A 55,362-nucleotide genomic window follows, 5' to 3' on the forward strand; every position below is an offset into this window, starting at 1 on the left:
CGAGCGGGCCGAGGATGCTGTGGATGTAGACCATGTGGGGTGCTCGGACGCTGATGGTTTTGCGCCCTGGGTGGGCTGTAAGGGGATGCCTGTGGGCGGCCCTGGGGGGTGCGGGGCCGTGGGCGCGGGATTGCCCGCTAAAAATGCCTGCATCAGCGCGCATTCGCGGGCTAGCCCGCTCCCACGGCCCCTCTGCTCCCTGCCGGCGTCTGCGCGCTTTCCGAGCGATTTACTTGATGATGTCCTTGCCGAACCACTCGGTGGAGATGCGTGCCGCGCTGCCGTCGGCCTTCATGTCGTCCATGGCCTTTTGCAGCTTGCCCAGCAGCTCGGTGTCGTCCTTGCGGGTGCCGACGCCGTATTCCTCGGTGCCGAAGTGCTCATCGAGCACCACGTAGTCGCCCGGCTTCTTGGCGGTGTAGTAGCGGCCCACGACTTCGTCCAGCACCACCGCGTCCAGCCGCCCGGTGGTCAGGTCCATCAGCGCGGTGACGTTGTCGCCGAACTTCTTGAGTTCCTTGAACGAGGCGGCGATCGGGTCCTTCTGCACCGCGTCGATCGCGCTGCTGCCGTCCTGGATGCCGATGACCTTGTCGGCGAGGTCGGCCTTGGTCTTCACCGCGGAGTTCGCCGGGACCACGATGATCTGGTGGTTCTCCATGTAGGCGGTGGTGAAGCCGATGTTCTTCTTGCGCTCTTCGGTGATGGTGAGGCCGTTCCACAGCGCGTCGACGCGCTTGCCGTTGAGCTCGGCTTCCTTGGCGCTCCAGTCGATCGGCTTGAACTCGACCTCGATGCCGAGGCGCTTGGCGGCTTCCTTCGCGAGGTCGATGTCGAAGCCGACGAGCTCGTTCTTGTCGTTACGGAAGCCCATGGGCGGGAAGTTGTCGTCGAGGCCGATGACGATCTTCGCCGGGGCGGCCGATTGCGCCGCCGGTGCGCTGTCGTTGTTGCCGCAGCCGGTGAGCAGGGCGCCAGCGGTGAGGGAGAGCATCAGCAGCGAGGTGAGTTTTTTCATGGTCTTGCCCGAACGAGGGGTTTAAGGCGGGCCGGGTGGGCCCGCCCTGGGAGTGCGCGCCGGGGTGGCAGCGGCAAAACCATGATTTTCGCTGCGATGCAGAAACGGGGCAACCTCGGTGGACGACTTATCCGCAGGTTTCGGCGGGCGTGCGGGAGTGGTTCATTCAGTTGGCGCCGGCTTCGCGCATGCGCTCGCGCCAGTCCGGGCGTCCGCGCTCGTCGCTGCGGCGCTCGCCGGGCCCCGTGCGCTCGCCGGGCCCCGTGCGCTCGCCATCGTGGCGGTGGCGTTGGTCCCCGCTGCGGTCGGCGCTGCCTGCCTCGTCACGGCGGATCGTGCGGCGTTCCTCGCGAGCCTCCTTGCTGTCGAGCCGCCTGCGCTCGGACTCGGCCTGGATGCGCGCGCGCGGCGTGAACTGCGGGCGGGTGACGATGCCTGGCTGCACCTGATTCCGGTCGATCCGCTGTTCGCGCTCCCGCACAACCGCGCGTTCCCTATCGTCGCTACGCTCGCGCCTGGCGTCCCGATCGCGCACGCCGTCGCGGTCGCGGATTTCACGCCGACGCTCGCCATCGTGGTCGCGGCGCTCTTCACGGCCGTCGCGCCAACCGCGTGCCCGGCGATCGTCATCACGATCGCGTTCGAAGTGACGGTGTTGCACGATAGCCCGTGGACGCGTGCCCGGCGGTGCCCAGTAGCCCGACACCCAGTCGTGGCGATGGCCGACCCAGTTCCAGTAGCCGTCAATCCAGATGTAGCTGGAAACCGGCGGCCGGCCACGGTATTCGACGCGCGGAGGTGGGGTCACGATGACGGTGTCGCGCTCGTAGTAGCCGTAGTCGTCATTGCGGTAGCCGTACTCATCGACCGGCACCACGGCACAGCCACCGAGTCCGAGGCTGCCGGCGAACATGAGAAACCACAGTCGGGATGAGAAGTTCATGGCGGCGTCCTGCGCGTGATGCGCGTGCACGGGGCCAGGACATGTCGCCCCCGCAGCCCGTTCCGCGTTTCTGCTGTATCCACCCGAACCATAGGTGAATGGCTGCGCGGCAGGTGTATCGCGCGGTAATGAGTTGTAAAGCGGCGTTGCCGGCCGGTGATCAGCAGATGCGTGGCAGTTGTTCGGCCGACAGCCAGTCCACCATGCGGCGCCCGCCCAACTCGGTGCGCAACTGCACGAAGCAGCGTGGGTCATCGGTGATCCGACCGATGCGGGCCGCCGCGGCGCCGAGCGGGTGCGCGCGCAGGGCGACGAGGGCGGCGTCGGCGGCGTCGGCGGCGCACACCACCACCAGCTTGCCCTCGTTGGCGATGTTGAGCGGATCCAGCCCGAGCAGCTCGCAGGCTGCGCGCACCTGTGCGGCCACCGGAATCTGCACTTCGTCGAGTTCCACGCCCACGCGCGACTGGCTGGCGATCTCATTCACCGTGCTCGCCAGCCCGCCGCGGGTGGGGTCGCGCAACACATGGATGGCCTCGGCCGGCACCGCGGCGTAGAGCGCCTCGACCAGGCCGTTCATCGCGGCGCTGTCGGAGACGATCTGCGACTCGAAGGTGAGCGACTCGCGCTGCGCCAGGATGGCCATGCCGTGGTCGCCGAGCGTGCCCGACACCAGCACGGCATCGCCCGGCTGCGCGTGGGCGCCGCCCGGATTGCGCCCGGCGGGCAGGGCGCCGAGGCCGGTCGTGGTGATGAACACGCCGTCGCCCTTGCCCTTTTCGACGACCTTGGTGTCGCCGGTCACGATGTGCACGCCGGCCGCACGCGCCGCGGCGGCCATCGAATCGACGATGCGCGCCAGCTCCGCGAGCGGGAAGCCTTCCTCGAGGATGAAGCCGGCCGCGAGCCACAGCGGGCGGGCGCCCATCACCGCGAGATCGTTCACCGTGCCATGCACCGCCAGGCTGCCGATGTCACCACCGGGGAAGAACAGCGGGCTCACCACATGGCCGTCGGTGGCCATCACCAGGCGCTCGCCGATCGAGGGGGCAGGCAGCACGGCGCCATCGTCGCCGCGGGCGAGCGCCGGGTTGTCGAAGGCGCGCACGAACAGGTCGGCGATCAACTGGTTCATGCTGCGGCCACCGGCGCCGTGGCCGAGGTCGACATGGCCCTGGCGAAGGTCGAGCGGGCGGGTGTAGGCGGACTTGGTGGTGGGCATGGCGAGTTTTGCTTTCGGGGCTGAAGGGATGGGCGTCGGGGCGGGGACCACGGGTTCGTCAGGCGCTGCCGGCGACGGTCGGGTCGCGGAAGCGGCCGTAGTTGTAGTGCGCCGCGCAGGCGCCCTCCGAGGACACCATGCACGCGCCCATCGGGGTCTCGGGCGTGCATACGGTGCCGAACAGCTTGCAGTCGGTCGGCGCCTTGGCGCCGCACAGGATGGCGGCGCATTCACAGGACTTGTGGTCGGGCACCGGGTGGTCGTCGAGGCTGAACTTCAGCTCCGCGTCCCAGGCCGCGAAGGCCGGGCGGATGCGCAGCGCGGAGGCGGGGAGTTCGCCGAGGCCGCGCCAGGCGAAGGTCTCGCGTACCTCCAGCACGGCGTCCATCAGCGCCTGTGCCTTGCGGTTGCCATCGCGGGTGACGGCGCGGGTGTATTCGTTCTCGACCTCGGCACGGCCCTCATTGACCTGGTGCACCAGCATGCGCACCGCCTGCATCACGTCGAGCGGCTCGAAGCCGGTGATCACCACCGGCGTGCGATGGCGGGTGGCGGCGAAGACGTAGGGCGCGCTGCCGATGATGACCGACACGTGCGCCGGGCCGAGGATGCCGTCCAGCCGCGGGCGGGGCGTGTCGGGTGCAGGCGGGGCGGACAGCAGCGCGTCGATCGCGGGCGGGGTCAGCACGTGGTTGCAGATCACGCTGAAGGTGCGCAGGTTCTCGGCCGCGGCCTGGTGGATCACGAGCGCCGTGGGCGGCGTGGTGGTCTCGAAGCCGATGGCGAAGAACATGACCTCGCGCGCCGGCTCGCGCCGTGCCAGCGCCAGTGCGTCGGCCGCGGAATACACCATGCGCACGTCGGCGCCGCGCGCCTTCGCCTTCAGCAGCGACAGGCCGTCCGAAGCCGGCACGCGCAGGCAGTCGGCGTAGGTGCACAGGATCACCTCGGGGCGGGAGAGCGCGAGCCGGATCGCCATGTCGACGCGGCCCACCGGCAGCACGCACACCGGGCACCCGGGGCCGTGGATCAGGCGCACATTGGCCGGCAGCAGGTCGGCCACGCCGTAGCGCGAGATGGCGTGGGTGTGGCCGCCGCAGAACTCCATGAAGGCGTAGTCGCGGTTGGGCTCGACCTCGCGCGCGATGGCCCGGGCGAGGCCGGCGGCGAGGGCGCCGTCGCGAAACTCGGTGACGTATTTCATCCGGCGTTTCCAGTCTGCGCGAACAGCGCGAGCGTCTGCTCGGCTTCTTCCTGATCGAGCCGGCTGAGCGCGAAGCCCACATGCACGATCACGTAGTCGCCGACCTCGACGTCGTCTACGAGCGCGAGCGAGATGGTCTTGCGCACGCCGTCGAGCTCGACGACGGCGTCGTCGCCGGCGAGCCGTTCGACCACGCGGGCGGGGATGGCGAGGCACATGTTCAGGATTCCTTGTCGGTGAGGCGGTGCATGGCGACCCAGGCCTGCCCGAGCGCGAGGCCGGCGTCGCCGGGGGACAGGCGAAGAGCGCCCAGGGTTTCGAGGCCGCGCGCGGCCAGGCGGGTGTCGAGCGCGTGGGCGAGCAGGCGGTTGTGCAGGCAGCCGCCGCACAGCACCACGGTGTTGCAGCCAGTGTGCGCGGCGGCGCGGGTCACCCAGTCTTCGAGCGCGGCGGCGAGGGTGGCCTGGAAGCGCGCGGCGCCGCGTCCAGGGTCAGTCTCGTCGGCCAGGCGCAGCAGCAGCGGGTGGAGGTCGAGTTCGAGCGCGACGGATGTCGCTTCGGTCGCTGTTGCGGCGTCGATCCTGCCTGCCGACGTCTCCACTCCTGCGCCACCGGTCCAGCGTTGCGCATCGGGCCCGGCTTCGGCGAACCGCCAATCCGCTGGATCCGCCGTGGGAGGGGGTTGCCGCGCGGCCAGCTTTTCCAGCGCGATTGCCGCCTCGGCCTCGAACTGCATCACGTCGCAGATGCCGAGCAGACCGGCGGCGGCGTCGAAATGGCGGCCGAGGCTGGAGGTTTGCGGGCTGAGCGTCGGTCGTTCAAGCACCTGGCACAGCATCGCCGCCGCCGAATGGTGGCGGAAGCGAGTTGCGATCTCGCCGCCGCGCCCGCAGGCATGCAGCAGCGCCGCCGCCATGCGCCAGGGCTCGCGCGCGGCACGGTCGCCGCCGGGCAGGCGCAGCGGGCGCAGGCGGCCCAGACGCTGGAACTGCCCGCCCGTCACGATCAGCAGCTCGCCACCCCAGGCTTCGCCGTCAGTGCCGAGGCCGACGCCGTCGAGCGCCAGGCCGAGCACCGGGCGGGCATCGAAACGGCCGTGCTCGGCAAGGACCGCGCCGACGTGGGCGTGGTGATGCTGCACGCTGATCGCCGGTACGCCGAGTCGTGCTGCAGTGGCGAGCGCGACGCGGGTGGAGTGGAAGTCCGGATGCAGGTCGTGGGCGACGGCCCGCACTGGCCCGGGCGCCCGCGCGAGCAGGGCCTCCACCGCCGGCTCGACGCCGGCGCAGGCGTCCGCGTTGTCGAGGTCGCCGAGGTTGGGGCCGAAAGTCCAGCCATCTGCGTCCACCAGGCAGGCTGCGTGCTTGAACCAGGCGCCGAGGGCGAGGATGGGACGCCCGGCGTCGGCGGCGCCTCCAGTCCTGAGGCCGGCAGCGGCACTGGCGCTGGTACCGCTCCCACCGGGGGCGGTGGCCGCGGGCGCGGTTCCGGATGGGGGGCTCATGCCGGGGTGGCGGCCTGCTGCGCGGCAGCCCGACGGGCATCCGCGAGGCGGGCTTCGAGCCAGGCGAGCCACGCATCGAGACCTTCGCCGCTGGTGGCCGAGGTCTGGATCACCTGAAGGCTGGGGTTGACCCGCAAGGCGTATTCAAGCGCGCGCGGCACGTCGAAGTGCAAGTAGGGCAGCAGGTCTGTCTTGTTCAGCAGCATCAGGTCGGCGGCGGCGAACATGTCGGGGTACTTCAGCGGCTTGTCCTCGCCTTCGGTGACCGACAGGATCACCACCTTGTGCGCCTCGCCGAGGTCGAAGGCGGCCGGGCAGACGAGGTTGCCGACGTTCTCGATGAACAGCAGCCCGCCGTCGGCGAGCGCGAGCCGGGGCAGGGCGCGGCCGATCATGTCGGCGTCGAGGTGGCAGCCCTTGCCGGTGTTGATCTGCAGCGCGCTGACGCCGGTGGCGCGGATGCGCTCGGCGTCGAACTCGGTCTGCTGGTCGCCCTCGATCACCGCGGCCGGGATGCGACCGGCGAGCCTCTGCAGCGTGCTCACCAGCAGCGAGGTCTTTCCCGAGCCCGGGCTGGAGACGAGATTCAGCGCGAGGATGCCGTGCGCGGCGAGGGTGGCGCGGTTGGCGGCGGCGAGGCGGTCGTTCTTGCCGAGGATGTCGCGCTCGATGCGCAACATCTCGCCCTGGCTCATGCCGGGCACGTGGGCGCGCGCCGGCCCTTCGCCAAAGTGCAGGTGATGATGGTTGGCGTGGGTGTTTGTCGGCGCGGGGCTCGAGCCGGCAGTGCCCGCGCGCGCGGCGGCAAGCTCAGCGGCCGCCGAGTTGATTCGGTCGCCCTTCAACGCTGCCTGCGGCGCCTCGCCCGAGACCGTGACGGCCTCCCCGAGTGCGCGCCACTGGTGTGCCGCGTCGGGGGACTTCGGCGCGGCCGGCGCCCCGGCGGCGCGCTTCGCACGTACCCCACCATAGGCCAGCCCGACCCGTGCTTCACCCCCGCAACCGCATACCGTGCACATCGTTTCCGTTCCTCCGTTGTGGCGCCGTCAATCGACCTCTAGCGCGCTCACCCGCATCTGCGCCCCGGCGCGCACGTCCAGCCCGTAGGCGCCGCAGTGCGGGCAGGGGTCGTAGCGTTCGTGCAGCGCCACCGTCTGCGCGCAGCTCGCGCACCAGCCTGCGCCGGGCGTGGTGACGAATTCCAGCGCCGCGCCCTCGGCGACCGAGCCTTCGAGCACGACATCCAGGCAGAACTGCAGCGCCTCGGTCTCGACCGCCGCCAGTTCGCCGATCTCGAGCACGACCCGGCGCACATGGCGGAACCCCTGTGCGCCGGCCGCGTCTTGGATGATCTCGCGCACATTCTCGGCGAGCGACATTTCGTGCATTCGGGTCTGTCCGGGAGGGCGTGCTAGAGTCGCCGCCACTGTCGTCACGGCTGCCGGCGGCGGCTGGGTCACGGCCTGGGTCACGGCGTAGACGGGCCGGCTCGCCCGCCGTCATTCGATACAGAGGAGAGTTTACTCCATGGTGCTTCGTTCGCTTTTTGTTCTTCCGCTTGTCGTGGTGCTGGGCGGCTGCTCGCTGTTCGGCGACCTTTTCGGCGATCGCACGGGGTCGACGGTGACTTCGCCCGCCACGTCGTCGGCGCAGTCGCAGGCGGCCGCGTCTGCAACCCGGCCGGCCGAGGCCGACGAGGCAGGCCGCAGCGCGGCCGTGCTGGCGCTCGACCCCCAGCCGCCGGTGCAGTTCCGTTGCGGCGAGCAGACCGTCACCCTGCGCCATTTCGGCGAACTCTCGACCCTGCAGGTGTCGGGGCGCACCTACACCCTGCATCCGGTGCGCACTGCATCCGGCGCAAAGCTGGTGTCGGTCGATGACGAGCGCACATCGATCTGGGTCAAGGGCGACGCGGCGATGCTGGAGCTGGCCGGCGTGGCGCAGCCCGAATGCCGGCTGGTGGGCGAGCGGCCGCTGTTTCGCGCCGTGGGCAACGAGCCCGGCTGGCGGCTGGATGTGCACTCCGATGGGCTGTCGCTGCTGCTGGACAATGGTGACACGCGCGTGTTCGCGCCCAGTCCGCTCGTCGTCGATGGCGGCGGCATGCGCAGCTACGAGGCCGTCTCTGCCGGCGGGCCGCTGACGGCAGTGGTGTTCGAGCGCTACTGCGCCGACAGCATGAGCGCCATGCCGCATCCGAATACCGTGGAGGTGCGCTGGCAGGACCGGTTATTGAAGGGCTGCGGCGGCGATCCGGCCGAGCTGCTTCAGGGCGGCGCGTGGGAAGTGGTGGAGATCGAGGGCAAGGCGGTGACCGATCCGGCACGGACGACCATCGACTTCGCGCCCGAAGGCCGGCTCGCCGGCATCGCCGCGTGCAACCGCTATTTCGGCAGCTATGCGCTGTCGGGCGAAGGCCTGCGCCTGTCGCCGCTGGGGGCAACGAAGATGGCGTGCGAGCCGGGCGCGATGGACGAGGAGCGCCGCTTCATCGAAGCCGCGGGACGGATCGATGGTTTTGCGATCGCAGCCGACGCAGGCCTGCATCTCCTTGCCGGCGGGCAGGTGGTGATGCGTGGGCGGCGACCGTAGTGGCTGCCAATCCCACAGGCTGCGGTGCCCGCTTCAGCTTGCCGTGATCAGCGGCGGGCCTGGCGCCCGGCTTCCACCTCTTCTGGCCGGATGCGCGCGGCGAGCTTGTCGAGCACGCCATTGACGAACTTGTGGCCGTCGGTGCCGCCGTAACCCTTGGCGAGCTCGATCGCCTCGTTGATCACCACGCGGTAGGGCGTCTCGATGTTCTGGCGCAGCTCGTAGGCGCCGAGCAGCAGGATCGCGTGCTCGATCGGCGACAGCTCGGCCACCGGGCGCGACAGCAGCGGCTCGAAGTGGCCGCGCAGCTCGTCGGCGCCGCCGATCGCACCGCGCAGCAGGCTGACGAAGAGTTCGCGATCGATCTTGTCGAGGTTCTCGGTCTCGGATTCCAGGTGGCGCTGCACCGTGGTCATCGTATTGGCCGACAGCAGCCACTGATACACGCCCTGCAGGGCGAGCTCGCGCGCGCGGCGGCGGGCCATCTTGCTGGTCGGGTTGGGGGTGCCGGTGCCCTCGGGGGCCGGGCTGGTGTTGTCCATGTCGCTCATCGCACCGCCTTCAGCAGGTTGGCCATCTCGACCGCGGCGCGGGCACAGTCGGCGCCCTTCTCGCGCGTGCGTGCGATCGCCTGGTCATCGTTTTCGGTCGTCAGCACGCCGTTGGCGATCGGCAGGCCGGTGTCGAGGCCGACGCGGGTCACGCCGGCGCCCATCTCGTTCGACACCAGCTCGAAGTGGTAGGTCTCGCCGCGGATCACCGCGCCGAGCGCCACCAGTGCGTCGTAATTTGCGCTTCTGGCCATGGTCTGCAGCACCAGCGGGATCTCGAGCGCGCCGGGTACGGTGACGATGCGGATGTCGCTGCGTGCCACGCCCAGTTGCAGGAGTTCGTCGGTGCACGCCGACAGCAGGCCCTCGCAGATGTCGAGGTTGAAGCGCGCCATGACGATGCCCACGCGCACGCCGGCGCCATTGAAGTTGGGGTCGGTCTCTTCGATGCCGTCGTAGCGGGCGCCCTGGCGGGCGTTTTCGGGTTGATTGCGTTGCATGCGGTTCTCTTTGATGCGGTCAGTTCTTGTCGACGAAGCCGGTGATCTCGAGCCCGAAGCCGGTCATGCTCGGGATCTTGCGCGGGCTGGCGAGCAGGCGCATCTTGCCGACCTTGAGCGAGCGCAGGATCTGGGCGCCGACGCCGAACAGGCGCGCGTCCCACTTCACCGGGCGATCCTGTGTACCGTTGAGGCTGGCGAGCAGCTCGCGGCCCGACATCGGGCGGTAGAGCAGCACCATCACGCCGGCCTCGGCCGCAGCGAGGGTGGCGAGCGAATCGTTCACCGGGAAGCTGTGGCGGTTGCTCGTGGGGTCGAGGAAGTCGACCACCGAGATCGGCTCATGCACCCGCACCAGGGTCTCGCGCTCGGGTGTGATGTCGCCGCGCGACAGGGCGAAATGCACGTCGCCCGAGGTCTTGTCCTCGAAGGCCGACAGGGTGAAGCGGCCGTGGGCGGTGTCGACCGCTTTCTCGCTGACCTTCTCGATCAGGTGCTCGGTGGCGGCGCGGTATTCGATCAGGTCGCGGATGGCGCCGATCCTGAGGCCGTGTTCCTTGCCGAACTCGACGAGGTCGGGCAGGCGGGCCATGGTGCCGTCGTCCTTGAGGATCTCGCAGATCACCGCGGCCGGTTCCAGCCCGGCGAGCTGGGCGAGGTCGCAGCCGGCTTCGGTGTGGCCGGCGCGGATCAGCACGCCGCCCTTCTGCGCGGTGAGCGGGAAGATGTGGCCCGGGGTGACGATGTCGTCCGGCCTGGCGTGGCGGCCCACGGCCACCTGCACGGTGCGTGCGCGGTCATGCGCCGAGATGCCGGTGGTGACGCCGGTGGCGGCCTCGATCGACACGGTGAAGGCGGTGCCGTGCGGAGTGCGGTTGTCGCGCACCATCTGCTGCAGGCCGAGCTGGCGGCAGCGCTCGTCGGTGAGCGTCAGGCAGATCAGGCCGCGGCCGTGCTTGGCCATGAAGTTGATGGCGTCGGGGGTGACGAATTCGGCCGCCATCACGAGGTCGCCCTCGTTCTCGCGGTCTTCTTCGTCCACCAGGATGACCATCTTGCCGGCCTTGATGTCGGCGATGATCTCGGTAATCGGCGCGAGTGCGCTCATGCTGTGTCCTTTGTTTCGTGTGTTGCGGCGTGCGGAGCGTGTCCTGCGACGGAGCTCGATGTGCTCATCCGCGCCCCGGTTCGCGGCCCGATCCGCGCCGGCGTTCAGGCCTGTGCGGCCTCTTCCTTCTTCCATTCGAGCATGCGCTCGACGTAGCGCGCGATGAGGTCGATCTCCAGATTGACCTTGCTGCCGGCCTGCAGATGCTTGAGGTTGGTCATCGCCACCGTGTGCGGGATCAGGTTGATCCAGAAGTCGCGGCCCTCCACCCGGTTCACCGTCAGGCTCACGCCATTGACGGTGATCGAACCCTTCTTCGCGATGTAGCCGGCGATCGCCGCGGGGGCGCGGATCACCAGCTCGTGGCTCTCGCCGATGGGCGCGAACTTCACCACCTCGCCGACGCCGTCCACGTGCCCGGTGACCAGGTGGCCGCCGAGGCGGTCCGCCAGGCGCAGCGCCTTCTCCAGATTCACCTCGTTGCCCACCGCATCCAGGCCGATCGTGCAGTTCAGCGTCTCGCGCGAGACGTCGTACTTGAGCAGCGGGCCGTTCATCTCGACCACGGTCAGGCACACGCCGCTGTGCGCGATGCTGTCGCCGACGATGACGTCGGCCAGGTCCAGGCCGTTGGTATCGACGGTGAGGCGGATGCCGTCTACGAGCGGCTCGATATGTTCGATGCGGCCGACGGCCGCGACGATGCCGGAGAACATGAAGGGTTTGAACCGTAAGGGGAAAGGCGGGATTGTAGGGGAAAAACCCCGGACTCGCTTACAGCGCCCGATCCAGCACCGTGGCAAACGGTTCCGCCTTCATGAAGCCCACCACGCGCATGCCCTCGCGCTCCTTGCCCTCGCCGTCGAAGAAGATGATCCCCGGCGGCCCGAACAGGCCGAAGCGCTTGAGCAGCGCCTTGTGCTCGTCGTTGTTGGCGGTGACGTCGGCCTTGAGCAGCAGCATCTGCCCCATGCGCTCGGCCACGCGCGTGTCGCTGAAGGTGAAGCGCTCCATCTCCTTGCACGACACGCACCAGTCGGCATAGAAGTCGAGCATCACCGGGCGGTCGGTTTGTGCGAGGCGGGCGTCGAGTTCGGCGATGGAATTCACCTTCTCGAACTGCGGCACATTCACCGCCGCCCCGGCCTGGGCGCGCAGCACCGACAGCGGCTGCAGCGGGTCGCGCGAGCCGGCGAGCGCGCCGACCAGGATCGCCGCGCCGGCCAGCAGCAGCACCACGCCCACGCCTTTCCAGAAGCGCTGCCAGCCCTTGGCCTGCGGCGGCAGCGGGTCGATCGCGTGCAGGAAGATCGCCGAGAACAGCAGCAGCGCGGCCCAGCCCAGCATCACCGCCATGGGCGGGATCACCGGCGTGATCATCCACAGCGCGACCGCCAGCAGCATCACGCCGAAGGCCTTCTTCACCCCTTCCATCCACGGCCCGACCTTGGGCAGCAGGCTGCGCGAGGCCACGCCCACCGCCAGCAGCGGAGCGCCCATGCCCAACGCCATCACGAACAGCGCCCAGCCGCCGAGCACCGCGTCGCCGGTCTGGGCGATGTAGAGCAGGGCGCCGGCCAAGGGCGCCGCCACGCAGGGGCCGACGATCAGCGCCGAGAGCACGCCCATCACCGCCACCCCGCCCAGGCTGCCGCCCTTTTCGTGGCTGGCGGTGTTGGCCAGCTTGCTCTGCAGTGCGGTAGGCAGTTGCAGCTCGTAGAAGCCGAACATCGACAGCGACAGCAGCACGAAGACGAGCGCGAACACCGACAGGACCCACACGTTCTGCAGCGCGGCCGAGAGCATCGTGCCCGACACGCCGGCGGCGACGCCGGCGAGCGCATAAGTCACCGCCATGCCCAGAACGTAGGCCAGCGACAGCACGAAGGCGCGCATGTGCGACACCTTGTGGCCCTGGCCGACGATGATGCCCGACAGGATCGGGATCATCGGGAAGGTGCACGGCGTGAACGCGAGCAGCAGGCCGAAACCGAAGAAGCTGAGCAGGATCAGCGGCACGCTGGCGCCGGTCAGCAGGCGTGCGATGTCGCCGGTCTCGTCGCTGGAGACGGCGCTGGCCGCCTGTGATCCGACCGTGTCGGCGCCTTGGGCGGGGGCCGAAGCGGCGCCCGAAGCGGCACTGGATGCGCCCGATCCGCCGCCGAGCACGCTGTCGAGGAAGCTGCCGCCGGATTTCTTCGGCGGCGCAGTGAGGTCGATCGACGCCTGCTGCGTGGTCGGCGGATAGCAGATGCCGCCATCCCAGCAGCCCTGCACGGTGGCGAACAGCTCGAAGCGCGTGACGCCCTCGGGCGCCTGCACCGGCACCAGGATGCGCAGCTCGTTGCGGTGGGTTTCCACCTCGCCGAAAAAGGCGTCCTTGTGCTTCTTGCCAAGGGGCTTCTCGGGCGTGCCGAAGGTGACGCTCGCAGGTTCCGCCTCGAAGCGGAACTTGTCGCCGTAGAGGTAGTAGTCCTTGGCGACCTCGAACACCACCTCGACGGTCTGAGCATCGAGCGCCTGCGCGCGCATCGCGAAGGCTTTCTCGGGCGCGATCGGGTTGGCGTGGGCCGCGGGCGCCAGCGCAAGCAGGCTCGCCAGCAGGGCGAACAGCCACAGCAGGCGGTGCAGGGTGAAGGAGGGCAGCATCGGAAGGGGCATCGGTACTCGGCGCAGGGAAATGTAGGGGAGGGTGGGCGGGCCGGGCGGGCTGCGGAATCAATGGCGTGGAATCAATGCGGTCCGGCTCGATTGACCCGCGCGGAGCGGGTTCAGCCCCCTGTTTCGGCAGCAACCCAGTCTAGGTAGGCCGGCAAGCCGCGCTCAACAGGGACCGCCACGATTTCGGGAAGTTCGTACGGATGGCGCGCGCGGATCGCGGCTTCCAGCGCGGCGTAGCGCGCGAGCGTGGTCTTCATCAGCACCGGCACCTCGCTCGCGGTCTCGACCACGCCTTGCCAGCGGTACACCGAAGTGCAGGCCGCCAGCACATTCACGCACGCCACCAGCCGCGCCTCGACCAGCGCCGCGGCCAGCGCAGTGGCGCTGTCGTGATCCGGCATGTTGGTAAAGACCAGCAGCGCGCGCGAGTCGTCGGGGCGGGTGGGGGCGGTTGCAGACATGGGCAAATGGGCAGGCGGCGGTCGACGGCCGGTATTGTCCCAGAAAGCCCCCGTCGCCGATCTGTGCAGGATCAAGCGCGTGTGGCGAGTCACACGCGAATCAGGGCGCTGTCCCGATCCGTCCGGCCAGGCTCAGCGCGTCCCCGTCAACGCGCATCACGATGATCTCGCCCGCCGCCGGGAACACGCCCGACAGCGCGGTGATGTTCACCTGGTGCGTCACCAGCACCAGCGGCTGTTGGCCGCGCGCCTGTTCGGCGATCAGCGCGCGGGCGGCGCGGGTGTGCTGCGCCTCGTCGCCGCGTCCGGCAAAGAAGGAGTTGAGCCCGGCACTGGGCGTGACCTCGCCCAGCGCCAGCTCGCGCGCCGTGTCCAGGCAGCGACACCACTGGCTCGAGAACACCGTCGCCGTGTCGATGCCGTTGGCGCGAAAACGCTCACCGATCGCACGCGCCTGCGCCCGGCCGGCAGGCGACAGATTGCGCTGCGTGCGGCAGTCGTCGACGCGGAACCCGGGCGGGTCCCCGGTACCCGGCGCCAGCGCGTGGCGGATCAGCGCAACATGTCCGCCGTCGCGCAGCGCCGCCCACAGCGCGGCCTCATCGGCCTGGGCCTGGGCGGCGGCAGACAGGGGGAAGAGCAGGAACAGGCAAACGAGCAGGCGTCTCATGGGCAGGGCTCCGGCGTGGCTGACCCGTCATGGACCGCTGCTGCCGGGCAAAGGTGCCGGGCCGGGGCTGCGGCAGGGTTCGGCGCAGTTCGATCGCGTCTGACCACATGGATTCAATCCGACCATGGACGCCGACATGCTGGCAATAAATAGAAATGCCCGGTTTTGTAGCAAATGAAAATTGTCCGCTCGGTTATGCGACGTTCCCGCCTTGAACCGCGTCACAGCTTCGTGTGTGTCCCGTCGCAATAAGGCGCGTTGGCCGTGTGTTTGCAGCCGCACAGGAACACCGTGCCGGTCTTTTCGGCGGTGAAGGGGACCGGGTTGAAGCCGCTGCCCTTGTGCGAACCATCACAGAAGGGTTGGTTCTTGCTGTGGCCACAGGCACACCAGAAGTATTTCTTCCCCGCCTCGACTTCGACGGCGTAGGGCGATTTCTGCGCGATGTGGGGGCTGGGTTTGTCGGTCATGGTCTTGTCTCCTGTGGGTTTTGTTGTGCTGCTGGCCAGCGGTTTCGCGTGCGCTCCCGGTGGGCACGGAGACAGTGCGCGTGTTGGCAGCGGCAAGTCAATGCCGCGGGCGGGCTGTGGCTACAGCCGCGCGATTCGGTATGACGCCCACGGCTACCCCCTGGAGTGTCAGGTCGTATGCGCCACCTGCGCAACCAGCTTGACTCCCAGTGCGGCACACACCCGGCTGATCGTCTCGAAGCGCGGGTGTGCATCGGCGCGCAGGGCCTTGTACAACGCTTCGCGGGTCATGCCCGACGCCTTTGCGATCTCGGTCATGCCGCGGGCGCGGGCTACCGTCCCCAGCGCATCGGCGAGCGCGGCAGGGTCGTTCTCTTCCAGGACCACGGTCAGGTACTCGGCAATCGCCTGCTCGTCGGGCAGGTGCGCGGCCATGTCGAACTCGGGCAGCTCGGCAATCTTGATCTTGCGGGTCATCGATCAGTCCTCCAGTGTGCCGGCCAGCGCGATGGCCTTGGCAATATCGGCGGCCTGCGTCGACTTGTCGCCACCGCCCAGCATCACGATCAGCACCGCGCCGCGCTGCACGTAATACATTCGCCAGCCCGGCCCCAAAAAATTCGCGCATCTCCCACACGCCCTCGCCCACCGGCTTGACGTCGCCCAGGCTGCGCGCTGCGCCTTCTCCAGTCGGCGCCCCAAACGACGGCGTGTCATGCCGTCCTTGATGCCAGACAGCCAAGCGTCGAATTCGGGGAGTTGATAGATCGTGTACAGGCCTCAAGTGTAATCGTTCGATTACGTCGATTCAAGCTCGCATGCTGACGGATCGTGTGTTGGAGAGTGGCGTTCGATAGCATGCCGGGCGGGACCGCGGCGGGCTTGGGGGTAGAGCAGGGAGGGGTAAGTAGATCGAAGACCTGACCCCCGTCCCGCTAATCCGTCGGCGGTAACGAAGCCCGTTTTCGCGCTTCCGGCTGATTCAGGATGCGGTCGTTCGCAATCTGCAAACGCTGGCGGAGTCGAGTCAGCGTTTGACCGATGCGATCAAGGCAAGCGAACCAGACGTGCCTTGGCGTGCGATATCCGGCTTCAGGAACATCCTGGTGCATGACTACCTGGCGATCGACGTCGATGCGGTCGGGCTGGTGGTGGATCAGGAGTTGCCGCGGCTGTGTGTAGCGCTGGAAAGGATGGAGAAGCGCTCGCCGGTGGTATGAGGGACGAGATGGGCGGCGGTTGCGTCAAGAATGAGAAAGCCCGCCGGGCGGGAGCGCGGTGGGCTTTGGGGTGAGGCGAGGAGGGGTTAGGTGAGTAAATGAAAGACCTGACCCCTATCTTCCTGCTATCTTCCGGCGCGTCACGCTGGGCAGGGCGGGGCGCCCGCCGAAACCTCCGGAAGTGCCGGCGAGCAAGGACTTTTTCGAGCAGGCGTAGAGGACGTGGAGCAAGGAAAAGCCCGCCGGAGGTGACCGCGGCGGGCTTTGGGGTGAGGCTAGGTCAGGTGGGAAATTGGGGTGTGTCCCCTATTTCTCCTACTTCTGTCCGGCTTAACGGCATGCGGCAGGCGCAATCTCAGGATCGAGGGTGCTTTCGCAAGCCCAAGAACTATCGCTGCTATCATAAGTCATTTTGATCGTCTTCGAGACCACTTTGGGGTTTGCGCCTGTAGTAACAAACGTAGCCTCAATTTCGCAGGCGGGATCAGCCCATGTGAGAGTCACGCCACTAACGTACTTGCCTGTCGTAACCGCACTGGTAAACCATGCTTCGGTGTCGGCGCACCCATCCTCTCCCGCATCGGAGATGGCTTCAACGAGCGGAGTTTTCAGACCGCCCAAAAGGGTAAATCCCTCACTCGCCTGCGCCCGCGCTGTGTAATCCTGATACGCCGGCAGCGCCACGGCGGCCAAAATACCAATAATCGCCACAACGATCATCAGCTCGATCAGCGTGAAGCCTTGTTGGATCTTTTTCATTTCAGTTCTCCTTGATGGGAAACCACGGTAAAACCCGCTTGCCTACCCATCAGCAACCCCCGTGCCAGCCCCGTAACCCGAGTTTTCCGTGACGTAGTTCCGCCGACTTGACACGATTCCGGGGCGAAATGTGACAAGCCCTCCTGAACGAGTTGTCAACATGTGACAAAGCGGCCGTGGCGCGGTGGTCGGTCGCGTGCGCTCGGGGACGATGTGGGCGAGTGAGTAAATCCCAGGGCCAGGTCTTTCATTTGCTCACTGGCTTTTCAGCCGGCGGTCAGTCCCGAGGCGGGTCGCCCAGGCGGGCTTGCGCTCGGGCGTAGGCCTGGAGCCTTTCACGCAGGCCGATCGAGATGACCGTCACTCAGACCTCGCCGCCGTCGACCCGATACACTAGCCGGTAGCCTGCAGCGCGGAGTTGGATCTTGTAGCAATCCGGCATGCCCGACAGCGCAGCGGAGGGCACCCTGGGTGTGAGCAGGCGCTCCTCCAGCTTCTTCTTGAATTGCGCGCGCACGCTGCCTCGAGCTTCTGCCATTCGGCGAGGGCCAGGGTGTGAAAGCGCAGCTTATAGGTCGTCAAGACTCACCTCGACGAACGGGCCTTCGCTGCGTTCGCGCACGCGGGCGGCGTCTTCGAGGTCTTCGAGGTGGGTGAGCAGGCGTTCGTAGTGTGCGGCCGAGAGCAGATGGGCCTCGGGCCGGTTGTGGTTGAGCACGGCAACGGGCTGATCGTCGGCCTGGGCGTCTGGTCTTTTGCTTCCTCACGCCACCCGCTGCACGGTCAACCCGACATTGTCTGCCGCCCGCGCAAGCGTGCCGTCCGCCGTGCAGAGTGTTGCGCTCAAGCGGGTGCAAACGGCGAAATGCAGCGCATCGCCCGCACGTAGTTCGCGGTGCAGGATCGTTTTGCTGCCGTTGGCTTCGAGCCACGCGAGCGCCGCCTCGGTGCTGGCGTCGCGAAAGAACAGGGGCAGGAGGATGCAGGTGTCCGCATACAGCGCCATCAGTAGCGCGCTCCGTCCCGCGCTTCGCGTACGACTTCCGCTGCCGTGCGCAGCTGCGGCGCCTGGGCGAGCACGAAGTCGCGCACCTCTGTGGCGATGGACGCGGCGTCGGCCGCCGGCTGCGCGCGCTCGGCGATGATGCGGGCGACGGGCCGGCCGCGGCGGGTGATGACGATCTCCTCGCCGGCGATGACCTGATCGACAACGGCGGACAGGTGGGACTTGGCTTCGGCAAGGGTGAGCGTACGCATGGCGGCGCCTTTGTGACTATGTGACCAACTGGAGTGCAGTTGGGACGGGTGAGGGTGTCACGCCAGGGGTGCCGTTGGGAGCCAGGGGGCTCTCATCTGCTCGCGCCATCGCGGGCGCTAGATCCCCCCGTGACGTCTCCAGAACTCCGCCGGCGTGAGGATGGGGTAGGTGCCGGCCAGGGCGAGTAGATCCTTATCGCCGGTGATCAGGTAGTCGAGGTTTCCCGTGCGCATGCCCGCCAGCAGGGTGCCGAGTACGGGCAGGTCGTTATCGTCGCGCAAGGCTTCGTCCGTGATCGGCTCCGGTTCGACGAGCTCGGCCTGGATCGACAGGATGTCCACAAGATCGTCGATTTCGCGGCTCGACAAGCCGTGGCGGGCGGATAGCCGTGGCAGAACGCGGCACAGTTCTTCGAGGATGAAGGTCGATAAAACCACTTCGACCGAACCGTGCCGCCAGGCGGCGACGATCCGGCCGGGCAAGCTCCCGGGGTAGGCCAGGCCGGACAACAGGACGTTGGTGTCCAGGACGACACGCAGGGCGGACGGCACGCTCAGCCTGCAGTCCGCTGCTTGCGTTCGCGCCGCTCGGTGGCGATCGCGGCCTCGATCTCGGCGATGCCGGCTTCTTCAGGGACGCCGTCATATCCAGCCTCGATGCGCTGGCAAAGTGCGTCAAAGCGCCCCTGCATGCGGCGGATGCGCTCGAACAAGCGCGCATCGACAAGCGCGGCGACCGGCTTGCCGTCCTTGTTGATCACCACGCTGTCGTGGCGGTACTGCACCTGGTTGAGCATCTCGCCGAGGTTCTGGCGAAATGTCACTGCGCTGGTTTGCGTGATCATCGTGCGGTTCCTGCTGATTGATATGATCATTATGGTCGTGGGTGTGAGATTGGACAAGGCCCCTCACCCCGCCGGCGGCCGCGTGCCCACGAAGCTCTCGCGCGCGAACACCCGCTCCGCAAACGGCACCAGCCCCGGATGCCGCCCGCGCCAGTCCAGATCGGGGAAGCGCAAATCGAGGTAGCCGAGCGCCACGCCCACGGCGATGTCGCCGAGCATCATCGCGCCGCCGTTGAACCAGTGGCGGTCGTCGAGGCGGCGTTCGAGTTCGGCGAGGCCGCGGTCGATCTTGTCGCGCTGGCGGGCGATCTCGCGCGCGCTGCGTTCGCCGTCGGGGCGGCGGGATTCGAGCAAGGCGGTGACGGCGGCTTCGGTGACGCCGTCGGCGAGCGCCTCGGTCTGGCGCACGCGCACCGCATCGAGGGCATCGGCAGGCAGCAGCGCGGGCGCGGCGCCCAGGGTGTCGAGGTAGCCGGCGATGACCGGGGAGTCGAAGAAGGTCTCGCCGTTGTCGGCCACCAGCACCGGTACCTTGCCGAGCGGGTTTACCTCGGGGATGCGGGTGTTGGCCTCCCAGGGCGAGTCGACCACGAGCTCGAAAGGCAACGCCTTCTCGGCGAGGATGATGCGGATCTTGCGGGCGTAGGGGCTGGTGAGCGAGGCGAGCAGTTTCATGGCGGTCGTGTCTCCCGTTGGGTTTGAAGCACGATACGCCACGCGCCATGCCGGCGAAATTAGGGAAACCGGGGAGGCTGTCGCGGCCGCCGGGCGGGCCCTTGAGCGCGCAGGGCCGGCACCTGAACCGGCCGATTGTCGTGGCGTGACACACGATACGCCGCGCTGTATTTGCCGTATCGGCGCCGATGCCGATATCCATACAATGCAATCATGGCGTCGATATGCATTCTCCCCTTCACGCGTCGCCGTTTTCTGGGGGCGGCTGCGGCGTGGCCGCTCGGCCTGCTTGCGGGCTGTGGGCGCCATGAACAGACCGTGGGGCCGGTTTACCAGACGGCGCCAGGGGACGGGTCGGGCGCCGCGTCATATCGGCTGGCGGTGCATCCGCTGCACAACCCGACCAAGCTGCTGCAGCGCTACGGCGAACTCGCCGATTACCTCAGTGCCCGGCTCGAGACCGCGCACATCGGCATCGAGGCCTCGAACGACTACGCGCATTTCGAGGACAAGGTCGTCGGGCGCGCGCCGCACTTGCTGCTGCCCAATCCGTACCAGGCCTTGCGGGCGCTGGATCATGGCTATCGCGTGATTGCGGAGGCGGGCGACAGCGCCGACTTTCGCGGCCTCTTCATCGCACGCCGCGACCGTGTGCCGGCGACGCCCGCCGAGCTGCGCGGGCAGGTGCTGTGCTATCCGGCGCCCACCGCATTGGCCGCGGCGATGCTGCCCCAGCTCTGGCTGGCGCAGCAGGGGCTGGATGTGCGGGCCGAGACGCAGAGCGTCTACGTCGGCTCGCAGGAGTCCGCCATTCTCAGTGCGCACCGCGGCGAGTGCGCGCTGGGGGTGACCTGGCCGCTGCCGTGGCGCGCGTTCCAGCGCACCCACCCGACCGAGGCCGCCGAACTGGTGGTGGTGTGGGAGACGGATCCGCTGATCAACAACGCGGTGATGGCGCGCGACGACCTGTCGCCCGTGTTCGTTGCCAGCGTGCGGAAAGTGCTGCTCGACATGGCGACGCAGGATGCCGGCCGTGCGCTTCTGGAGCACCTGGAGATCGCGCGCTTCAACCCCGCCGACGGTGCGCGCTACCGCGACGCCATGGAGCGCTTTCTCGACGATTACAGGGCGAAGGTGGGAGACCTGCCATGAAGCTGCATGAATGGCTGTTCGGCACCGTCCGCCGCCAACTTACGGTCGGTGTTGCCCTGGTGCACGCGGTGATGATGAGCGTGTTCGTGTTCGACCTGGTGATGCGCCAGCAGGACGTGCTGCAGGCGCGGCAGGTGGACGAGGCGCGCAGCCTGGCGCGCACGCTGGCCTTGTCCGCGCGCGCCTGGGTGCTGACGCGCGACCTGGCCGGTCTCGCCGAGCTCACCCGGATCGACGGTGAGAACGGCGTCGAATACATGATGCTGACCGACGGCCGTGGCGAGGTGCTCGCGCACACCGAGCCGGGGCGGGTGGGGCAGCACGTTGTCGACATGGGGACGCTGCTCGAGCGGCCTGAACCACGGGCGGTGGTACTCGGTGCCAGCCCGAAGCTGGCCGACGTGGTCGCGCCGGTGGTCGCGGCAGGCCGCGTGGTGGGCTGGGCACGGGTCGGCGTGGGGCAGGGCGAGCATGCCGGCATGGCTGCGGCGATCTTGCGCGACGGCATGTTCTACACCCTGTTGGCCATCGCGGTCGGGACGCTGCTGGCGCTGCTGATGGCGCGCGCGATCACCGCCCGCCTGCAGAAGATCCGTGCTGCTGCCGATGCCGTGCGTGAGGGTCAGCACGAGCTGCGTGTGCCCGACGACGGGCGCAGGGACGAAGTCGGGGCGGTGGCACGCGGCTTCAACGCCATGCTCGATGCGCTCGCGTACAAGCGCAGCCTCCTGCGCACCCTGGTCGAGACCCTGCCCGATATGGTGTGGATGAAGGACGTCGAGGGGCGCTACCTGCTGTGCAATCCGTCACTCGAGCGTGTCTTCGGCCGTCCGGAGGCGGAGGTCCTCGGCAAGACCGATCACGAGCTCCTGGCGGCCGACTTCGCCGACCATCTGCGCCTGCATGACCGACGCGCGATCGCCGCCGGCCAGCCGGTGCGCAACGAGGAATGGGTGAGCTTGGCCGACGACGGTCGGCGCGTGTTTCTCGAGACGGTGAAGGCGCCGATCTACAACGCCGAAGGACAGTTGCTCGGCGTGGTCGGAATCGCCCGCGACTACACCGAGCGCCTGCTCGCGGCCGAGCAGTTGCGCCTGTCGGCGAGCGTATTCGCGGTCTGCCTCGAGGGCATCGTCATCACCGACGCGGAGAACCGCATCATCGACGTCAACCCGGCCTTCACCCGTATCACCGGCTTCGAACGCGCCGAGGTCATGGGGCGCACGTCCGCCTTCCTGTCATCGGCGCGGCACGGGGCGGACTTCCACGCGGCGGTGTGGCAGGCCTTGCGCGAGGATGGTCTGTGGCGCGGCGAGATGTGGACGCGCGGCAAGTGCGGCACCGAGTTTGCCCAGCAGGCCTCGATTGCCGCCCTGCGTGACGACGCGGGGAAGATCACCCATTACATCCAGGTGTTCACCGACATCAGCGACCTCAAGGCGCACGAGGCCGAACTCGACGAGATCGCCCACCACGACCCGCTCACCGGCCTGCCCAACCGTCGCCTGCTGCGCGACCGGATTGGCCAGGCGCACGCCCAGGCCGCGCGCGGCCGCCACAGGCTCGGGGTGGCACTGGTCGATCTGGACGACTTCAAGCCGATCAACGACAGCCTCGGCCACGAGGCCGGTGACCGCGTGCTGCGCACGGTCGCGGAGCGGCTCGGGCACTGTCTGCGCGGTGGTGACACGGTCGCCCGCCTGGGCGGCGACGAGTTCGTGCTGCTGCTGGTAAACCTGGTCGATGTCGAAGAGGCCGGACAGGTGCTCGATCGCGTGCTGCATGCTGTGGCGCAGCCGATTGCGCTCGGCGGGCGCGAGGTCCAGGTCAGTGCGAGCATCGGGCTGACGGTGTTCCCGGACGACTCCGCCGACCCCGACACCCTGCTGCGCCACGCCGATGCGGCGATGTACCGCGCAAAGGAGGCGGGGCGCAACACTTGGCGCTTGTACGGCGCGGAATAGGGAAGTCCCTTACGCCGGATCGACGTTGCGTGCGATCAGGTCGCGGATCAGGTGCAGCTTGCCGTGGAAGAAGTGGTCGGCGCCGGGGATCACGATGATCGGCTGCTCCTGCGGGCGCGCCCAGTCGAGCACGTTGGCGAGCGCCACGGTGTCGTCGTTCTCGCCGTGGATGACGAGCGCCGGGATGTTCTTCGGCAGCGCCGGCGTGTCGTAGCTGCGCCCGCTGCCGGTGGTGTCGCCCGCGGCCATGCCGACCAGCACGAGCTGGCGCGGCGGCGCGATGCCCTCGGCAAGGCGGTTGGCCACGCGCACCTGCACGTAGCCGCCGAAGGAGAAGCCGCCGAGCGCCAGCGGCAGCGCGCCCCAGCGCGACTCCGCCCAACTGATCACCGACAGCATGTCCTCGGTCTCGCCTTCACCGTGGTCGTGCTCGCCCTCGCTCTGGCCCACGCCGCGAAAGTTGGGGCGGATCACCGCGAAGCCGAGGTCACGGTAAGCGCGCGCCAGCGTGTGCGCGACCTTGTTGGTGTTGGCGCCGCCGAAGAGCGGGTGCGGGTGGCAGACCAGCGCAATGCCCTTGACCGTCGCGGGCGCATCGATCAGCGCCTCGATGTTGCCGGCATGGCCGCGCAGCAGGGCGGATTCGGTGGGCAGCGGGCGGGTCATTGGGCGTCCTCCGGCAGGCGCAGGCGCTCGACGATGCGGTCGTGCACCAGATGGCTGTCGATGATCTCGTCGATGTCGTCCTTGTCGACGTAGGTGTACCAGACGTTGTCGGGATAGACCACGATCACCGGGCCGTCGTCGCAGCGCCCGAGGCAGCCGGCCTTGTTGACGCGCACGCTGCCCTTGCCCTTGAGGCCGAGCGCGGCGGTGCGTTCCTTGGCGTAGGTCTGTAGCGCGCTCGCCTGGTGGTCGTTGCAGCAGGACTCGCCCGCCGCGCGCTGGTTGCAGCAGAAGAAGACGTGATGTTTGAAGTAGCTCATGCGGTCTCTCGGGTGGATGGTGCAGCGCCGCCATCGACATGCGGCGCCGGGGTGCGGAGATGCCCGGATTATAGGCGGCGCTCGGCGCGCGCGGGCGGGCCGCCGAGGTGCTCGCCGCGCCACAGGCCGAGCGCCGACAGGTAGGCGAGCGCCACGTAGGGCCACAGGCTGTCGACCAGCCCGGTGAGGCCGTGGAAGTTGAGCACGTTGCTGAAGCCGGCGAGCTGACGCTCATAGGGCAGGTAGGGGTTCTCGGGGATCAGGTTCACCAGCGCGGTGGCCAGCAGCAGGCTGGTGCCGGCGATGGCGTGCTGGGCCAGGCGCGGCAACAGCAGGCAGGGCAGCAGCACCGCACTACCGATGAGCAGGCCGCGCCCGGCGCCCGGCGTGAGCCAGGCCAGCGGCGCGGCGGGGCTGAAGAAGGCCCACGTCGCCAGCGCCTTGGCACCGACCCCGAGCACGAGCACGAGCACCACCGGCAACGGATTGGCGCCGCGCGTCATGCAGCGCGTGAACAGGCCCACCGCCACCAGCGCGCTCGCGGTCAGCGCGGTGTCGAAGGCGATGAAGCGCTCGGCGCGGAAGGGCAGCGGCGTCGGGATGTCGAGCAGGCTGCGGATGTCGCCGCTGGAAAACAGCAGATCGGTGGCGCTGAGCTGGCCGAGCAGCCACAGCACCAGCAGCAGCAGGCCGACCTCGCCGGTGCGCCCGGGGATCACGTAGCCGGTGCGCCAGCGGTGAAGGCGTCCCTGGGGGCCGAACACGGCCGCCCCCCAGCGCGCGCCGAAGAGCGCGCCGATGAGCGCACCGGCAATGTTGCCGCCGAGGTCCAGGTTGCTGGCGATGCGGGCGGGCAGGAAGTTCTGCGTCGCCTCCAGCCCCAGGCTGAGCAGGCCGGCGAGCAGCGTGGCCGTCATCACCTTGCGCGCGAACGCCAGGTTCGCGGGCAGCGCGGCGGCGAACAGCAGGCCGAGCGGCAGGTAGCCGACGATGTTGAAGATGAAGTCTTCGAGGATGAAGTACTTTGGCCACGGCGCCCACAGCCAGTCGAAGGGCGGCAGCCCGCTGTCGCGCCAGCCGGTCAGCGGATGCAGGCAGGCATAGGCGACGAGCAGGGCGTAGGCGAGAGCGAGAGGGCGGGCGAGCGAGTGGGCGGGCCGGGCAGGCATGAGGGGCATTGTGCCAGCTTGGGCAAGGGCGATCACCCCGCATGGGCCGTTGCACCATGCTGGTGCGCGGCTTGCGCAAATGGTGCGTCGTGCGCGCGGCCAACCGGCGCGCGGATGCGCGCAGCGCCTGCGATTCGCGCCGATGGGCGTAGCCTTTGCCGGTAGCACGCTTCTTGCTGGAGTAGCGCGTTGCCCAATACGCCGCCTGCGAGGCCCCTGTGTCCATCCACGTCAAGCTGAACCACGTCACGCATTACCGCTACGACCGCCCGGTGAGTCTGTCGCCGCAGGTCGTGCGCCTGCGCCCGGCGCCGCACTGCCGCACGCCGATCCTGGCCTATGCGCTCAAGGTCGAGCCCGCCGGCCACTTCATCAACTGGCAGCAGGACCCGCAGGCCAATTACCTCGCGCGGCTGATGTTCCCGGACAAGACCACCGAGCTGCGCATCGAGGTCGACCTGGTGGCCGAGCTGTCGGTCATCAACCCCTTCGACTTCTTCCTCGAGCCGGCGGCCGAGAAGATTCCCTTTGCCTACGATGCGGCGCTGGGCGTCGACCTGGCGCCCTATCTCGCCAAGGCACCGGCGCCGGCGCTGGGGCCGAAGTTCCTCGACTACCTCGAATCCATCCCACGCGAGCCCACGGCCAGCGTCGATTTCCTGGTCGCGCTCAACCAGCGCCTGCAGCACGACATCGGCTACCTGGTGCGCCTGGAGCCGGGCGTGCAGACGCCGGAAGAGACGCTGACCCTGGCGAGCGGCTCGTGCCGCGATTCGGCCTGGCTGCTGGTGCAGTTGCTGCGCCACCTCGGGCTGGCGGCGCGTTTCGTGTCGGGCTATCTGATCCAGCTCACGCCCGACGTGAAGTCGCTCGATGGCCCTTCCGGTACCGAGGTGGACTTCACCGACCTGCACGCCTGGTGCGAGGTGTATCTGCCCGGCGCGGGCTGGGTCGGGCTCGACCCCACCTCCGGGCTCTTTGCCGGCGAGGGCCACATCCCGGTGGCGTGCACGCCCGAGCCCTCGTCCGCTGCGCCGATCACCGGTTTCAGTGACGAGTGCGAGTGCGAATTCGAGCACCACATGACGGTCGAGCGCGAGTGGGAGGCGCCGCGCGTCACCAAGCCCTACAGCGATGAACAATGGGCGGCGATCGAGGCCCTCGGCCACCACATCGACGGCGACCTCACCGCCCACGACGTGCGCCTGACCCAGGGCGGCGAGCCGACCTTCGTGTCGCTCGACGACCGCGACGGCGCGGCCTGGAACAGCGACGCGCTCGATCCGCAGGACCGTGACACCAGCAAACCGAGCAAGCGCACGCTGGCCGAGAACCTGATGTTCCGCCTCAAGGACCACTATGCGCCGCACGGGCTGCTGCACTTCGGCCAGGGCAAGTGGTACCCGGGCGAGCAGTTGCCGCGCTGGTCGCTGAACTGCTACTGGCGGCGCGACGGCGAGCCGATCTGGCGCAATCCGGACCTGTTCGCGCGCGAACTCTCGGGCACCGCCGTGGATGAGGCGATGGCCGGCCGCTTCCTCGCTCGCGTCGGCGAGCGCCTGGGCGTCGACACGCAGTGGATGATGCCGGCCTTCGAGGACGCCTGGTACTACCTGTGGCGCGAGCGCCGGCTGCCGGCCAACGTCGACCCGCACGATTCGCGCGTCGATGACGCACTCGAGCGCGGGCGCCTGGCCAAGGTCTTCGAGCAGGGGCTGAAGGCGGTCATCGGCCATGTGCTGCCGATCGTGCGCAAGCATGGCGCGGACCAGACCATGCGCTGGCAGAGCGGGTCGTGGTTCCTGCGCAGCGAGCGCCTGTACCTGATCCCCGGCGACTCGCCGATCGGCTACCGCCTGCCGCTGGATTCCCAGCCGTGGGCGGACAAAGGCGACTACCCGTGGATTCACCCCGCCGACCCGAACCAGGCCTTCCCCACCTTGCCGGCCCACGCCGAGCTACGCCAGCAGGTGCGCCCCGATGGCGTCAGTGCTGACACGGGCCCGGGTCTCACCGTCGGCGCCGACAGCGGCCTCGGTTTCGTGGCGCACAGCGGCGGATGGACGGCCGGCCGCGCCGAGCACGCCGGTTTGCGCGGCACGCAGGGCGAGGCCGCCGTTCCGCTGCCCGGTGCCGCGGAGGCTGCGCTTGCGACCCGCGACGAGCGCATCGACCCCACGCGCCGCCCGGCGCCCTTCGAATCCGCCGCCTGGATCACCCGCAGCGCGATGTGTGCCGAGCCGCGCGGCGGCTTGCTCTACCTCTTCATGCCGCCGACGGTGGCGCTCGAGGACTATCTCGAGGTCGTCGCCGCCATCGAGGCCACGGCCGAGGAGTTCGCGATCCCGGTCGTGCTCGAAGGCTACGAGCCGCCGTCGGACCCCCGGCTGGCGAGTTTCCGCATCACCCCCGACCCCGGCGTGATCGAGGTCAACGTGCATCCCGCGGCCAACTGGAACGAGCTCGTCGAGCGCACCACCACGCTCTACGACGAGGCCCACCAGTCGCGCCTGTCGACCGAGAAGTTCATGCTCGACGGCCGCCACACCGGCACCGGCGGCGGCAACCACTTCGTGCTCGGCGGCGCCACCCCGGCCGATTCGCCCTTCCTGCGCCGGCCCGACCTGCTGCGCAGCCTGGTGAGCTACTGGCACAACCATCCCAGCCTGTCCTACCTGTTCTCGGGCATGTTCATCGGCCCGACCTCGCAGGCGCCGCGGGTGGACGAGGCGCGCCACGACTCGGTGCACGAACTCGAGGTCGCCTTCCAGCAGATGCCGGAGCCAGGCGCCCAGGTGCCGCCGTGGCTGATCGACCGCCTGCTGCGCAACCTGCTGATCGACGCCACCGGCAACACCCATCGCGCCGAGTTCTGCATCGACAAGCTGTACAGCCCGGACGGCCCCACCGGCCGGCTCGGCCTGCTCGAGCTGCGCGCCTTCGAGATGCCGCCGCACGCGCGCATGAGCCTCGCTCAGCAACTGCTGCTGCGCGCGCTGATCGCGCGCTTCTGGCAGCAGCCTTACGCGCCGGGTCGGCTACGGCGCTGGGGCACCGAGCTGCACGACCGCTTCCTGCTGCCGCACTGGCTGGCGGAGGATTTTCGCGATGTCGTCACCGAGCTGCGCGAGTTCGGCTACCCGGTGGCGTTCGACTGGTTCGCGCCGCACTTCGAGTTCCGCTTCCCCAGGTTCGGCGAATTCGCTGCGCGCGGCGTGCACGTCGAGCTGCGCATGGCGCTCGAGCCCTGGCACGTGATGGGCGAGGAGGGCGCGCCCGGCGGTACCGTGCGCTACGTCGATTCCTCGGTGGAGCGCCTGCAGGTGAAGGTCTCCGGGCTCAACGACGACCGTCATGTACTCGCCTGCAACGGCCGCGCGCTGCCGCTGCAGCCGACCGGCACGGTGGGCGAGTTCGTTGCCGGCGTGCGCTACCGCGCCTGGCAGCCGCCGTCCTGCCTGCATCCGACCATCGGCGTGCATGCGCCGCTGATGTTCGACCTGGTCGACGGCTGGATGGAGCGCTCGATGGGCGGCTGCGTGTATCACGTCGCCCATCCGGGCGGGCGCAACTACGAGACCTATCCGGTCAACCCCTACGAGGCCGAAGGCCGCCGCCTGGCGCGCTTCACCACCACCGGCCACACCCCTGGTCGCATCGCGCCGGCAGCAGCCGAGCGCAACGCCGACTTCCCCTTCACCCTCGACCTGCGTCGCCAAGGCTGACAAACCATGCAGGTCCAGCCGCACAGCCCGCCCGAACTGCTCACCGCCTACGCCGCGCGCCCCGACCGCTACGACGAGCTCTGCCAGCGCATCGGCAGCGTGATCGTGGTGCGGCCGCACTGGCGCGAGTTCCACCGCGCGCTCGAGGCGATGCCGCCGGGCGAACTGGCGGCGCGCCGTGCCGCACTGCGCCGGCAGATCCACGAGAACGGCATCACCTACAACGTGTATGCCGACCCGCGCGGCTTCGAGCGGCCGTGGGAGCTCGACCTGCTGCCCTACATTCTGCCGGCGGCGGAGTGGGCGCAGATCGAAGCGGCGGTGAGCCAGCGCGCGACCTTGCTCAACCGCATCCTCGCCGACCTCTACGGCGAGCAGACCCTGCTCCAGCAAGGGCTGATCCCGCCTGCGCTGATCTACGGCCACAGCGGCTTCCTGCGTCCGCTGGTGGGCGCGAAGCCGCCGCGCGGGCTGTTCCTGCACCTCTATGCGGTGGACCTGGCGCGCTCGCCGGACGGGCGCTGGTGGGTGGTGGCCGACCGCACCCAGGCGCCGTCGGGCGCGGGCTATGCGCTGGAAAACCGCAGCGTGGTGGCGCGCGTGCTCCCCGAGCTCTACCGCGCCGCCGGTGTGGAGCCGCTGGTGCCCTTTTTCGAGGGCTTCCGCGACAGCCTCGCCGAACTCGCGCCGGCCGATGCTGCAGCGGACGACCCGTTGATCGTCGTGCTGACGCCCGGCCCGTACAACGAGACCTACTTCGAGCACGCCTTCCTCGCCCGCGAGCTCGGTTTCCCGCTTGTCGAGGGGCAGGACCTCACGGTGCGTGACGAGAAGGTCTGGCTGCGCACGCTCGACGGCCTGCGGCGGGTGCATGTGATCCTGCGCCGGGTGGACGACATCTGGTGTGATCCGCTCGAGCTGCGCGACGACTCGGCGCTCGGCGTCGCCGGGCTGGTGGCGGCGGTGCGTGCGGGTACGGTGGCGGTGGCCAACGCGCTCGGTAGCGGCATCCTCGAGACCGGCGCGCTACTCGGCTATCTGCCGCGCCTGTGCGAGCACCTGCTCGGGCAGAAGCTGAAGATGCCGTCGGTGGCCACCTGGTGGTGCGGCGAAAAGGCGGCTTGCGACTACACCTTGAAGCACCTGCGCGAACTGGTGGTCAAGCCCGCCTACCCCACGCTCGGCGAGCGCCCGGTGTTCTGCCGCGATCTGCCGGCGGCCGAGCTGGACGCGCTGGCGGCGCGGATCGTCGCCCGGCCCTTCGATTTCGTTGCCCAGGAGATGGTGAACCTGTCGCAGGCACCCGTGCTGGCGGTGAATGGCGAGGCACCGGGCGAGCGCGTCCCGGATCACCTGCAGGATGAGGACCGCCCGCGCGGGCTGGTCGCACGCAACATCGGTCTGCGCGTGTTCGCTGCGGCCGGCCCGGATGGCTTCCGGGTGCTGCCGGGCGGCCTCACCCGGGTCGCCTCCGAGGCCGACATGCGCATCGTGTCGATGCAGCACGGTGGCGGTAGCAAGGACGCCTGGGTGCTCGGCTCCCCTGCCCGGCCGCGCCCGCTGCCGCGAATCGTGCCCGGACAGATCGCGCCGCCGGCGCGCGGCCTGGGCAAGCTCAGCCTTTCGAGCCGGGTGGCCGAGAACTTCTTCTGGCTCGGTCGCTACAGCGAGCGCGCCGATGCCGCTGCGCGCCTGGGCCGGGAGACCCTGGGCCGGCTTGGCGAATCCGGCGGCGGCGGCGAGGGCGGGCCGGGCGAGAGCGGCAACGTCGCGGCGGTGCTCCTTGCGCTGTGCCGGCGGCGCAACATGCTCCCGGCCGAGGCCCCGGATGAGCTTGCCGACGCGGTGCCCGCCGCGCCGCCGGTAGCGCTGGCGCAGGCGCTGTTCGACCCCGCCCTGGACGGCAGCGTGGTGGCCAGCCTGCGCCAGGTGCTGCGCCTGGCGGCCCTGGTGCGCGACCGCCTGTCACCCGATAGTTGGCGCATCTACAACCGGCTGTCGGAGTTCGCGGCTGCGCCCGAGGGCGCGCCCCGCCTCGGCGACGCGCTGCAGCGCCTGGACGAATCGCTGCTGTCGCTGGTCACGCTGTCGGGCTTCGTCATCGAGAGCATGCCGCGTGATGCCGGTTGGCGCTTCCTGTCGATCGGGCGCCGTATCGAGCGCCTGCAGTTTCTCGCCGCGGCGCTGTCGGCGCTGTTGCTGGCACCGTGCGCGGGCGGGCTGAAGGCGCTGCTCGCGGTCACCGATGCCGAGCTGCGCTACCGCAGTCGCCATGCCCGCGGCCTCGCGCCGCAGCCGGTGGCCGAACTGGTGATGCTCGACGGCGACAACCCGCGCGCGCTGCGCTACCAGCTCGACTCGCTCGCCGAGCACGTCGCACTGCTGCCCGACGGTCAGGCGCTGGCGGCTTCCTTGCGGCGCCAGCTCGCGGCGCTGGATGCGCTGGCGCTGTGCGACTGCTTCGTGCATGAATTGTCCGAGCCGCGTGGACGCCCGGTGGCGCGTGATCGGCATTGCGAACCGCTGCAGGCCGTGCTGGCCGACATCTGGCATTGCGGCAACCAGCTTGCCGATGCGCTCGCCCAGCGCTACTTCACCCACCTCGACGCCCGCAGCCGGGCGACCGTGTCGCTGTAGGTGACTGACGGCCATGGCGCTCTACGACGTTGTGCACGACACCACCTACCGCTACGACAGCGCCGTGCTGCTGTCGCAGCAGGTCGCCCACCTGCGCCCGCGCGAACTCGATGGCCAGCACACGCTTACGCACCGGCTGGAGATCGACCCCGCGCCCGCGCAGCGCAGCGAGCGCAGCGACTTCTTCGGCAATCCGGTGACTGCCTTTGCGCTCTACGCGCCGCACGCCGAGCTTGCCGTACATGCGCACAGCCGCATCCGCGTCGCGTCGCCGACCTGGCCCGAACCTGCGGCGAGCCCGCCGTGGGAGACGGCGCGCGACCATCTGCGCGACGGGCTCTCCGGTCACGCGCCACTGCAGGCCGACGCGCGCGACGCTGGCCAGTACCGCTTCGCCTCGCCCTTCGTGGCGCTCGGTGACGAGGCGGTGGCCTATGCCGACTACGCGCTGCAGTGCTTCACCCCCGGTCGGGCGCTGATCGAGGCGTTGCTCGCGCTGTCGGCGCGGATCCATGCCGATTTCCGCTTCGATCCCGAGGCGACCAGCGTCGCCACCCCGGTGGCCGAGGTCTTCGCCGCGCGCAGCGGGGTGTGCCAGGACTTCTCGCACCTGATGATCGCCTGTCTGCGCGCGCTCGGCCTGGCGGCGCGTTATGTGTCGGGCTACCTGCTCACCGAACCGCCGCCCGGGCAGCCACGGCTGATCGGTGCCGATGCCTCGCACGCCTGGGTGGCGGTGTGGTGCCCGGGGCTGGGCTGGGTCGACGTCGATCCCACCAATGACATGCAGCCCGCGGCCGGCCACATCACGCTCGCCTGGGGGCGCGACTATGGCGACGTGTGCCCGCTGCGCGGCGTGATCCTCGGTGGGGGCGGCCATGCAGTGGATGTGGCGGTGACGGTGATGCCGGTGGATGAGGAGCAAAGCGGCACTGTCGATGCACCAGATTGATGCATCGCAAACCATCGTGGTGCGCACCAGGTCGGTGCAGGCCTGTTCGTCCCCGCGCGCCGTGAGGCTTCTACGTGTCTTTGGTGCTTGGCATGCTTTCTGCTGTGGAGTTCGGGACGGGAGTTAAACCATGAGCGCAGACCACAACATGACCGCTGCAAAGCCCTACGACGAAATGCATGCTGCCGATGGCACGGTGCGTGCGCACTACCGGCCCTATGCCGACTGGCTCGAGCAGACGAAACGAGAGTGCATCACGCGTAAGCGCAAGGAGGCCGACATCGCCTTTCACCGCGTCGGCATCACCTTCAATGTCTATGGCGAGGAGGGTGGCAGGGAGCGCCTGATCCCCTTCGACCTGCTGCCGCGCATCATTCCGGGCGACGAGTGGGCTGCGCTCGAGCTCGGTCTGCGCCAGCGGGTGCGCGCCCTCAACGCCTTTCTCGCCGATATCTACCACGGCCAGGAGATCCTGCGCGCCGGCCGCATCCCTGCCGCGCAGGTGCTCAACAATGCCCAGTTCCGTGCGGAGATGAAAGGCGTGGACGTGCCCGGCGGCCTGTACGCGATGATCGCCGGCATCGACCTGGTGCGCGCCGAGGGCGCCGACGGCAAGGGCGAGTACTACGTGCTCGAAGACAACCTGCGCGTGCCGTCGGGGGTGAGCTACCTGCTCGAGAACCGCAAGATGATGATGCGGCTCTTCCCCGACCTGTTCTCGCGCTACGACGTGCACCCGGTCGAACACTATCCCGACCTGCTGCTCGAGACCTTGCGCGCGGTGGCGCCGGCTGGCGTGCGTGACCCCACCGCGGTGCTGCTCACCCCGGGCGCCTTCAACAGCGCCTATTTCGAGCACAGCTTTCTCGCGCAGCAGATGGGGGTGGAGCTGGTCGAGGGCCAGGACCTGTTCGTCAAGGACGACACGGTGTGGATGCGCACCACGCAGGGGCCGAAGCGGGTGGATGTGATCTATCGCCGCCTGGATGACGACTTCCTCGATCCCGAGGTGTTTCGGCCCGACTCGATGCTCGGCGTGCCCGGGCTGATGTCGGCCTACCGCGCCGGCCGCGTGACCCTGGCCAACGCGGTCGGCACCGGGGTGGCCGACGACAAGTCGATCTATCCGTACGTGCCCGAGATGGTGCGCTTCTACCTCGGCGAGGAGCCGATCCTGAACAACGTGCCGACCTACATGCTGCGCGACGCCGAGGATCTCGCTTACACGCTCGCCCATCTGCCCGAGCTGGTGGTCAAGGAGGTCCATGGCGCGGGCGGCTACGGCATGCTCGTGGGGCCTGCGGCGACCAAGGCCGAGATCGAGGAGTTCCGCCTGCGCATCCTCGCCGCGCCGGACAAATACATCGCCCAGCCCACGCTGGCGCTGTCGACCTGCCCGACCTTCGTAGAAGCCGGCGTCGCGCCGCGCCACATCGACCTGCGCCCCTTCGTGCTGTCGGGCGGCAAGGAGATCCGCATGGTGCCCGGCGGACTCACCCGCGTTGCCATGAAGGCCGGCTCGCTGGTGGTCAATTCCTCGCAGGGCGGGGGAACCAAGGACACCTGGGTCGTCAATTGAACAACGCACGCTCGAAGCGCCCGCTGCGCCGCGTCACGTACGGAGAATTTCCATGCTGAGCCGAACCGCTGATCATCTCTACTGGATGGCGCGCTACACCGAGCGCGCCGAAAACACCGTGCGCATGCTCGACGTGTCCTATCGCATGTCGCTGCTGCCCGGTACCAACGGCGGCGACACCGAAGGCTGGTCCGCCATCCTCGACATCAGTGAGCTGTCGGAGGCCTTCACGCGCACCGGCCGGCCGCTCACGGCGCACGATGTGATCGAATTCGTCGTCCTCGACCGCGACAACCCGTCCAGCGTGTGGAACTGCCTGCGCGCCGCGCGCGAGAACGCGCATGCGGTGCGCGGCACGCTGACCGCCGAGATGTGGGAGACGACCAACGCCACCTGGCTCGAGATCCGCGAGGTGACGCCGCAGAAGCTGCAGGGCATGGACCCGGGGGAATTCTTCGAGTGGGTGAAGTTCCGCTCCCACCTGCTGCGCGGGGTGACCTTCGGCACCATGCTGCACGACGAGGCTTTCAAGTTCGTGCGCCTGGGCACCTTCCTCGAGCGCGCCGACAACACCGCGCGCCTGCTCGACGTCAAATACCATAGCCTGCTGCCCAAGGCCGAGGGGCTGACCAGCTCCACCGACTTTTACCAGTGGGGCGCGCTGCTGCGCTCAGTGTCGGCCTTCGAGACCTATCGCCACGTCTATCGCGACGTGATCACGCCTTACAAGGTGGCCGAGTTGCTGATCCTCAACCACGCCATGCCGCGCTCGCTGCACGCCTGCCTGGACGAGATCAACGACATCCTCTGCGACATCGCCAACGTGCACTCGGCTGAGGCCACGCGCCAGGCCGGCGAGCTGCACGCTGCGTTGCATTACGGGCGCATGGACGACATCTTCGAGGCTGGCCTGCATCCGTGGCTGGAGCGCTTCCTGGCGCGCATCAACCGGCTGGGGGACAGTGTTGGCGACATCTTCCTCGTTCCGGTTGCCGCCTGAGCAGGGCCGGCGCAGACTCGCGCCCGATCAATGACGACTTCGGGATGACCGCATGACCTATTGCGTTGCGATGTGCCTCGACGAGGGCCTCGTCTGCCTGTCCGACTCGCGCACGAATGCGGGCGTGGACCACATCAACACCTTCCGCAAGATGACGGTGTTCGAGCGCGCCGGCGACCGCGTGCTGGTGCTGATGAGCGCGGGCAACCTCGCCATCACCCAGGCGGTGATCAGCCTGCTGCGCGAGCACGCCGCGGTGCAGGACCGCGACAGCCTGTGGAACGCGCCGACGATGTTCGAATGCGCGCGCCTGGTCGGCCAGACCATTCGCGGCGTGCACCGCCAGGACGCCGAGGCGCTCCAGCAGTTCGGCGTGGACTTCAGCGCCAGCTTCATCCTCGCCGGCCAGATCGGCGACGAACCGCCGCGGCTGTTCAACATCTACGCCGCGGGCAACTTCATCGAAGCGTCGATCGACACGCCGTATTTCCAGATCGGCGAGTCGAAGTACGGCAAGCCGATCGTCGACCGCATCGTCACCAGCAGTACGTCTCTCGACGAGGCCGCCAAATGCGCGCTGATCTCGATGGACTCGACGATCCGTTCCAACCTGTCGGTAGGGCTGCCGCTCGACCTGCTCGTCTACCGCCGCGACGAGCTGCGCGTCGCCCGCCACCTCAGCGTGGATTGGGACAACCCCTACTTCGACATGATCCACCGGGAATGGGGCGCCAGCCTGCGCAAGGTCTTCAACGCACTGCCCGACCCCGACTGGTCGCGCTGGCCGGTCGAGGACCCGGTGCCGGCGCCGCGCATCGGGGTCGTGTCCTAGGATTGGCGCTGCGCACACAGTGCGCGCGCTTCGTCCTCACTCAGGCTGCGCCCGGGCCAGGGAAGCAGCCCGGGTACTCGTTCGCGGTAGCGCGCGTAGGCCTCGCCGTGGAAGGCGAGCAGCTTCTTCTCCTCGAGCAGTGAGCCCAGCCACAGGTAGAGCGTGATGCACAGCGCGCTCACCAGGCGGGCCTCGTCCATGTCCCGCGTCCACAGGATCACCAGGCCGAGGCTGTACCACGGATGGCGTACGTGCCGATGCAGCGGCGACAGACGCAGACCGCCGGGGTCTTCGGCGGCGCCGTTGCGGCTGGCCCATTGCGCGCTGCCGGCGAACACCGCCATGTCGTAGTAGCGCGTCGACCACACGAAACCGCCCACGGCAGCCAGCGCCAGCCCGTTCGCCACCCAGGCCCAGCCGCCGTCCCACGACCACAGCAGGGGGCCGCGCCAGGCGACGGTGAGCCACAGCGGTGGCACCAGCAGGACCACCGCGAGCACGTTGAACACCAGCCGGTAGCCCGGCGCCAGCCGCGGCCAGCGCGCCGCCACGCTGCGCTTGAGCCACAGCGATGCGAGCAGGGAGTGCAGCACGGCGTAGGCGAGCCAGCACAGCAGCAGGGTGAGGATCTGGGAGAGGGAAAGGCTCATCGGCGGGCTTGTTGTTTCCAGGACAAAAAGTTCAGACAAGGTCAAGAAAGGGCTTGCCTGGATTTATGTTGCAGTGCAACATAGCACTGCACCGACTCAGCGATGCGGTGTCGCCCAACTTAAGGAGTCACACCATGAACACCTCGCCCGAGAAATTCCTCGCCAGCGCCAAGAGCAGCGCCGAAGCCCGTGTCAATGAAGTCGCCGCTGCCAGCGACAGCGTGCTGTCTGCCGTCGAGCACCTGACTGCGCTCAACCTCAACACCACCCGCGCCTTCCTCGACGACGCCATCGCCCTCGGCCAGGCCGTTGCCGCCGCCCGCGACCCGAAGGCGCTCGTCGAACTGCAGATCGGCGCCGTCACCCCCTCGCTGCAAAAGAGCTACACCTACTTCAAGACCGTCGGCAGCCTCGCCGGCCAGACCCAGGCCGACGTGCTCAAGCTCGTCGAAGCCGGTATGTCGCAGTGGCTGCAAAGCGTCATCGTGACCCTCGAGAGCGTCAATCGCAACGTCCCGGTCGGTTCCGAGTTCGCCGTCAAGGCGCTCAAGACCGCGGTCGTCAATGCCTCGTCCGCCTACGAAGGCGCGACCAAGGTGGTGAAGCAGGTCTCCGAGACCGCCCAGGCCAACGCCGACCAGGCCGCCGCGGCGACCGTCGAAGCGGTCAGCAAGACCACCAGCGCCACGGTGTCGATGTTCAAGAGCGCTGCGTAACTGGGCCGCAACCGGCTCTTCTGCCCGGCATTCCAGCGCGAGGCCAGCCCCTTCCACCGGGGGGCTGGCCTCGCGCGTTGACGCGCGGGTACGCGGCCACGCCGCCGCAGTTGCGGGCTGGATCCTGTCCTAGAATGCAGGACCGATTCCGTCCCTTCTACAGGAGCCTGCCCAATGCGTCGCCTTTCCGTCCTCATCGCCGTGCTCACCGCCCTCGGCATGGCCGAGCTCTCCATCCCCCCCTTGGCGCATGCCCAGGGCACGGCGGCCGAGATCCTCGAGCGCGCGCGCGGCCAGGCGCGCGATATCGAGGAACTGCGCAAGGTCCTCAACGGCCCCGACCAGAACATGCGGCTCGCCACCTTCGATGCCATGGTCAAGAGCGGTGACGAGGCGCTGCGCCTGATTGCCTACGAGACGGGCCTCGCCAGCGCAGACAGCGTCATGCGGGCGATGGCCTTCAAGGCTCTGGTGCTGAGCCAGAACAACCTTCACCTGACCCTGACGCCCGATCCGTCCGCGCCCAAGCCCACCCAGGAGGCCTCGGCCGACTACCTGGTCAAGAATGGCAGCGGGCTGGTGGTGCCCATCGATGGCCGCAATCCCGAGTCGGGCTCCTTCAAGGGGAACAACTGGCAGGGGCAGGTCAGCGGCACCGAGCTGATGTTCAGCTACGGCTCACGCGTTAACGGGACGATGAGCCTTCACGACGACAACGCGATTGCGGGCGTGGTTCGCCTGGATTCCGGTCGTACCCAGTTCCTGGCTTCGGCCAAGCTGCGCTGAGCGGCGCGTGGCGGCGGCGCCGCGCCCGAGTCTTACTGGAGCAGGGTGATGCGGCCGAGACTGATCAACTCGCCACCGCCCACCGTGGCGCTGAAGCTGAGCCGCAGCAGTCGGGTACGCAAGGGTGCCAGCGTGACCCGGGCAAGGCCGTCACGATAATCCACGGGCGTCGACACGATCGCGCGCCAGCCCCGTGCGTCACCGCTCAGGTTGATGAACACCTCCACGTTGGCCGGTAGTTGCCCGACGTCGGAGACCCCGCGTCCGTCGAGCACCACGCCGCTGACGGTGACGATGCCATCGCCGGCCTGCAGGTCGATGGTCACGGGCCAGCGTTCGGGAATGCTGGACCAGGGCGGCGCCTCGGCACCGGCGGTGAGATTGGCGGCACGATGGGACTCATCGATCGGAAGCGCGCTCCAGCCGAGGACGCGGGGGCCAGCGCCAGGCGCAGTCTCGGGCGCGGCGGGCAATGCGGGCGCGCCCGCAGTCGGCCCGGCATTCCCTGGCGCCACGTTGGCGGGCGCCAGGGAATTCATCAGATGGGCGTCCACCTTCGACATCAGCGCGTCGATACGCGCCACGGTGCCAATTCCCGAGCGCGCATTCACCGACAGCAGCATGCCGACGCTGACGCCGTCGATCAGCAGCAGGCTGCCACTGAGGCCCTTGCGGATCGGGTTGCCCTGGTGCGTCGGCTGCACGCGCAGCATGCCGCGGCCGTCATCGTCGACGATGGTGACGCCGAGCTGGGCGACCGTGCCGTCGCCGTTGATCGAGCGCAGCGTGCCCAGGCGGCCCTGCTGCAGCAGGCGCTCGATGGAGCGCCGGATGCTCAGCGCGCTCACCCCGCAGTCGGCGCGGATGGCGCCGTCGAGGCGGGCGACACTGAGGTCGTCGCCAAGCTCGGCACTGTCGATGGTCTCGCCGAGCAGGCCCTGCGTGCCTTCGCGCCGCAGCGCGGGCCGTCCGGCCTCGTTCACGACGTGGGTGGGCAGGATCGCGTAGCACTGACCGCCATGATGGGCGAGGAAGGCCTGCCCGATCTCGAGCGCGTTGGCGTCCTGAGTCGTCACCACCGCCTGCTGCGCGGAGACCGGGGCAGCGCAGGGCAAGAGGGCGAGCAGCGCGCTTGCCCACTTTCGCGCGTGCAGGCGGGGGCCTCTCATCGTTCAAGCTCCTGTGTTGGTGGCGAGGACTGGCACCACTCGGCGCGCAGCGTGCGCCAGGCCTCGCGTGGCGAAGGCGCAAGCTCACGGCAGCCAGCAATGCCGCCGAGTACCGTGATCAGCGCGATCAGGATGGCCGACCACATCATCAGCCGACCATCGTGCAGGATGCCGACCCACCATCCCGGCTTGAACTCGTAGCCGCTGTCGCCGAAACGCTCGATGCGGACGCTCTCCGCACGCCCGAAGGCGACCATGCTCAGGCTTGCCGGCCCGTCGCCACCCAGGCGGTCGAAGCGCATGAAGCCCTTGGGATGAAATATGCCACGGCCGTCGTGGCGCTCGAGGCGGACCTGGTCGCCGGGCATCAGGGCCACTTCCTCCACCTGGGAACGCTTCGCGAGCGACTCCTCCGAGGCCGTGAACACCGTGAGCGAGCCCTCGCGCAACATGCTCGCGTCGGACCAGGTCACGTCGCGGCCCACCCGCACGCGCTCGCCGGTGAATGGGAAGACGAGGTCGCGCGGCCGTGCCTCGCCCGCCCAGATCAGGTTGAGGCTGGGCGGCAGGGCGATCTCCTGCCCGGACGTGGCCAGGCGCAGCGGGCCAGGGCCGCGGATCGACATCTGCAGACCGCCATCGCTGCGGGTTTCGAGCGCGACCAGAAGCTGTGCGGGCTCCGCGCCTGGTGTCGTGGCGCCACCTGCCGAGGCGCTGGCTCCGCCCAGCACCAGCACGTGCTCTGCGTCTTCACCGCCCGGCAAGGCGTGGGCCTGCCAGCGCCGCCCGCCGCAGGGCGATGATGCCGCCCGCGGCAGCAGCTCGAGTGGCGCGGGCAGCACCGTGGTGGCGCACACGATGGCGCCCTCGATGCGCCATTGCGTCTCGCGCCCGGCGGAGAGCTCGATGTCGGTGGCCTCGGTCTGCGCGCTGATGCTGAAATACCAGCTCGGCGGGGTACGCAGGTTGAGCGCGAGCAACACGACGATGCCGCCCACCAGCAGCCAGATCGCGAGCACGCCGGCCCACAGCGCCAGCCTCCACACAAAGCTCAGGCTGGCGCCGCAGCGCTGCAACGCAGCCGGCGTCGAGTGCTCGGGCGGGTTCTCGTCCGCCAGCGGTGGCCGGGTCATCAGTCTTGCGGCAGCAGAACGAGCGTCAGCGTCACCGTCGGCATCTCGCGGCCGTAGCGCTCGCGCTCGATACCGACGTCGACACGCTCGCCGCCGCTCGGCCGGGGGATGTCGCACCAATAATCGAAGCTGGTACGCCGACCCTCGGCAATGGGTGTACAGGCGCCTTCCAGGCCCTGTGCTTCGCTGCGATAGAACACGTCGGTCGCGCCGAAGGAGTTGACGAAGACCCGGATCGCGCCAGGCGCCTGATCGCTCGCCGAACCCAGCACGTAGTACAGGTTGGTGCTGAGCTCGCAACTGCCCGCGTTGGCGCGTATGGCGAGGTCGGCAGCGTCGTAGTTGCCGAGGCGGTCGCGCAGATTCGACCGGTACGGCAGCCGCACCGCCTGGCCCGCACCGGCGTCGGGCAGCCTGAAGGTGTTGCGCGAGTAATAGACCCCGTCGCGCGACAGCATCGTCAGGCACACCTGCGGATCCCCGGCCGCGTGCAGCAACAGCAGGCTGTCTGCCGACTTGCCGCCCTGCACCGAGGTGCTGGTCACTCCGACCACCACCGAGCCGCTCACCGCCACGTCGACCTGCTCGGTCTCGAAGAAGGCGCCCACGAGCTCGGCCTCGAGCGGCGGCGCAGACGTTGCCACGCCTGGCAGCGCGGCGAGCAGCGTGCAGGCCAGCAGTTGTCTGGTCCTCATCGTTCTTCTCCTTGTCGTGCCGTTTCTGGCGTGCAGGGCGGTGCCTGTTGCCAAGTTATGAAGAGCAGCGGGAAAACGCAAGCGCTTCGCGCTGGCGCGCGTCACTGCGATTATTCCGATGCGCGGCACCGACGATGAACGGAGCCCCTTATTCAGCTACGTCGACCTGCTTCCTGCCGACGATCACGTCACCACCGGGCAGCCCACCAACGACCGCAGGTTCCGCGTGCGCAACAGTGCGCTGCGAACGGCCGGTTTCTCCCCGGTGGTGAGGCGCGCACGACCCTGGCGTCCGTCACCGACGCGGCGCGCCATGAGCACGCGTCGAGCTACGCGTCCCTTTCCGAGAAGCGCGGCAGCTTCGAGATGATGCGGCGAAAGCAGTATGTCTATCTGCCTGGCGACGTCTTGGACAGTATTGAAGCAGTGGTGCGGGAGTCGTCTGGACTCACGCCGGAGGACGGTTCCGAGGCAAGCCAGGTTTTCGTGCTTTTCGACCCGAGCGCCACAGAAGCTTCGTGTTGTGAGGAAAATTCGAGTGTCGTGAAGATTGTTCGAGTTCAGCGGGTGGGGTGGAGCTGGTACGAACTTCTGGTTGTCGGCCAATGCTGTCGGCCCCCCTGCGCCAGATGAGTGGCAACCAAACGGCAACCAAACCGCCAAAAGCAAAAAGGCCAACCCCGGAGGATTGGCCTAAGTGCTTGTATTCGTTGGTGGGGGCAGTAGGATTCGAACCTACGACCAATTGATTAAGAGTCAACTGCTCTACCAACTGAGCTATACCCCCAATGCCTTGCGGCAGACCGGACTGGCGCCCGATCGAAGAGCGCGAATATTACGCACGTTCCGGGTGCGCCGCAATACACCCGTCACACTTTTCAAGGCCTCAGGCCAGGATGCGCCCCGCGCGTCGTCGGCTGCCCACGCCGGCGAGCCCGCCCAGGCCCTGGCTGCCGTGGGCGTGGCAGATCGCGCACGCCAAGGCGTCGGCTGCATCCGCGCCGGGGCTGGCGTCGAGCAGCAGCAGGCGCTGGACCATGTGCTGCACCTGCTCCTTGTGCGCCTTGCCGTAGCCCACCACCGACTGCTTGACCTGCAGCGCGGTGTATTCCGCCACCGGCAGATCGCAGGACACGGCGCCGCAGATCACCGCGCCGCGCGCCTGGCCGAGCAGCAGGGTGGATTGCGGATTGACGTTGACGAAGACCTTCTCGACCGCGACCACGTCGGGCTGATACGTCGCGATGACCTCGCGCACGCCCTCGAGCAGGGTCTTCAGCCGCCCGGGGAGTTCGCCGTCCTTCGTCTTGATGCAGCCGCTGGCGACGTAGCGCAACTGGGTGCCCAGCTGGTCCACCAGGCCGAACCCGGTGATGCGCAGCCCGGGGTCGAGGCCGAGGATGCGGGTGGCGACCGTACGGCTGGCGGCAGCGGTCAAACCTGCACCGCGGTGCCGCTGACGCACACCATCAGCATGCCGTTGTCGGCGCCGAGGACTTCGTAATCGACGTCGATGCCGATCACCGCGTTGGCGCCGAGTCTCTTCGCGTCGGCTTCCATCTCCTCCATGGCGATGCGGCGCGCGTCGGCGAGCGTGCGCTCGTAGCTGCCGGCGCGGCCCCCGACCACGTTGCGGATCGACGCGAACATGTCCTTGAACAGGTTGGCACCGATGATGGCTTCGCCATTGACCACGCCGAGGTACTGGCGAATCGGCTGGCCGTCGAGGGTCGGGGTGGTGGTCATCAGCATGGCATGCTCCTGGTTGGCTGGGAGCCCGATTCTAGCCCTTGCGCGCCAGCCACACACCCGACACGGCGAGCGCCATGCCGGTGATCGCCAGGGCGGACAAGGTCTCGCCGAACATCGCCCACGCGATCAGGGCGGTGGTCGGCGGGGTGAGGTAGAACAGGCTCGCCACGTTGACCGCGCTGCCGCTGCGGATCAGCAGGTTGAGCAGGCTGATCGCGCCGACCGACAACACCAGCACCAGCCACAGCAGCGCGAAGACGAAGTCGCCGCTCCACGCGATGACCATGGTCTCGGTCTGGCTGGCGATGACGGCGGTGATCGCCAGGCTGGGCAGGAACTGCAGCACCGAACCGGTGCGCAGATCGAAGCGCGGGCAGTAGCGCTTCTGGTACAGCGTGCCGGCGGTGATGCCGAGCAGCGCCGCAAGTGCGGGGATCAGCATGTGGATCAGCGCCTCGGCGTCGACGCCGCCCACGTTCGCCTTGCTGCCGACCACCAGCGCCACGCCGGCGAAGCCGAGCGCGAGCCCGGTCCATTGGCGCGCCGACACGCGTTCGCCGAGCAGCATGCCGGCGAGTGCAGCGGTCAGCAGCGGCTGCATGCCGACCACCAGCGCCGAGATGCCCGCGGGCAGGCCGCGATGGATCGACATGAACACGCCACCCAGATACAGCGCCTGCACCAGCAGCCCGGTGACGCCGATGTGGATCGCCTCGCGCGGGCTCGCCGGCCACGGCGCGCGCATGGCCAGCGCCACCACCCCCATCACGCCGATCACCAGCACGTAGCGCGCGACCAGGAAGGTGAGCGGCTCGGCGTAGGGCAGGCCGTACTTGGCGCCGATGAAGCCGGTGCTCCACAGCAGCACGAACAGCAGCGGGGTCAGGCGGGTGAGGGCGGGCATGGTGTCGATCGGAGGAAAGGTGTGTCGGGCGCGTTACGGTGGTATCGCTCGCGACGCTCCTCGAGAACCTGGGTGGCGGCGGTGGAGATCCGGGCACTGTCTTCGCGGGCAAGCCCGCTCCCACGGTCAGCGGGGGCAGGTGCGCTCGCCCCTGCGCTCCGCACCAAAGAGAAAGCGGCGCCGCGCGCCGCCTTGACCGCTGCGGAACAGCCCGTCTTACTCGTCCATCTCTGCCGAGGTATACACCTCCTGCACGTCGTCCAGGCCTTCGAGCGCGTCGAGCAGCCGCTGCATGCGCGCCGCCTCGTCGCCGGACAACTCGATCACGTTCTCGGGCTTCATGGTCACCTCGCCGAACTCGGCGGTGAAGCCGGCCTTCTCCAGCGCCTCCTTAACCGCGGTGAACTCCCACGGTCCGGTGATGACCTCGATCGAGCCGTCCTCGTTGGGGACGACGTCCTCGGCGCCAGCCTCGAGCGCGGCTTCCATCAGCGCGTCCTCGCTGGTGCCGGGGGCGAACAGCAACTGGCCGCAGTGCTTGAACTGGAAGGCCACGCAGCCGTCGGTGCCCATGTTGCCGCCGTACTTCGAGAAGGCGTGGCGCACGTCGGCCACGGTGCGGGTCTTGTTGTCGGTGAGGCAGTCGACCATGATCGCCGAGCCGCCGATGCCGTAGCCCTCGTAGCGGATCTCTTCGTAGCTCACGCCCTCGAGTTCGCCGGTGCCCTTCTTGATCGCGTTGTCGATCTTGTCCTTGGGCATGTTGACGCCCTTGGCCTTGTCCACCGCCAGGCGCAGGCGCGGGTTGAAGCCCGGGTCACCCCCGCCCATCTTGGCGGCGACGGTGATCTCCTTCGCCAGCTTGGAGAACGCCGCACCGCGCTTTTCGTCCTGACGACCCTTGCGGTGCTGGATGTTGGCCCATTTCGAGTGACCCGCCATAGAAACCTCTGTACTGCGTGCGCGTTGAAAGAGGCGCGCATTATAGCGCCCGAGGCACGCCCGCTCCCACGGTTACGGTGCCCGCGCTGTTAAACTCGCGGACATCATTTTTCTGCCCGCAAGGAGCTTTTCATGGCTGATCCGATGCTGATCGCACGCGCGCACGACAAGGACCTCCTCAAGGACATCTGCCTGCTGCCGCGACTGGCCAACCGCCACGGTTTGATCACCGGCGCCACCGGCACCGGCAAGACGGTAACCCTGCAGAAGCTCGCCGAATCCTTCGCCAACATCGGCGTGCCGGTGTTCGTCGCCGACATCAAGGGCGACCTCTCCGGCATCGGCGCCGCGGGCACGGCGTCCCCCAAGCTGCTGCAGCGCCTGGAAGCGATCGGCGTCACCGAGTACACCCCGCGCGCCAACACGGTGGTGTTCTGGGACGTGTTCGGCGAGCAGGGGCACCCGGTGCGCGCCACGATCTCCGACATGGGACCGCTCCTGATCGCGCGCCTTCTGAACCTCAACGACACCCAGACCGGCGTGCTCACGCTGGTGTTCAGGGTCGCCGACGACAACGGGATGTTGCTGCTCGACCTCAAGGACCTGCGCGCGATGGTCCAGTACGTGGGCGAGAACGCGAAGACCTTCACCACCGAGTACGGCAACATCTCCACCGCCTCGATCGGCGCCATCCAGCGCAACCTGCTGGGGCTGGAAGAGCAGGGCGGTGACGTGTTCTTCGGCGAGCCGATGCTCGACATCGCCGACCTGATGCAGACCGGCGCCGACGGCCGCGGCGTGATCAACGTGCTGGCGGCGGACAAGCTCTACCACTCGCCCAAGCTCTACTCCACCTTCCTGCTGTGGATGCTGTCCGAGCTGTTCGAGCAACTGCCCGAGATCGGCGACCCCGACAAGCCGAAGATGGTGTTCTTCTTCGACGAGGCCCACCTGCTGTTCAACGACGCGCCCAAGGCGCTGATCGAGAAGATCGAGCAGGTGGTGCGCCTGATCCGCTCCAAGGGTGTGGGCGTGTACTTCGTCACCCAGAACCCGCTCGATGTGCCCGAGACCGTGCTCGGCCAGCTCGGCAACCGCGTCCAGCACGCGCTGCGCGCCTTCACCCCGCGCGACCAGAAGGCGGTGAAGACCGCCGCCGACACCATGCGCCCGAACCCGGCCTTCGACGCCGTGGCGGCGATCACCGAGCTCGGCGTGGGCGAGGCGCTGATCTCCTTCCTCGACGAGAAGGGCCGCCCGCAGATCACCGAGCGCTGCAACGTCATCGCGCCCGACTCGCGCCTCGGCCCGCTGCAGCCGGCCGAGCGCCAGGCGGCGATCACCGGCTCGGTGATCCACGGCCACTACGAGAAGGCGGTTGACCGTGAATCGGCCTACGAGCTGCTCAAGGCCAGCGCCGCCACCAAGGCCGCGGTCGAGGCCGGGCGCGAGGCGGCCAAGGAGGTCGGCGGCGAGGAGACCGGCGGCATGGTGAGCGACATCCTCTTCGGCGCCACCGGCCCGCGCGGCGGCAAGCGCGACGGCCTGGTGCAGATCGCCGCCAAGACGGTCACGCGCACCATCGGCAGCAGCATCGGCCGCCAGATCGTGCGCGGGATATTGGGATCGCTGCTCGGCGGGCGACGCTGAGTCAGGCAGGAAGTCGTGGGAGCGGGCTGGCCCGCGAAGGGTGTGCCCTGCGTTCGCGGGCCAGCCCGCTCCCGCCACAAGAGACCGCGCCCGCGAGTGCGATCGGCGCAGCGAGTGCCTTACGGCATGCAGCGCAACTGGCCCTGCACGATGATGCAGCTCCGGTTGCGGCCCGACTCCTTGGCGCGGTAGAGCGCACGGTCGGCGGCATTGATCATTGCGTCGCTGTCGGCCATGCGTGCTTCGCGGCTCGCCACGCCGATGCTGACCGAGCTACGGATTTTCACGCCGCCGGCCTCGATCGTCATCGCCTCGATCGTGCGCCGCAGCCGGTCTGCGGCGAACAGGGCCGCCTTGAGGTCGGTGTTCTGGCAGATCATCAGGAACTCTTCGCCGCCCATCCGGCATACGCTGTCGTTCTTGCGCGCGGCGCGATGGATCTCTTGCGCGACTTCGGTGAGCACCTTGTCGCCGACCGCGTGGCCGTGCGTGTCGTTGACGCGCTTGAAGTGGTCGATGTCGAGCACCAGCACCGAGAGGGGCTGCTCGAAGCGCTGGGATGCAGCCCAGGCCTTGGTGAGCGCGGCCATGCCGGCGCGGCGATTGGGCAGGCCGGTGAGCAGGTCGGTCATGGCTGCATGTTCGAGGCGGCGGTTGCTGATCGCCAGTTCGGCAGCGAACTGCTTCAACTGGGCGCGGTCGCGCTCCCAGGCCTCGAGCAGTTGCACGTAATGCCAGGCCGCGCGCAGGCGGGCGCGCAGCGTGCGCAAATTGACCGGTTTGGCCAGGAAGTCATCCACGCCAGCCTCGAAGGCCTCGGACACCTCTTCCTCGGTGTCGAGACTGGTGAGCATGATCAGGTAGATGGTCTGCCCCCACTCGGTGGCGCGCAGCGCGCGCGTGAGCTCGAGGCCGCTGAGCCCGGGCATCAGCCAGTCGGTGATGACGATCTGGGGCTGGGCCTCGACGGCGAGCGCGAGCGCCTCGCTCCCGGTGCGGGCGCACACCACCGAATGGCCAAGCGCGTCGCGCAGCACGGTTTCCATGATGCAGCGCGTGGTCGGGTCGTCGTCGACCAGCAGCACGCGCAGCGCGCCCGCGCTGCTGCGTTCCTCGGGGCGCAGGGCGTGCGGGGTGGACATCTGTGCGAACGAGGGCAGCGCAGAGGCCGGCACGCGCAGCAATTCGCCCCACTCGCGCCAGCGCCGCACCAGCTCGTCGATGGTGGTGCCGAGTTCCTCGGCGCTGAGCCCGATCTTGCTGCCGAGCAGTAGCAGTTCCGCGGTGCGGCCGCTGTGCTCGGCTTCGGCTGCCAGGCCAAGGTCGGCAACGCGGCGGGCGAGGTAGAGCAGGTGTGTCAGCTGGTGCGGACGCGAGCCGGCCGAAAACCCGGCGCTCTCAGGGTTCTCGTGGTGATAGATCGGCTCCACCAGCGCGCCGGGGATGCCCCATTCGGTGAGCAGGGCGGCGGTCAGTTCGTTGTGGTCGGTCTGCAGATGCTCGTGCTCGAGGGCGGCCAGGCTGCGCGTGGGCTCAGGGTTCTTCAGCAGTTGCGCGTAGGCGGCCGGATAAACGGTGGCAAGCGACAGGCGACCGACTTGCGACAGCAGTCCGCAGGCAAAGAGTTCTTCGCTCGAGCCCACGTTCGCCATCGTGCAGAACGTTTGTGCTGCCAGCGCCATGAGCAGCGAATGCGACCAGAACGCCTGGTAATCGAAGCCCTCGCAGGGACCGTTCTGGTACTGGTCGACCAGTGAGAAGCCCATCGCCAGGTTGCGCACCGTGCCCATGCCGAGACGCAGGATTGCATCGGTTACCGAAGCCACCGGGCGCCCTGCGCCCTGTCCGACCGTGTTGGCCTGGCGGATCAGCCGGCTGGCCAGCGCCGGGTCGGTCTGGGCGATGTGGGCGACTTGAGCGGTGGTGGTGTCGTCGCGTCGACACAACTCAAGAATGGCCAGTGCAACGCCTTTCGGGCTGGGTAATTCACCGTTCAGTGGAATGTGTTCGAGCTTCTTCATGTGGGCGCGGCAGTGGCTCGGTGCGAAGCTGCTAAGATACCCGATCTGTTGATCGAGCCATGTGCATAATTGGTGTCCTTGGGGTGCGTGCCGCAGTGGCGTTTCGTGGATTGAGGGCCGGGCTGCTCGCGCTCGGCGTGCTGCTTGTGGTCGTGCCCGGGCGAGGGGGCGCAGCCGAAGACCTCACCGCGCTGCCATTCGAGGAGTTGCTGCAGCGCGACTTCGTTTCCGCGTCGCGGATCGCCCGCCAGGTGAGCGACTCGCCCTCGGCAGTGGCGATCGTGACCGCCGACGACATCCGCGCCTACGGTTACCGCACGCTGGCCGATGTCATCAACAGCATGCGCGGGTTATACACCACCGACGAGGGCAGCTATCACTACATGGGTGGGCGCGGCTTTGGCGATGTCGAGGACTACGCCGGTCGCGTGATGCTGCTGATCGACGGCTATGCGGCGCATGACAACCTGTTCGATCAGGCCTACATCGACGAGTCCGCCCTGATCGATCTCGAACTGGTCGAACGCGTCGAGTACGTCCCCGGCACCGGCTCGGTGACCTACGGCAACAACGCACTGCTTGGCATCATCAATGTCGTCACCCGCCGTGGGCGCGACTTCGATGGCGCCCGCCTGTCCGCCGACCGGTCCAGCCACGGCGCCAACCGTCAGCGCGCCACTTACGGCAAGCGTCTGGACAACGGCGCCGAGGTCCTGCTCTCGGCCTCCACGCTCGACATCGACGGTCGCGACCTGTATTTCCCCGCCTACGACACGCCCGAGACCAATTTCGGTGTGGCCGAGGGCCGCGACGGCGAGCGCAACCAGCGCATGTTCGGCAAGCTGTCGTGGGGCGGGTGGACGGTACAGGGTGCATGGGTCGACCGCAGCAAGGGCGTGCCCAACAATCCTTCGGCCTACACCGAGTTCAACACGCCCTTCCCGGTGAAGGACGAGAACGCTTTCCTGGGCGTGCGCTACGAGACCGAGCTCGGCCTGCAACTCCATTCCTCATCGAGCCTGATGCTCGGCCGCTATGCGTACTGGAACCAGCGCGAATACGCCAGGAACGGAGACGGCGAGTACGACGACGGCGAGAAATACGGGGTGCGCGAGTACGAAGGCGCGTGGTGGCGATTCGATCAGAAGTTCGTCGGACGCTGGTTCGCCGACCACACGCTGGTGTTCGGTGCCGAGTTGCGCAACGACCACCGTCAGGATTTCCGTGTGCGCTACCTGTCGCCGACACGCGAAGTGCTCGATGGCCGCGACGGCGCCCTCTCGCGCCGTACCGCGAGTGTCTATCTCGCCGACGAGTACCGGCTCAATGAGCGCTGGACGCTGAGCCTTGGCGCACGCTACGACGACGCCGACGACCTCGACGGCAACCTCAGTCCGCGTGCGGCACTGATCTGGCACCCGAGCGCCACAACCACCTGGAAGGCCTCGTACAGTGAAGCGTTCAAGATGCCCAACGCAAACGATCGATGGACCTCGGACGAGACCGCCGTCCCCGAGTACGTTGCGGCCACCGAGCTCGTGCTCCAGCACCAGATCTCGCCGCACACACGCGTAACCGGATCGCTGTACCGCTATCGGCGCAGCGACCTGCCTGCCTACGACGAAGCGCTGGGGGAATACGTGCCCGAAGGCACCCTTCGTACGCGCGGCGTGGAGGCCGAAATCGAACACGTGTGGGATGACGGCGCGCGCTTGCGCGCCAGCATGGCTCTTCAGCGCTCGCGCGACGTGGACGGAGCCGATGCGGTCAACTCGCCCGATCTGCTCGGCAAGCTCAACTACACGTTTCTGCTGCCGGGCCAGGCGCTGCGCGCCGGTTTCGAGGCACAGTACCTCGGCCCGCGCCTGACCCGGGAGCGCCGCATGCTGGGCGGCGTCGCGCTCGCCAACCTCACCGTGTCCACCGAGCGCAACTGGCGTGGCCTGTCCGCTTCGCTGAGCGTGCGCAACCTGTTCGGGCGTGATTACGAGACGGTATCCGGTCTCGACTGGCGGCCCGCGAGCGGGTTGGCGCAGGATGGCCTGCGCATGGACGGCCGCATCGTATGGCTGCAGATCGGCTACGACCTGTGAGACCGCACGTCCTTGCCTTCCTGCTCGTGCTGCTGCTCGGCCCGTCTGCGGTGCGTGCCGAGGCCGTGCCCGAGCACGTGCTCAAGGCGACCTATATCTACAACTTCGCCGCGCTCACGCAATGGCCGCCGATGGATCGGGGCGGTTTCAACATCTGTGTGTTTGGCGATTCAGAGCTGGCCCGGGTGATGCAGCGCCTGGCGGGCAAGACCCTGCACGGGCGCGTGGTTTCCGTGGCGCGCCTCGGCTCGCTGGCGGCGATCCGCGAATGCCAGGTGCTGTACGTGGCTGCAGATGAAGCGGTCAGCTTGCCGCGTATTTCCAGTCTGCTCGGTGACGCGCCGGTGCTGACCGTCAGCGATGCGCCTGCGACGCAGGATGCCGCTGTCCGGATCGTGCCCGAGGGCAGTCGCCTGGCCTTCGAGGTCGACGTCGAGCGCTGCCGGCGCGCGGGCCTCAGGCCGGGGGCGGCCCTGCTTTCGCTGGCGCGCAACCTGCGTCGGCCAGAGCACTGAATGCGGCTCCGCCGTACGTTGGCCACTGCCGGTGGGCAAGGGCCTCGATCTCCACGGCCGGGACCGGCCGGCTGAACAGGTAGCCCTGCAGGCTGTCCGCCTCGAGCTCGCCGAGCAGGGCCGCCTGCGCAGCCGTCTCGACGCCCTCTGCCGTGATGCTGAAGCCCAGGTGACGGGCCAGCGCGAGGATCGCGTGCACGATCGCGAGGTTGTCCGCGTCGTCCGGCAGGCCATGGATGAAGCTGCGATCGATTTTCAGCCTGCACAGCGGCAGGCGCTTCAGGTAACTCAGCGACGAGTAGCCGGTGCCAAAGTCGTCGAGTGCGATGCCGATGCCGAGCTCGCGAAGTGCGCCGAGGGTGCCATGAGTGGCCGCGTCATCGGCCATCAGCGCGTTCTCGGTGATCTCCAGCTCCAGGTGGCTTGCGGGCATCGCGCTCGCAGCGAGCGCGGCGCGAACCGTGCCGATCAGGTCGTGTGCGCGGAACTGCATCGGCGACAGGTTCACCGCGACCCGCAGGTCCAGGCCGTGTGCTCGCCAGCGCGCCGCGTCGCGACAGGCACGCTGCAGCACCCAGGCGCCGATCGCGTCGATCAGCCCGCACTCCTCGGCGAGGGGAATGAAGTCGAGCGGCGAAACCAGTCCGCCGCCCGGGGGCTGCCAGCGCACCAGGGCCTCGACCGTTGCGATGCGTCCGCTGCGCGCCTCGATCTGAGGCTGGTACAGCAGTACGAACTCCTCGCGCGCAAGCGCCCGGCGCAGCCCGGCCTCGAGCGCCACCCGATGCACCGCCTCTGCCGTCAGCGTGGGGTTGTAGTAGCGGCAACTGTTGCGGCCACGTGCCTTGGCATCGTACATCGCGGTGTCGGCGTGCTTGATCAGGGTGGCTGCGTCGTCGCCGTCATCGGGGAAAATTGCGATACCGATGCTGGTGGTCAGGCTCAGGGGCTGGCCACCAATTGCAAACGGCGTGCTGAGGCTCGCGCGGATGCGTTCGGCAATCGGCAGCGCGTCCTCGGGGCGGTTGATCATCGGCAGCAGTACGGTGAATTCGTCGCCGCCGAGGCGGGCGAACTCGGCCGAACCCAGGCCGTCGGCGTCATGTGAAACGATGTCGCCCGGGCGCGTGATCGCGCGCAAGCGCTCGGCGGCCTGCTGCAGCAGCCTGTCGCCCGCGGCGTGGCCGAGCGTGTCGTTGATGCTCTTGAAGCGGTCGAGGTCGAGGAACAGCACCGCGAGCCGCCAGTCGTTCTGATGCGCGCGGCGGATCTCGCGTTCGAGCCGCTCGAGAAAGCCGCGCCGGTTCGCAAGGCCGGTCAGGCTGTCGAAATACGCGAGGCGGTGGATACGGCTCTCGTACTCCTTGCGCTCGGTGATGTCACGCAGCAGGCACAGGACCTCGCTGCCGTCGATCGCGCTCATGCGCGCCTCCCGGTGGGAGGGGCGGCCGGTCTTGCTGGCGAGGGCGAACTCCACCGTGCGCGACTGACGGCTTTTCCGGGTTTCCGCCAGCGCGCGCTCGAGGACCGCATTGGCCGATGGCGGAAATACTGCAGCCAGCGCCTTGCCGACGACCGGCGTGCAGCATGGGCGCGAGTCGGCAGGCGCGGCGTGCAGCTCGACGATGTCGTTGTTGCCGTCGATGCGCATGAGCGTATCGGGCAAGGCAGCAAGCAAGGCCGCATTGCGCGCGTTGGCCGTGCGCAGCGCGGCAGCGGAGCGCGTCGCACGCAGGACATAGCGCACGCGGTGCGCCAGAAGCGGCCAGGGCAACGGCTTGGCGATGAAGTCCGTCGCGCCCGCGTCGAACGCCGCCTCGATCGATGCGATGTCGTCCATGCCAGTGACCATGACGATGGGCAACTCGTCGCCGTGGCGCCGCCGCAGTTCGGCGCAGACCGCAAATCCGTTCATGCCTGGCATATCGACGTCGAGCATCACCATGTCGAAAAGCCCTTCGTCGAAGGCGGCCAATGCCTGTGCGCCGTCGTATGCGAGCTCAACCACCAGACCTGCCTTGACCAGGGCAGCCTGAATCAGCAGGCAGGTCGTCTGGTCGTCGTCCGCTACGAGAATGCGTGATGTACTCACTGCTCGAGCTCCTTCTGCAGTGCGTGGACATCCTCCATCGCACGCCTGTATTCGCCGCGTAGCGCCTCGAGCTGATCGCGCGCGTCGTCGAGCTGGCCCTCCCTGCCCAGCCGTTCGAAGTGCTTCAATCGGGTCGAGAGCGTCTTTGCGCCGACGTTTGCCGAGCTCGACTTGAGGCTGTGCGCAGCGCGGCGCAGGCGCTCGCCATCACCGGCGGCCACTGACTGTTCGAGCTCGGCAAAGACACCGCTGCTGCTCTCGGCATAGATGCCGAGAACGCGTGCTGCCAGCACCGTGCTGCCGCTGGAATCCAGCGCCTGCAACTGGTCGACGAAGCTGCGGTCGATCGCCGACGGCGCTGGCCCGGATACGCCTCCGGGCCGCGCCGCGGGTGCTGGTGCGTCACTGGCCCGTGCGGGCGCTGCCGCCATCCAGCGCTGCAAGGTGGCGTGCAGTTGCGCGAGCGAGTAGGGCTTGGCGAGGAAGTCGTCCATGCCCGCAGCCAGGCAGCGCTCGCGGTTCTCCTTCATGACATTGGCGGTGAGCGCCACGATCGGCACCTGCGTCGTCCCACCCATCGCGCGGATTGCAGCGCTGGCCTCGTAGCCGTCCATCACCGGCATGTGGCAGTCCATCAGGATGAGGTCGAAGGGCTCGGTCGAGGCCAGCCGCAAGGCCTTTTCGCCGTTGTCGGCAAAGCGCACCGTGAGACCGAGCTTTTCGAGCATGGCCTGGCCGACCTGCTGATTGACCGGATTGTCTTCGGCCAGCAGCACACGACCAGCGAGTGGCGAGGCGCTCGCCGGCTCGCGTGGCGTTTCGACCCCGTCCGGGCGCGTGCCGTGTATCGCGCGGCACAGGGCTTCGTGCAGTTCCGCCTGGCGAATCGGCTTGCGCACGCAGCGCAGGATGCCGGCGCGCTCGCGTTCGCGCACGCTGACGCCGGAATAGCTCGAAGTCAGCACCACCAGGCGCACGGGGGCGAGCGCCGGGTTCTGGCCGATCGCGGTGGCCAGCTGCCTGCCGTCCATCTGCGGCATGTGCATGTCGAGCACGGCGATGTCGAAGCCTTCGCCCGCAGCGGCCGCGCGTGCGAGCGCTTCGAGCGCCGCGGTGCCGTCGGCCGCACACGCCACCCGCATGTCCCAGCCCTGCAACTGGCGCTGCAGGATCTCGCGGTTGGTCGCATTGTCATCCACCACCAGCGCGCGCATGCCGGCGAGGTCGACGCCGCAGCGCAGTGCATCGGGCGTGCTGTGGCCTTTGGGCAGACGCAGGTCGACATGGAAATGGGCGCCCTCGCCGGGCCGGCTGTCCACACCGATTTCGCCGCCCATCAGGCCGACCAGGCGCCGGCAGATCGCCAGGCCGAGGCCGGTGCCACCGTACCGGCGGGTGGTGGAGCCGTCGAGCTGGGAGAACTGCTCGAAGATCTTTCCTTGCGCGTGCGCCGGGATGCCGATGCCGGTGTCCTCGATGCTGATGCGCAGGCGGCAGTCGTCGGCGCCGTCCTCGACCAGGCGGGCACGCACCACCACCTCGCCGTGCTCGGTGAACTTGATCGCGTTGTTGATCAGGTTGCCGACGATCTGGCGCAGCCGGAAGGGGTCGCCGTGCAGGCAGCGGCGGACCTCGGCGGGCAGGTCGGCGACGAGCTCGAGGCCCTTTTTCTCGGCCGGCTGCGCGAACATCGCAAGCGTGCCTTCGAGCAGGTCGCCGAGCTCGAATTCCACCGCCTCGAGCTCGAGGTGGCCGGATTCGATCTTCGAAAAGTCGAGGATGTCACTGATGATGCCGAGCAGGTGGCGGCCGGAATGCTCCACCCCCTCGGCGAAGTGACGCTGTTCGTGGTTGAGACCGCTGTCGAGCAGAAGCTCGGTCATGCCGAGCACGCCGTTCATCGGGGTGCGGATTTCGTGGCTCATCGTCGCCAGGAAGTCGCTCTTGGCCTGGCTGGCCGCCTCGGCGGCTTCCTTCGCACGGCGCAGTTCCTCCGTGCGTGCGGCGACCTCGTCCTCGAGGTGCTCGCGGTGGGCGGCCAGGCGTGTGTCGCGCTCCGCGATCTGACCGAGCATGCGGTTGAATCCGCCGGCCAGGGCGTCGAGCTCCGTGATCCCGCTCGGCTCGGCGCGGGCGGCGTAGTCCTCGGTCCGGGCGACGCGCGCCATCAGCGCGGACAGGGCGGACAGCGGCTGCAGCACCGCGCCGTTGAGGCGCCTGAGCGTCAGCGTGGCAAGCATCAGCGCAAGGGCGGCGGCGATGGCCGTGATCGTCCCGTGGGCGAACACCTGAAGGTAGAGCGGGCGCAGGTCGAGGTCGAGATCGAGTACGCCCACGACGTTGCCGTTTTCGACGATCGGCTGCGTCATGTGCAGGGTGTTGCGGCTGAAGTGCGCAGATTCGGCGGCAAGGCTCGGCGTTGCCGGGCCATCCTCAACGTAATCGCCGTAGCGTGCAAACTCGGCGCCCTGACCGTCGTAGATTGCCGCAGCGCGCACGTCGGGCAAGCGTTCGAGGGTGGCGAGTACCCTGCCCGCGGCGTCGTTGTCGAGGAACATCAGGCTGGCGGCCGCATTGTCGGCGAGCAC

The 55,362-nt window shown here is 68.5% G+C and carries 54 protein-coding genes, 1 tRNA gene and 1 pseudogene (1 of these 56 only partly in view); 15 read left to right on the forward strand and 41 right to left on the reverse strand.

The genetic code is table 11. The annotated features are described in order from the left end of the window. Positions 1 to 229: 229 nt before the first annotated feature. The 8 genes from RBT54_RS09545 to hypA all read right to left on the reverse strand — a co-directional run bounded on the left by RBT54_RS09545 (position 230) and on the right by hypA (position 7,279). Positions 230 to 1,018, reverse strand: a complete 789-nt coding sequence (locus RBT54_RS09545; RefSeq protein WP_320366546.1) for an amino acid ABC transporter substrate-binding protein — start codon at positions 1,016 to 1,018, stop codon at positions 230 to 232. Positions 1,019 to 1,184: 166 nt separating this feature from the next. Then, a complete protein-coding gene (locus RBT54_RS09550; protein ID WP_320366548.1) occupies positions 1,185 to 1,961 on the reverse strand; it encodes a hypothetical protein in 777 nt (258 codons plus the stop codon). Between the two features lie 160 nt (positions 1,962 to 2,121). Beyond that, positions 2,122 to 3,183, reverse strand: coding sequence for a hydrogenase expression/formation protein HypE (hypE, locus tag RBT54_RS09555; RefSeq protein ID WP_320366550.1), 1,062 nt, complete (start codon positions 3,181 to 3,183; stop codon positions 2,122 to 2,124). Positions 3,184 to 3,241: 58 nt separating this feature from the next. Continuing rightward, positions 3,242 to 4,387 carry a hydrogenase formation protein HypD gene (gene hypD / locus RBT54_RS09560; protein ID WP_320366553.1) on the reverse strand — a complete coding sequence of 382 codons (1,146 nt, stop codon included), beginning with the start codon at positions 4,385 to 4,387 and terminating at the stop codon, positions 3,242 to 3,244. Further along, the gene (locus RBT54_RS09565; protein WP_320366555.1) at positions 4,384 to 4,605 is read right to left on the reverse strand and encodes a HypC/HybG/HupF family hydrogenase formation chaperone; all 222 of its coding nucleotides are present in this window, start codon (positions 4,603 to 4,605) and stop codon (positions 4,384 to 4,386) included. The genes hypD and RBT54_RS09565 overlap by 4 nt, the downstream gene beginning before the upstream one ends. Before the next feature lie 2 nt (positions 4,606 to 4,607). Further along, positions 4,608 to 5,891, reverse strand: coding sequence for a carbamoyltransferase HypF (locus RBT54_RS09570; RefSeq protein ID WP_320366557.1), 1,284 nt, complete (start codon positions 5,889 to 5,891; stop codon positions 4,608 to 4,610). Further along, entirely contained in the window at positions 5,888 to 6,910 is a 1,023-nt protein-coding gene (gene hypB, locus RBT54_RS09575; protein ID WP_320366559.1) for a hydrogenase nickel incorporation protein HypB, read from the reverse strand. Before hypB ends, RBT54_RS09570 begins: the two co-directional genes overlap by 4 nt. Before the next feature lie 27 nt (positions 6,911 to 6,937). Next, positions 6,938 to 7,279: a hydrogenase maturation nickel metallochaperone HypA gene (gene hypA / locus RBT54_RS09580; RefSeq protein ID WP_320366561.1), complete on the reverse strand. Its 342-nt coding sequence runs from the start codon at positions 7,277 to 7,279 to the stop codon at positions 6,938 to 6,940. 139 nt (positions 7,280 to 7,418) lie between these two features. On the opposite strand from hypA, the gene RBT54_RS09585 reads away from it, so the two are divergent. Further along, a complete protein-coding gene (locus tag RBT54_RS09585) occupies positions 7,419 to 8,483 on the forward strand; it encodes an META domain-containing protein (protein WP_320366563.1) in 1,065 nt (354 codons plus the stop codon). Between the two features lie 47 nt (positions 8,484 to 8,530). Here the strand turns inward: RBT54_RS09585 and nusB are convergent, their stop codons facing one another. From nusB to RBT54_RS09635, 10 genes are all read right to left on the reverse strand, one after another. Beyond that, on the reverse strand, positions 8,531 to 9,034 hold the full coding sequence (gene nusB / locus RBT54_RS09590; protein ID WP_320366565.1) for a transcription antitermination factor NusB: 504 nt from the start codon (positions 9,032 to 9,034) through the stop codon (positions 8,531 to 8,533). Continuing rightward, complete coding sequence (ribH, locus tag RBT54_RS09595; RefSeq protein WP_320366567.1) at positions 9,031 to 9,534, reverse strand: 6,7-dimethyl-8-ribityllumazine synthase; 504 nt, start codon at positions 9,532 to 9,534, stop codon at positions 9,031 to 9,033. Before ribH ends, nusB begins: the two co-directional genes overlap by 4 nt. A gap of 19 nt (positions 9,535 to 9,553) precedes the next feature. Beyond that, the gene (gene ribBA / locus RBT54_RS09600) at positions 9,554 to 10,642 is read right to left on the reverse strand and encodes a bifunctional 3,4-dihydroxy-2-butanone-4-phosphate synthase/GTP cyclohydrolase II (protein WP_320366569.1); all 1,089 of its coding nucleotides are present in this window, start codon (positions 10,640 to 10,642) and stop codon (positions 9,554 to 9,556) included. A 104-nt stretch (positions 10,643 to 10,746) separates the two neighbouring features. After that, entirely contained in the window at positions 10,747 to 11,358 is a 612-nt protein-coding gene (locus RBT54_RS09605; protein ID WP_320366571.1) for a riboflavin synthase, read from the reverse strand. Between the two features lie 58 nt (positions 11,359 to 11,416). After that, positions 11,417 to 13,303: a protein-disulfide reductase DsbD gene (gene dsbD / locus RBT54_RS09610; RefSeq protein ID WP_320366573.1), complete on the reverse strand. Its 1,887-nt coding sequence runs from the start codon at positions 13,301 to 13,303 to the stop codon at positions 11,417 to 11,419. A gap of 110 nt (positions 13,304 to 13,413) precedes the next feature. After that, positions 13,414 to 13,764 (reverse strand): divalent-cation tolerance protein CutA, encoded by a 351-nt coding sequence (cutA, locus tag RBT54_RS09615; RefSeq protein WP_320366575.1) that lies wholly within the window; start codon positions 13,762 to 13,764, stop codon positions 13,414 to 13,416. A 100-nt stretch (positions 13,765 to 13,864) separates the two neighbouring features. Further along, positions 13,865 to 14,434, reverse strand: a complete 570-nt coding sequence (locus tag RBT54_RS09620) for a histidine phosphatase family protein (protein WP_320366577.1) — start codon at positions 14,432 to 14,434, stop codon at positions 13,865 to 13,867. 221 nt (positions 14,435 to 14,655) lie between these two features. Continuing rightward, positions 14,656 to 14,904 carry a CDGSH iron-sulfur domain-containing protein gene (locus RBT54_RS09625; RefSeq protein WP_320366579.1) on the reverse strand — a complete coding sequence of 83 codons (249 nt, stop codon included), beginning with the start codon at positions 14,902 to 14,904 and terminating at the stop codon, positions 14,656 to 14,658. Positions 14,905 to 15,072: 168 nt separating this feature from the next. Next, on the reverse strand, positions 15,073 to 15,381 hold the full coding sequence (locus RBT54_RS09630; protein WP_320366581.1) for an addiction module antidote protein: 309 nt from the start codon (positions 15,379 to 15,381) through the stop codon (positions 15,073 to 15,075). Between the two features lie 3 nt (positions 15,382 to 15,384). Further along, complete coding sequence (locus tag RBT54_RS09635; RefSeq protein ID WP_320366751.1) at positions 15,385 to 15,681, reverse strand: type II toxin-antitoxin system RelE/ParE family toxin; 297 nt, start codon at positions 15,679 to 15,681, stop codon at positions 15,385 to 15,387. A gap of 236 nt (positions 15,682 to 15,917) precedes the next feature. Here RBT54_RS09635 and RBT54_RS09640 point away from each other — a divergent pair, with 236 nt between their 5' ends. Continuing rightward, positions 15,918 to 16,124 (forward strand): DUF86 domain-containing protein, encoded by a 207-nt coding sequence (locus tag RBT54_RS09640; RefSeq protein ID WP_413788438.1) that lies wholly within the window; start codon positions 15,918 to 15,920, stop codon positions 16,122 to 16,124. A gap of 330 nt (positions 16,125 to 16,454) precedes the next feature. Here RBT54_RS09640 and RBT54_RS09645 read toward each other — a convergent pair whose 3' ends face one another. The 8 genes and pseudogenes from RBT54_RS09645 to RBT54_RS09680 form a co-directional block, all read right to left on the reverse strand. Further along, positions 16,455 to 16,883 carry a pilin gene (locus RBT54_RS09645; RefSeq protein WP_320366585.1) on the reverse strand — a complete coding sequence of 143 codons (429 nt, stop codon included), beginning with the start codon at positions 16,881 to 16,883 and terminating at the stop codon, positions 16,455 to 16,457. A 364-nt stretch (positions 16,884 to 17,247) separates the two neighbouring features. Beyond that, a complete protein-coding gene (locus tag RBT54_RS09650; protein ID WP_320366587.1) occupies positions 17,248 to 17,421 on the reverse strand; it encodes a type II toxin-antitoxin system RelE family toxin in 174 nt (57 codons plus the stop codon). A 30-nt stretch (positions 17,422 to 17,451) separates the two neighbouring features. Beyond that, positions 17,452 to 17,616: pseudogene (locus tag RBT54_RS09655) on the reverse strand (type II toxin-antitoxin system Phd/YefM family antitoxin); the annotation flags it as partial. A 30-nt stretch (positions 17,617 to 17,646) separates the two neighbouring features. Further along, entirely contained in the window at positions 17,647 to 17,889 is a 243-nt protein-coding gene (locus RBT54_RS09660) for a hypothetical protein (protein WP_320366589.1), read from the reverse strand. Further along, entirely contained in the window at positions 17,889 to 18,140 is a 252-nt protein-coding gene (locus RBT54_RS09665) for a type II toxin-antitoxin system prevent-host-death family antitoxin (RefSeq protein WP_320366591.1), read from the reverse strand. The genes RBT54_RS09660 and RBT54_RS09665 overlap by 1 nt, the downstream gene beginning before the upstream one ends. 117 nt (positions 18,141 to 18,257) lie before the next feature. Then, positions 18,258 to 18,692: a putative toxin-antitoxin system toxin component, PIN family gene (locus RBT54_RS09670; RefSeq protein WP_320366593.1), complete on the reverse strand. Its 435-nt coding sequence runs from the start codon at positions 18,690 to 18,692 to the stop codon at positions 18,258 to 18,260. Between the two features lie 2 nt (positions 18,693 to 18,694). Then, positions 18,695 to 18,985, reverse strand: coding sequence for a type II toxin-antitoxin system Phd/YefM family antitoxin (locus tag RBT54_RS09675; RefSeq protein ID WP_320366595.1), 291 nt, complete (start codon positions 18,983 to 18,985; stop codon positions 18,695 to 18,697). A 63-nt stretch (positions 18,986 to 19,048) separates the two neighbouring features. Further along, a complete protein-coding gene (locus tag RBT54_RS09680; protein WP_320366597.1) occupies positions 19,049 to 19,660 on the reverse strand; it encodes a glutathione S-transferase in 612 nt (203 codons plus the stop codon). 213 nt (positions 19,661 to 19,873) lie between these two features. Between RBT54_RS09680 and RBT54_RS09685 the strand changes: the two genes are divergently transcribed. Both RBT54_RS09685 and RBT54_RS09690 read left to right on the forward strand, forming a co-directional pair. Then, on the forward strand, positions 19,874 to 20,812 hold the full coding sequence (locus RBT54_RS09685; RefSeq protein ID WP_320366599.1) for a phosphate/phosphite/phosphonate ABC transporter substrate-binding protein: 939 nt from the start codon (positions 19,874 to 19,876) through the stop codon (positions 20,810 to 20,812). Beyond that, complete coding sequence (locus RBT54_RS09690) at positions 20,809 to 22,776, forward strand: diguanylate cyclase domain-containing protein (protein WP_320366601.1); 1,968 nt, start codon at positions 20,809 to 20,811, stop codon at positions 22,774 to 22,776. Before RBT54_RS09685 ends, RBT54_RS09690 begins: the two co-directional genes overlap by 4 nt. Before the next feature lie 9 nt (positions 22,777 to 22,785). On the opposite strand, the gene RBT54_RS09695 is transcribed toward RBT54_RS09690, so the two are convergent. From RBT54_RS09695 to RBT54_RS09705, 3 genes are all read right to left on the reverse strand, one after another. Continuing rightward, positions 22,786 to 23,442 (reverse strand): alpha/beta hydrolase, encoded by a 657-nt coding sequence (locus tag RBT54_RS09695; RefSeq protein ID WP_320366603.1) that lies wholly within the window; start codon positions 23,440 to 23,442, stop codon positions 22,786 to 22,788. Next, positions 23,439 to 23,762, reverse strand: a complete 324-nt coding sequence (locus RBT54_RS09700; protein WP_320366605.1) for a (2Fe-2S) ferredoxin domain-containing protein — start codon at positions 23,760 to 23,762, stop codon at positions 23,439 to 23,441. Before RBT54_RS09700 ends, RBT54_RS09695 begins: the two co-directional genes overlap by 4 nt. A gap of 68 nt (positions 23,763 to 23,830) precedes the next feature. Then, positions 23,831 to 24,940 carry a VanZ family protein gene (locus RBT54_RS09705; RefSeq protein ID WP_413788436.1) on the reverse strand — a complete coding sequence of 370 codons (1,110 nt, stop codon included), beginning with the start codon at positions 24,938 to 24,940 and terminating at the stop codon, positions 23,831 to 23,833. 209 nt (positions 24,941 to 25,149) lie between these two features. On the opposite strand from RBT54_RS09705, the gene RBT54_RS09710 reads away from it, so the two are divergent. The 6 genes from RBT54_RS09710 to RBT54_RS09735 all read left to right on the forward strand — a co-directional run bounded on the left by RBT54_RS09710 (position 25,150) and on the right by RBT54_RS09735 (position 35,656). Continuing rightward, complete coding sequence (locus RBT54_RS09710) at positions 25,150 to 28,656, forward strand: transglutaminase family protein (protein WP_320366607.1); 3,507 nt, start codon at positions 25,150 to 25,152, stop codon at positions 28,654 to 28,656. Between the two features lie 6 nt (positions 28,657 to 28,662). After that, positions 28,663 to 31,293 carry a circularly permuted type 2 ATP-grasp protein gene (locus tag RBT54_RS09715; RefSeq protein ID WP_320366609.1) on the forward strand — a complete coding sequence of 877 codons (2,631 nt, stop codon included), beginning with the start codon at positions 28,663 to 28,665 and terminating at the stop codon, positions 31,291 to 31,293. Between the two features lie 13 nt (positions 31,294 to 31,306). Beyond that, a complete protein-coding gene (locus tag RBT54_RS09720; RefSeq protein WP_320366611.1) occupies positions 31,307 to 32,245 on the forward strand; it encodes a transglutaminase family protein in 939 nt (312 codons plus the stop codon). 148 nt (positions 32,246 to 32,393) lie between these two features. Further along, positions 32,394 to 33,824, forward strand: a complete 1,431-nt coding sequence (locus tag RBT54_RS09725; RefSeq protein WP_320366755.1) for a circularly permuted type 2 ATP-grasp protein — start codon at positions 32,394 to 32,396, stop codon at positions 33,822 to 33,824. Positions 33,825 to 33,876: 52 nt separating this feature from the next. After that, the gene (locus RBT54_RS09730) at positions 33,877 to 34,824 is read left to right on the forward strand and encodes an alpha-E domain-containing protein (protein WP_320366613.1); all 948 of its coding nucleotides are present in this window, start codon (positions 33,877 to 33,879) and stop codon (positions 34,822 to 34,824) included. Positions 34,825 to 34,876: 52 nt separating this feature from the next. Then, the gene (locus tag RBT54_RS09735) at positions 34,877 to 35,656 is read left to right on the forward strand and encodes a proteasome-type protease (protein WP_320366615.1); all 780 of its coding nucleotides are present in this window, start codon (positions 34,877 to 34,879) and stop codon (positions 35,654 to 35,656) included. Here the strand turns inward: RBT54_RS09735 and RBT54_RS09740 are convergent. Continuing rightward, on the reverse strand, positions 35,653 to 36,306 hold the full coding sequence (locus RBT54_RS09740) for a hypothetical protein (protein ID WP_320366617.1): 654 nt from the start codon (positions 36,304 to 36,306) through the stop codon (positions 35,653 to 35,655). The two genes, RBT54_RS09735 and RBT54_RS09740, sit on opposite strands and share 4 nt — an antisense overlap. A gap of 134 nt (positions 36,307 to 36,440) precedes the next feature. Between RBT54_RS09740 and RBT54_RS09745 the strand changes: the two genes are divergently transcribed. After that, complete coding sequence (locus RBT54_RS09745) at positions 36,441 to 37,022, forward strand: phasin family protein (RefSeq protein WP_320366619.1); 582 nt, start codon at positions 36,441 to 36,443, stop codon at positions 37,020 to 37,022. A 174-nt stretch (positions 37,023 to 37,196) separates the two neighbouring features. Further along, positions 37,197 to 37,808 (forward strand): hypothetical protein, encoded by a 612-nt coding sequence (locus RBT54_RS09750; RefSeq protein WP_320366621.1) that lies wholly within the window; start codon positions 37,197 to 37,199, stop codon positions 37,806 to 37,808. A gap of 32 nt (positions 37,809 to 37,840) precedes the next feature. On the opposite strand, the gene RBT54_RS09755 is transcribed toward RBT54_RS09750, so the two are convergent. The 8 genes from RBT54_RS09755 to RBT54_RS09790 all read right to left on the reverse strand — a co-directional run bounded on the left by RBT54_RS09755 (position 37,841) and on the right by RBT54_RS09790 (position 44,403). Then, on the reverse strand, positions 37,841 to 38,977 hold the full coding sequence (locus tag RBT54_RS09755; RefSeq protein WP_320366631.1) for a hypothetical protein: 1,137 nt from the start codon (positions 38,975 to 38,977) through the stop codon (positions 37,841 to 37,843). After that, a complete protein-coding gene (locus RBT54_RS09760; RefSeq protein ID WP_320366632.1) occupies positions 38,974 to 40,110 on the reverse strand; it encodes a hypothetical protein in 1,137 nt (378 codons plus the stop codon). The genes RBT54_RS09755 and RBT54_RS09760 overlap by 4 nt, the downstream gene beginning before the upstream one ends. Further along, entirely contained in the window at positions 40,110 to 40,805 is a 696-nt protein-coding gene (locus tag RBT54_RS09765) for a hypothetical protein (protein ID WP_320366634.1), read from the reverse strand. Before RBT54_RS09765 ends, RBT54_RS09760 begins: the two co-directional genes overlap by 1 nt. Positions 40,806 to 41,516: 711 nt before the next feature. After that, positions 41,517 to 41,592, reverse strand: a tRNA-Lys gene (locus RBT54_RS09770). Positions 41,593 to 41,691: 99 nt separating this feature from the next. Beyond that, complete coding sequence (gene ruvC / locus RBT54_RS09775; protein ID WP_320366636.1) at positions 41,692 to 42,243, reverse strand: crossover junction endodeoxyribonuclease RuvC; 552 nt, start codon at positions 42,241 to 42,243, stop codon at positions 41,692 to 41,694. Continuing rightward, positions 42,240 to 42,557 (reverse strand): heavy metal-binding domain-containing protein, encoded by a 318-nt coding sequence (locus RBT54_RS09780; protein ID WP_320366637.1) that lies wholly within the window; start codon positions 42,555 to 42,557, stop codon positions 42,240 to 42,242. Before RBT54_RS09780 ends, ruvC begins: the two co-directional genes overlap by 4 nt. A 31-nt stretch (positions 42,558 to 42,588) precedes the next feature. After that, positions 42,589 to 43,461 (reverse strand): DMT family transporter, encoded by an 873-nt coding sequence (locus tag RBT54_RS09785; protein WP_413788437.1) that lies wholly within the window; start codon positions 43,459 to 43,461, stop codon positions 42,589 to 42,591. A 216-nt stretch (positions 43,462 to 43,677) separates the two neighbouring features. After that, complete coding sequence (locus RBT54_RS09790; protein WP_320366639.1) at positions 43,678 to 44,403, reverse strand: YebC/PmpR family DNA-binding transcriptional regulator; 726 nt, start codon at positions 44,401 to 44,403, stop codon at positions 43,678 to 43,680. 132 nt (positions 44,404 to 44,535) lie between these two features. Between RBT54_RS09790 and RBT54_RS09795 the strand changes: the two genes are divergently transcribed. Further along, the gene (locus RBT54_RS09795; RefSeq protein ID WP_320366641.1) at positions 44,536 to 46,053 is read left to right on the forward strand and encodes a DUF853 domain-containing protein; all 1,518 of its coding nucleotides are present in this window, start codon (positions 44,536 to 44,538) and stop codon (positions 46,051 to 46,053) included. Between the two features lie 119 nt (positions 46,054 to 46,172). On the opposite strand, the gene RBT54_RS09800 is transcribed toward RBT54_RS09795, so the two are convergent. Further along, complete coding sequence (locus tag RBT54_RS09800) at positions 46,173 to 48,074, reverse strand: diguanylate cyclase (protein ID WP_320366643.1); 1,902 nt, start codon at positions 48,072 to 48,074, stop codon at positions 46,173 to 46,175. A 95-nt stretch (positions 48,075 to 48,169) separates the two neighbouring features. Here RBT54_RS09800 and RBT54_RS09805 point away from each other — a divergent pair, with 95 nt between their 5' ends. Together RBT54_RS09805 and RBT54_RS09810 are read left to right on the forward strand one after the other, a co-directional pair. After that, entirely contained in the window at positions 48,170 to 50,167 is a 1,998-nt protein-coding gene (locus RBT54_RS09805; protein WP_320366645.1) for a TonB-dependent receptor plug domain-containing protein, read from the forward strand. Next, positions 50,164 to 50,682, forward strand: coding sequence for a YfiR family protein (locus tag RBT54_RS09810; RefSeq protein ID WP_320366647.1), 519 nt, complete (start codon positions 50,164 to 50,166; stop codon positions 50,680 to 50,682). Before RBT54_RS09805 ends, RBT54_RS09810 begins: the two co-directional genes overlap by 4 nt. Here RBT54_RS09810 and RBT54_RS09815 read toward each other — a convergent pair. Together RBT54_RS09815 and RBT54_RS09820 are read right to left on the reverse strand one after the other, a co-directional pair. Continuing rightward, positions 50,624 to 52,774, reverse strand: a complete 2,151-nt coding sequence (locus RBT54_RS09815; protein WP_320366649.1) for a putative bifunctional diguanylate cyclase/phosphodiesterase — start codon at positions 52,772 to 52,774, stop codon at positions 50,624 to 50,626. The two genes, RBT54_RS09810 and RBT54_RS09815, sit on opposite strands and share 59 nt — an antisense overlap. Continuing rightward, positions 52,771 to 55,362, reverse strand: partial view of a response regulator gene (locus tag RBT54_RS09820; RefSeq protein ID WP_320366651.1) — the 3' portion only. It continues 171 nt past the right edge of the window; the window shows 2,592 of its 2,763 coding nt (coding positions 172–2,763); the start codon falls outside the window, past its right edge — the gene reads right to left on this strand; its stop codon occupies positions 52,771 to 52,773. The genes RBT54_RS09815 and RBT54_RS09820 overlap by 4 nt, the downstream gene beginning before the upstream one ends.

The sequence above is a fragment of the Thauera sp. genome, assembly GCF_034003485.1.
Lineage (GTDB): Bacteria > Pseudomonadota > Gammaproteobacteria > Burkholderiales > Rhodocyclaceae > Thauera.

Bases quoted from the DNA above. Each gene is read 5' to 3' on its own strand.
- RBT54_RS09545 (WP_320366546.1), bottom strand. From the start codon at position 1,018: ATGAAAAAACTCACCTCGCTGCTGATGCTCTCCCTCACCGCTGGCGCC.
- RBT54_RS09550 (WP_320366548.1), bottom strand. From the start codon at position 1,961: ATGAACTTCTCATCCCGACTGTGGTTTCTCATGTTCGCCGGCAGCCTC.
- hypE (WP_320366550.1), bottom strand. From the start codon at position 3,183: ATGCCCACCACCAAGTCCGCCTACACCCGCCCGCTCGACCTTCGCCAG.
- hypD (WP_320366553.1), bottom strand. From the start codon at position 4,387: ATGAAATACGTCACCGAGTTTCGCGACGGCGCCCTCGCCGCCGGCCTC.
- RBT54_RS09565 (WP_320366555.1), bottom strand. From the start codon at position 4,605: ATGTGCCTCGCCATCCCCGCCCGCGTGGTCGAACGGCTCGCCGGCGAC.
- RBT54_RS09570 (WP_320366557.1), bottom strand. From the start codon at position 5,891: ATGAGCCCCCCATCCGGAACCGCGCCCGCGGCCACCGCCCCCGGTGGG.
- hypB (WP_320366559.1), bottom strand. From the start codon at position 6,910: ATGTGCACGGTATGCGGTTGCGGGGGTGAAGCACGGGTCGGGCTGGCC.
- hypA (WP_320366561.1), bottom strand. From the start codon at position 7,279: ATGCACGAAATGTCGCTCGCCGAGAATGTGCGCGAGATCATCCAAGAC.
- RBT54_RS09585 (WP_320366563.1), top strand. From the start codon at position 7,419: ATGGTGCTTCGTTCGCTTTTTGTTCTTCCGCTTGTCGTGGTGCTGGGC.
- nusB (WP_320366565.1), bottom strand. From the start codon at position 9,034: ATGAGCGACATGGACAACACCAGCCCGGCCCCCGAGGGCACCGGCACC.
- ribH (WP_320366567.1), bottom strand. From the start codon at position 9,534: ATGCAACGCAATCAACCCGAAAACGCCCGCCAGGGCGCCCGCTACGAC.
- ribBA (WP_320366569.1), bottom strand. From the start codon at position 10,642: ATGAGCGCACTCGCGCCGATTACCGAGATCATCGCCGACATCAAGGCC.
- RBT54_RS09605 (WP_320366571.1), bottom strand. From the start codon at position 11,358: ATGTTCTCCGGCATCGTCGCGGCCGTCGGCCGCATCGAACATATCGAG.
- dsbD (WP_320366573.1), bottom strand. From the start codon at position 13,303: ATGCCCCTTCCGATGCTGCCCTCCTTCACCCTGCACCGCCTGCTGTGG.
- cutA (WP_320366575.1), bottom strand. From the start codon at position 13,764: ATGTCTGCAACCGCCCCCACCCGCCCCGACGACTCGCGCGCGCTGCTG.
- RBT54_RS09620 (WP_320366577.1), bottom strand. From the start codon at position 14,434: ATGAGACGCCTGCTCGTTTGCCTGTTCCTGCTCTTCCCCCTGTCTGCC.
- RBT54_RS09625 (WP_320366579.1), bottom strand. From the start codon at position 14,904: ATGACCGACAAACCCAGCCCCCACATCGCGCAGAAATCGCCCTACGCC.
- RBT54_RS09630 (WP_320366581.1), bottom strand. From the start codon at position 15,381: ATGACCCGCAAGATCAAGATTGCCGAGCTGCCCGAGTTCGACATGGCC.
- RBT54_RS09645 (WP_320366585.1), bottom strand. From the start codon at position 16,883: ATGAAAAAGATCCAACAAGGCTTCACGCTGATCGAGCTGATGATCGTT.
- RBT54_RS09650 (WP_320366587.1), bottom strand. From the start codon at position 17,421: ATGGCAGAAGCTCGAGGCAGCGTGCGCGCGCAATTCAAGAAGAAGCTG.
- RBT54_RS09660 (WP_320366589.1), bottom strand. From the start codon at position 17,889: ATGGCGCTGTATGCGGACACCTGCATCCTCCTGCCCCTGTTCTTTCGC.
- RBT54_RS09665 (WP_320366591.1), bottom strand. From the start codon at position 18,140: ATGCGTACGCTCACCCTTGCCGAAGCCAAGTCCCACCTGTCCGCCGTT.
- RBT54_RS09675 (WP_320366595.1), bottom strand. From the start codon at position 18,985: ATGATCACGCAAACCAGCGCAGTGACATTTCGCCAGAACCTCGGCGAG.
- RBT54_RS09680 (WP_320366597.1), bottom strand. From the start codon at position 19,660: ATGAAACTGCTCGCCTCGCTCACCAGCCCCTACGCCCGCAAGATCCGC.
- RBT54_RS09685 (WP_320366599.1), top strand. From the start codon at position 19,874: ATGGCGTCGATATGCATTCTCCCCTTCACGCGTCGCCGTTTTCTGGGG.
- RBT54_RS09690 (WP_320366601.1), top strand. From the start codon at position 20,809: ATGAAGCTGCATGAATGGCTGTTCGGCACCGTCCGCCGCCAACTTACG.
- RBT54_RS09695 (WP_320366603.1), bottom strand. From the start codon at position 23,442: ATGACCCGCCCGCTGCCCACCGAATCCGCCCTGCTGCGCGGCCATGCC.
- RBT54_RS09700 (WP_320366605.1), bottom strand. From the start codon at position 23,762: ATGAGCTACTTCAAACATCACGTCTTCTTCTGCTGCAACCAGCGCGCG.
- RBT54_RS09705 (WP_413788436.1), bottom strand. From the start codon at position 24,940: ATGCCCCTCATGCCTGCCCGGCCCGCCCACTCGCTCGCCCGCCCTCTC.
- RBT54_RS09715 (WP_320366609.1), top strand. From the start codon at position 28,663: ATGCAGGTCCAGCCGCACAGCCCGCCCGAACTGCTCACCGCCTACGCC.
- RBT54_RS09720 (WP_320366611.1), top strand. From the start codon at position 31,307: ATGGCGCTCTACGACGTTGTGCACGACACCACCTACCGCTACGACAGC.
- RBT54_RS09725 (WP_320366755.1), top strand. From the start codon at position 32,394: ATGACCGCTGCAAAGCCCTACGACGAAATGCATGCTGCCGATGGCACG.
- RBT54_RS09730 (WP_320366613.1), top strand. From the start codon at position 33,877: ATGCTGAGCCGAACCGCTGATCATCTCTACTGGATGGCGCGCTACACC.
- RBT54_RS09735 (WP_320366615.1), top strand. From the start codon at position 34,877: ATGACCTATTGCGTTGCGATGTGCCTCGACGAGGGCCTCGTCTGCCTG.
- RBT54_RS09740 (WP_320366617.1), bottom strand. From the start codon at position 36,306: ATGAGCCTTTCCCTCTCCCAGATCCTCACCCTGCTGCTGTGCTGGCTC.
- RBT54_RS09745 (WP_320366619.1), top strand. From the start codon at position 36,441: ATGAACACCTCGCCCGAGAAATTCCTCGCCAGCGCCAAGAGCAGCGCC.
- RBT54_RS09750 (WP_320366621.1), top strand. From the start codon at position 37,197: ATGCGTCGCCTTTCCGTCCTCATCGCCGTGCTCACCGCCCTCGGCATG.
- RBT54_RS09755 (WP_320366631.1), bottom strand. From the start codon at position 38,977: ATGAGAGGCCCCCGCCTGCACGCGCGAAAGTGGGCAAGCGCGCTGCTC.
- RBT54_RS09760 (WP_320366632.1), bottom strand. From the start codon at position 40,110: ATGACCCGGCCACCGCTGGCGGACGAGAACCCGCCCGAGCACTCGACG.
- RBT54_RS09765 (WP_320366634.1), bottom strand. From the start codon at position 40,805: ATGAGGACCAGACAACTGCTGGCCTGCACGCTGCTCGCCGCGCTGCCA.
- RBT54_RS09780 (WP_320366637.1), bottom strand. From the start codon at position 42,557: ATGCTGATGACCACCACCCCGACCCTCGACGGCCAGCCGATTCGCCAG.
- RBT54_RS09785 (WP_413788437.1), bottom strand. From the start codon at position 43,461: ATGCCCGCCCTCACCCGCCTGACCCCGCTGCTGTTCGTGCTGCTGTGG.
- RBT54_RS09790 (WP_320366639.1), bottom strand. From the start codon at position 44,403: ATGGCGGGTCACTCGAAATGGGCCAACATCCAGCACCGCAAGGGTCGT.
- RBT54_RS09795 (WP_320366641.1), top strand. From the start codon at position 44,536: ATGGCTGATCCGATGCTGATCGCACGCGCGCACGACAAGGACCTCCTC.
- RBT54_RS09800 (WP_320366643.1), bottom strand. From the start codon at position 48,074: ATGAAGAAGCTCGAACACATTCCACTGAACGGTGAATTACCCAGCCCG.